We start from the raw sequence: 57289 nt of genomic DNA on the forward strand, positions 1-57289 counted from the left end.
GGCCGTTGGAGATGTCAATATCCAGGTCAGTCTCTTGGCCGCCGACGGCGGCGTGGTGACCTGGATAGGTCGATAACTTCGTATAGCATACATTATACGAAGTTATCGACCTAGATCGGAAGAGGGTCGATAACTTCGTATAATGTATGCTATACGAAGTTATGCGGTGCATAACTTCGTATAGCATACATTATACGAAGTTATGTGAACGTGTGCTCTTCCGATCTGGTGCATAACTTCGTATAGCATACATTATACGAAGTTATGCACCTAGGTAGATCGGAAGAGCTCTGAACTCCAGTCACATAACTTCGTATAATGTATGCAATACGAAGTTATGCATACATTATACGAAGTTATGTGACTGGCGTTCGATCGGTGCGCCCCGATTGGCGGCTTGTTCCTCCGGCGGCGGCTGAACCAACGGATCTTCACAACTACCTCCTGGTGTCCTTGGACAGGGCCCCACCCGCTCTTGCCGGATGCGGGCGGGGCCCTGGGCAGGACCCATCCCAGCTACGCTCGGCGAGGAACAGGTCCGCATGAGTGACAGTCTCGATAGGACCGGCCTGGTTTCGATACCTGCTCACGCTGATCGAGCAGATCTTGGGCCTGATTGGGCAGCGATGGGCAGCCGTGAGGAGACGCGCGAAAAACCGAGCAGAAAGTGGGCAGCGATGGGCAGTGTCATGGACTACGTGCTGATGGAGCTTCGCTTACTTCGCCAAACCCTGGGCCTCAGCCAGGAGGACTTCGGGCGCAGCATCGGCTACTCGGCCTCGCACGTGAGCGCCGTCGAGACCGGCGGGCGTCCACTCACGCCGGACTACGCGATCGCGGTCGACCGGACCCACGACCCCGCGTTCCGAGAGGGCCAGGACGGCCGATTCAGCCGGATGCTCCGGCAACTCGCCAAGGCCGACCCGGACTGGTTACGCGAGTGGATCGAGTTCGAGCAGGAGGCGACCCTACTCCGCTGGTACGAGCCGGCCTTCGTGCCCGGGCTGCTTCAGACCGAGGCGTATGCACGCGCCATGTTCACCACGGACATTCTCCAACCTGCCGAGGTTGAGCAACGAGTCCAATCCCGGCTCGCACGCCAAGCCATCCTCACTCGTGACTCCGGTGCGCCCCTGGTGGCCGTGCTCGACGTGATGGTGCTCCGTCGGCCGGTGGTCGGCCAGCCGGGGGTGCTGGCCGAGCAGGTCGCCCACCTGGTGAAGATGGCGGAGCTACCGCACGTGCAGATCCTCGTGGTGCCCGAGGAGGCCGGGATCTATCCTGGACTGCAGGGCGGTTTCATCCTGGCCACCCTGGGCGACGGCTCGATGGTGACCCACCTCGATCACCAGGTGCGCGCGCAGGTGGTGAACGGGGCCGATGACCTTGCTAGCCTCCAGCGAACGTGGGAGGCGGTCCGGGGTGAGGCTCTCCCTCGTAGGCAGTCCCTCGACCTGATCAAGGAAGCGGCGCAGACATGGACATGACTGGTGCCCGATGGCACAAATCAACGCGGTCCGGCACCAACGGCGGGTCGTGTGTCGAGGTGGCCGACAACCTGCCCAGCGTCGTGCTCGTGCGCGACACCAAGGACCGGGACGGCGGCACCCTCCAGTTCCACCCGACGGTGTGGCAAACCTTCGTCGACTTCGCCAAGCGACACTGACCAGCGCCACGGAAGGCCCGGCTCCCCCTACGGAGACCGGGCCTTTCCGGGTCTACTGCCGTTAACGACGGGTCCCAACCCGGTCGGTGATCCGCGCCTCGCGCATGGCACAGCCCTTACTGAATTCCAGCGAAGAACTGCTTGACCTCAATCTAAGTTGAGGTCAAGCCACTACTGCGGCCCAGGCGTCCCGAACTCCCACACGCAAGGCGAACTAGCACCCAGGCGGACATCGTAATGCCCACCCCGATCATAAGTACGAACCGAAAGCTTGTAGCCATCGTCGGTTCGGACGAAGTAGCGGTGCTGGTTGCTAGAATTCTCGTCTATAAATGCCGTGTAGCCCTTGCGCTCCCAGAACTCGGAAAGGATCGATAAAACATCGGTCTCCGACCACGTGCCGGAGACGGGCGGAATAACCTGAGCGCTTCGCTCCGAGAACACCGGCCCGGTGGAAAGATCACACGGGACACCATCCAAGTTCGGACGTCTATCGATCGTAGCGTCGGAAGGCAACTGGGCGATCGCCTCCTGCAGAATCTCCTCAACTCGTTCAGCCGCTTGCGCAAGCGTCTCGGTAGGTTGCATAGCGCTATCCTTTCCCAAACAGCCAGCCGTCGTAAATACGATCAAGATAGCTGCGGTCAGCACGGCACCTACCCGCCGATAAGCCATGTCGGTTCACCTTTTATTCAGCTTGACCGGTGACAATCTCTGCGATATTTGTGCGCGCAGGATTACTTTCTTCCCAGTAGGCGGAGTGGGCGCCGGCCATGTCAAGGAAGCTACCCGAGTCACTGCGGAAGACCCGCGCCCCGAAGTCGGCCTCACTGGGATCCTTGCCATGCGTGAAACCCCAGTCCGGCACCAGACCAATAACGTCGTGCTTCGCCGTGGTGGCCCAGACCTGATCGGGGCGCACTCCAGTCAATTCGGAAGCGTGATCAACACCAACACCAGGCGAACCGACGAACACCACAGCATCAGCATCGAAGTCAGAGTCCCGAGCAGCGTGACCGATAACCGTAGAGCCATAACTATGACCAAGCACCGTGTTGCGCGACGGACCCTCCCCATCGTGAGTAGCCCGCAGCCCACTCTGGAACCTGTCCAGGACCGGACCACCGCCCTCGGCATAGGATTCCCCACCAGCATCAGAAATCAAGTCCGGCGCGTCGTAGCCATACCAGTAGACCACCGAGGTCTTCTCACCACCTGCCGCCCAAGCGGCGTCCTGGGCCATGGCGTCCATACGCTTCAGCCCGCCACCGGCACTGGAAAGTTGCTCGCCAGTGCCCGGCACGTAGGTGAGCACATTCTCGGCGGTGTCCGGGTTGCCGACCGAGACGATCGCCCGACCGTCCCCGTCGCTGGAGAACCCGATGAGGTACGCCTCCGGCCGATTCGGATCGTTCAACCGGGAGGTAATCGCGTCGATGCCCCGCAGCTTACTGGCCAGCTCAGCACGCCCGCGCTCGAGCAATAGCCTCGTATCGGCCGGCAGGAGTTCGTGATCGTAAGGATGCTCATTAGCAGCGCGAAACGCCTGTTGCAATAGATCACTCTGGCGCTCCAACACCGTACGGTTGGCCACATCCCGATCAGAGACCGGAACGCCGTCCAGCTGCCCGACCAGGTCCGGGAACTCCCGCAACGCCTGCTCCTGCTGCAACGGAGTCAACGACTCCCACCACGCATGAACCTCCGCCGGACTCCGCCCCGCCTGCGCCTCCAACACCCCACGAGAAACCCCACCAAGCCGACCCGTCCCGAACCCCACCCGCGGCGACGGCCCATTAACCGCGATGGCATTAGCAGTCGCATCATCCTGCGCCCGCGCATACTCCACCACCGTCGGCAAGTACCGAAGCACCGACTCGGTAGCCCGACTGGAACGATCCAAACCACCAGCCATGTCCGCCGACGGCGGCGGCGCCGTCGCCCCAGTCACCATGTCCACCTGATAACCAGCTACCCGCGCCGCAGCGACAATCTCCTCCGCCTGCCGCCGCAACCCCAGCATCGCGTACGCATGCTGCTCCAACGCATCCGCGACCCGCCTCGCCGGGTTGTACACGTTACTCACCTCAGCCCGCAACGCCTCGCCCTTGCCCACCGCAGCCGCCGAAGCCCGACCGGCCGGCCACACATGAACAAGATCCCGGCTCCCCCGGATCAGCTGCTCAGCGGCATCGTCGATCCCCTGCGCCAGCCGACCCCACACCTGCGCCGACTCATGCCACGGATCCGGCCGAAAATCGAGCACATCCCGCAACGTCAGATCACTCACCGCGGCAGCACCCCCGAGCGCCGCAACCCATCAGCGTTCACCTCATCCGCGGCCCGATACTCCCGCGCCGAAGCGCTCAAATCCGCACCGAACCCCTCCAACTCCTCCACCAGCCGGCTCAGCTCCGCCAGCCACGCCTGCTCCGCACCCCGCGCTGCGACCACCGCAGCCGAACCCGGCGGCGACGACGGCGCCAGGCCCGCACCAGCCACCCGCACCGACTCCCGCAACATCGCCGCCGTCGCCTCCACCTGCGCCCCCGCACTCTCCAGGGCGTCGACATCAACCGCGAATCCCGGATGCATCAGCACCTCCCGCTCGTGCGACCCCGCACAGTATCGAAGGTTCGCCAGCTTGGATGTAACAGCAGCCGTCGCGATAGATCACCCAGCGTGACTATGAGTGCACGGGCTCGGCCCCGGCTCAGGGCTTGCGCTTCTCCACCCGGGTCCATCCGGTCCAGCCACGTTCGGCGAGCAACTCGGACAGCCGGGCGACGACGGGGTGGGTACCAAAGGAGAACGAATCCAGCAACCGGACAAATGTCTGGTCTGGAATGATTTCGTCCTGCTGGTCCAGCACCCCGTTCGCCGCCGCCTCCTCGTACTGGTCGCTCAGCAGGTCCGCGATCTCGCACAGTAGATCGTCGTTGTCCGGCTCCACCGTGAGTTGGCTGAGGCGCTGGTAAAACCGGCGGATCTTCGGGTCGGCGAGCTGGGCCACCTTGTCGGCGATGATCGCCGTGATCGTCTCCGGGAAGCGCGCCGCCATCAGGATCCACGCGTCGCGCTCCCCCTCGACGAGCACCGGCGGTGCGCCGATGTCCCGGAGGCGTTCCAGGTAGTCGGCCACCTCCTCGGGGACCGCCAGCGACTCGACGGAGCCCAGCTGCGCGACCCGCCGCCGGTGCTCCTGGAGGGTGCGGATCCGCGCCCGCAGCTCCCGGTCGACCTCGATCCTCGCGGCGGCGAACGTCTCCGGGTCGGCATCGAGCAGCTCCCGGACCCGGGCCAGCGGGACGCCGGCCTCGGCGAGGGTCCGGATCCGGATCAGGCGCAGCACCGCGGCGGCGTCGTAGCTCCGGTAGCCGGAGGCGTCGCGTTCCGGCTCCGGCAGGAGCCCGATCTGGTGGTAGTGCCGCACCGCACGGATGGAAACCCCGGCGTAGGAGGCCAGCCGCCCGATCGTCAGCATGGCTACCTCCCCGCCGGGTCCCAACATCACCTGACCTTGCGATGGTAGACGGCCCGGGCTACGACGTACGCGACCGCGAGCAGGCCGACGCACCAGGCGAGAGCGATCCACAGGTCGGCGCCGACCTGCTGCTGCGCCAACAGACCGCGGACCGTGTCGATAATGGAGGTGACTGGCTGGTTCTCGGCGAAGGCGCGTACCGGGCCGGGCATGCTCTCGGTGGGCACGAACGCCGAGCTGATGAACGGCAGGAAGATGAGCGGATAGGAGAAGGCGCTCGCCCCCTCCACAGACGTCGCGGTCAGACCGGGGATAACGGCCAGCCAGGTCAGAGCCAGGGTGAACAGCAGTATGATCCCCGCGACCGCCAACCAGGCCAGCACGCCCGCCCCGGAGCGGAACCCCATCGCGAGGGCGACCAGCACCACCACCACCAGCGAGATCAGGTTGGCGACCAGCGAGGTCAGCACATGCGCCCACAGTACGGCCGAGCGGGCGATCGGCATGGACTGGAACCGTTCGAAAATGCCGCCCTTCATGTCCAGGAAGAGCCGGTACGCGGTGTAGGAGATGCCCGACGCCACAGTGATGAGCAGGATGCCGGGGAGCAGGTAGTTCACATAGTTGTCCGAGCCGGCCTCGACCGCACCGCCCAAGACGTAGACGAAGAGCAGCATGAGGACGATCGGCGTGATTGCGGTCGTGATGATGGTGTCCGGGCTGCGGGCGATGTGGCGCAGGGAACGCTGGGTCAGGGCGGTGGTGTCGCTCAAGAAGTTGCCAGTCATCGGGGGTCCTTAGCTGCTCGTACCGGTGCGGTGGATGCGGTCGGCACGGCGGTGTCCCCGCCGCCGACGATGGCCAGGAAAATGTCCTCCAGGGACGGCTGCTTCTCGACGTACTCCACGGTCGCGGGCGGGAACAGCCGCCGCAGGTCAGCGAGCGTGCCGTTGGCGATGATGCGCCCCTCGTGCAGGACCGCGATCCGGTCCGCGAGCTGCTCGGCCTCGTCCAGATACTGGGTGGTGAGCAGCACCGTCGTACCCTGGCCGGCGAGTTCCCGGACGGCCTGCCACACCTCCAGCCGCGCCTGCGGGTCCAGCCCAGTCGTCGGCTCATCGAGGAAAATCACCGGCGGTTTCCCCACCAGACTCATCGCGAGGTCAAGGCGACGACGCATCCCACCCGAGTACGTCGCCACCCGGCGGTTCGCCGCGTCGGTGAGGGCGAAGCGGGCCAGCAGGTCATCCGCGACCCGACCCGGCTCCCGCTGCTGCCGCAACCGGGCCACCAGCACCAGATTCTCCCGCCCGCTGAGAACCTCGTCGACCGCGGCGAACTGCCCGGTCAGGCTGATCGACGCACGCACCTTTCCCGCCTGCGCGGCAACGTCAAAGCCGTTCACGGTGGCCGCACCGGCATCCGAGCGCAGCAGCGTGGACAGGATCCGTACCACCGTGGTCTTGCCCGCCCCGTTGGAGCCGAGCAGCGCGAAGACGCTGCCCGGCGCGACGTCGAAGTCGACGCCGCGTAGCACCTGCAGCTCCTGGAAGGACTTGTGCAGGCCGCGTACCTGGATCGCCGGCTCCCGGCTCTGCCCCGGTACCTGCTGAAGATCTATCGACATGCCCCTAGCGTGCAGGGTTGACGCTGCGTCAAGGTCAAGCCCGAACCGCCGACAGACCCAAGTTCGAGTAGCGCAGCTCTCCAGCCAGAAAATGATCAGCCGAGTTCCGCTACCACCGGCTCCGCCACCACCGTGGCCTCCGCCGGCTTGGCGAGGTGCGCCAGGCGCCGCACCTCGCCCACGTCCGCGCCCAGCTTCGGATCAGAAGTCGTCGTCGAAGGTAACGCTCCCGCTGACGCCCATCTGGTACGCCGACACCCGCCGCTCGAAGAAGTTCGACAACTCCTGTACGTCCTGCAACTCCATGAAGGCGAACGGGTTCTGGCTGCCGTACATCGGGGTGATCCCCAGCGTGACCAGCCGCCGGTCCGCGACGTGCTGGAGGTACTCCCGCATGTCGGTCAGGGAGAGCCCGGACACCCCCTGCTCGAGCAGGTCCGCGGCGAACTGGACCTCGCAGTCGACCGCCTCCGCCATCATCTCCCTGACCTGCTGCTCCAGGTCGGCGTCGAAGAGGTCCGGCTCCTCGGCGCGGGCGGTCTCCACCACGTCGAAGGCGAAGGCCATGTGCATGGACTCGTCCCGGAACACCCAGTTGGTGCCGGACGCGAGACCGTTGAGCAGGCCCCGGGAGCGGAGGAAGTAGACGTAGGCGAAGGCGCCGTAGAAGAACAGGCCCTCGATGCAGGCGGCGAAGCAGATCAGGTTGAGCAGAAACGCCCGCCGGTCCGCCCGGGTCCGCAGCTCCCGCAGCTCGAAGATCGAGTCGATCCACCGGAAGCAGAACTCGGCCTTGCGGGCGATCGAGGGGATGTTCTCCACCGCCGCGAACGCCGCGAACCGCTCCTTCTCCTCCGGCACGTAGGTGTCCAGCAGGTTCAGGTAGAACTGGACGTGCACCGCCTCCTCGAAGAGCTGCCGGGACAGGTAGAGCCGGCCCTCCGGGGAGTTGACGTGCTGGTAGAGGTTGAGCACCAGGTTGTTGGCGACGATCGTGTCGCCGGTGGCGAAGAACGCGACCAGCCGGGACACCAGGTGCCGCTCGGCCGGGGAGAGCTTCGCCAGGTCGGCGAGGTCGGAGTGCAGGTCCACCTCCTCCACCGTCCAGGTGTTCTTGATCGCCTCCTTGAACCGGTCGAAGAAGTGCGGGTACCGCATCGGGCGCAGGGTCAGATCCATGCCGGGGTCGAGCAGCAGCTGCCGCCCGCCACCGGTCCCGGCGGTCGCGGTACGGGCCTCGGCGGTCGCGGTACGGGTCTCGGCGTCGGTGGTGGTCATTGGCATGCCTCGCAGCTTTCGGGGTTTTCCAGGGAGCAGGCCAGCGCCTCGGCGTCGGCCCCGGCGGAGCTCGACGGGGTCGGGGTGACGGCGACGGTGGCCTGCTGGATCCGCGTCGCGGGACGGGACCGCAGGTAGTAGGTGGTCTTCAGCCCGGACTTCCAGGCGTACAGGTACATCGAGGAGAGCTTGCCGATCGTCGGCGCGGCCAGGAACAGGTTCAGCGACTGCGACTGGTCGATGTACGGGGCCCGGGCCGCCGCCAGGTCGATCAGCGCCCGCTGCGGCAGCTCCCACGCCGTCCGGAACAGTTCCCGCACCTCGGCGGGGAGCTCGGCGATGCCCTGCACCGACCCCTCCGCCCGCTTGATCTCGTCCCGGATCGGGGCCGTCCACAACCCGCGTGCCTTCAGCTCACCGACCAGGTAGGTGTTGACCTGCAGGAACTCGCCGGACATGGTTTCGCGCTTGAACAGGTTGGACACCTGCGGCTCGATGCACTCGTAGCAGCCGGCGATCGAGGCGATCGTCGCGGTCGGGGCGATCGCCACCAGCAGCGAGTTCCGCAGACCGTGCTCCGCGACCCGCGCCTTCAGCTCGGCCCACCGCTTCGGCTGCGCCGGCTCGGCCCCCCACAGCTCCGGGTGCAGCTCGCCCCGGGCGGCGCGGGTCTCGGCGTACGCGGGATGCGGGCCGAACCGCTCGGCGAGCCCGGCGGAGGTCTCCAACGCGGTCAGGAAGATCTCCTCCTGCACCCGGGTGGACAGCTCCCGCGCCTCGGCCGAGTCGAACGGCAGCCGCAGCGTGAAGAAGGCGTCCTGCAGCCCCATCAGCCCGAGCCCGACCGGCCGCCAACGCGGGTTGGAGGCCGCCGCCTGCTCGGCCGGGTAGTAGTTGATGTCGATCACGCGGTCGAGGAAGACCATCGCGGTACGGACGGTCTCCCGCAGCTTCGCCCAGTCCACCCCGTCGGCGCTGACGTGGGCGCCCAGGTTGACCGAGCCCAGGTTGCAGACCGCGGTCTCGGCGTCGTTGTTGACCTCAAGGATCTCGGTGCAGAGATTCGACAGGTGAATCGTGTTGCCGGGCGCCCCGGTCTGGTTGGACAGCGCGTTCGAGCGGTCCTTGAAGGTCATCCACCCGTTGCCGGTCTGCGCCAGGGTGCGCATCATCCGCCCGTACAGGTCCCGCGCCTTGACCGTACGGACCGCCTTCTTCTCCGCGACCCGGTAGGCGGCGTCGAACTCCGCGCCGTACAGGTCGGGCAGCTCCGGGGCGTCCGACGGGTCCACCAGCGACCAGTCGCCGTCCGCCTCGACCCGGCGCATGAACTCGTCCGGCAGCCAGTTGGCCAGGTTCAGGTTGTGCGTACGCCGGGCGTCCTCGCCGGTGTTGTCCCGCAGCTCCAGGAACTCCTCGATGTCGGGGTGCCAGGGCTCCAGGTAGACGCAGGCCGCGCCCTTACGCCGGCCGCCCTGGTTGACCGCGGCGACGCCGGCGTCGAGGGTCTTCAGGAACGGCACGATCCCGTTCGACCGGCCGTTCGTTCCCCGGATCAGCGCGCCCCGGCCGCGCACCCGCGACCAGGCGATGCCGATGCCGCCGGAGAACTTCGACAGCTTCGCGACCTGGTGGTACCGCTGGTAGATGGAGTCCAGCTCGTCGCGCGGCGAGTCGACCAGGAAACACGACGACATCTGGGTGTGCCGGGTGCCGGAGTTGAACAACGTCGGTGAGCTGGGCAGGTACGCCAGCGACGACATCAGCCGGTAGAACCCGATCGCCTCGGCCGGCGTCCGGGACAGCCCGCAGGCCACCCGCAGCAGCCAGTACTGCGGGGTCTCCACCACCAGCCGCGACTGCGGGTGCCGCAGCAGGTAGCGGTCCGCGACCGTACGCAGCCCGAAGTACTCGAACCGCAGGTCACCGGCGGGGTCCACCGCGTCGTCCAGCTTGCGGGCGTTGCGGGACACGAAGGCGGCGGTGTCGTCGCTGATCAGCCCGAGGCCGTGGGCGTACCGGATGGACTGGCTGAAGCTCGCAACCTGCTGCCCCCGGACCTCCTTGTCCACGTACGCGGCCAGCAGCCGCGCCGCCAGCCTCGAGTACTGCGGCTCCTCGCCGATCAGCTCCGCCGCCGTCTGGATCGACAGCCGGTCCAGCTCGGCCGTTGTCGCCCCGTCGTACAGGCCGCTGATCGTCTTGGTCGCCACCCGCAGCGGGTCCACCTCGTTCAGGTCGCCGACCCACCGCTCCACCGCGCGGACAATCTTGTTGACGTCCACCGGCTCGGTGTCGCCGTTGCGCTTGCGGACCTCCATCACCTGCCGCCGCTGCTGCTGCGCCGTACCGGCCGGACCGTCCGTGGCGCCTCCCCGCGTCACCGTCGTCTCCCCGGCCGGACCGTCCGTGGCACGTTCCCGCGTCGCCGTCATCTCCCCCTCCTCCACCTGCCGACAAAGGTCGACAAACGCGCAGGGGGACACCACGATCGTCGCCCGGTGGCTGACCACACCGGGCGGCTGCGGGTGTCGGCCGTCCCGCGCGGCCGCCAACCGCCGCACGCGTCACGTGCGGCGCGCTGGCAGGTCTTCGGACTCGCGGGCACGCCCGGGAGACCCGGTCGCCTACTGGCCGTCGCTTCCCAGGCTTCGATCAGCCCAGTGCGTGATGACGGCGGTCGTTCCCACTCACCGCTGCGGGGCAGTCCCGGACTTCCACCGGATTCCCTCTTGCCTCGGCCACTCCCGGTGGGAGCGCCGAACCAGCTGCGGGAGACACCATATATGCCGCCCCCACCCGGCATGCAACACCAGATGTCGTGTCGGCGTGTCAGCGGCCGAGAAACTGCCCCAAGGCGCGCACCCAGGCGTCCCGGTCTTCCAGGTGGACGTCGTGCCCGGCGCCGGCAACAACCACCCGCTCGACATCCGGACGCAGGGACACCATGCACCGCACCTCGGCGGCGGGGATGATCCCGTGCTCGCCAAACACCAGCAGGGTGGGGGCCTGCACCCGCTGCCACTCGTCCCAGCAGGCCCGGTCAGCGACGGCCGCGATAGCGTCCCGCAGCACCGCCGCCTCGAATCGCGGCCAGAGCCCGTCCGGGCGCAGCTCCAGATCCCGCAGCCAGGCCTGCGCCACCGGGGTGTCGCCCAGAAACTCGGCGGCCTGGCGAACATCGGCGAACGGCACCGGCCACGAGGCGAAGAAGGCACCCAGCTCGGCCGGGTAGTCCCCCCGCTCCTCGCGGCCCCCAACCCCGCCCTCCAGCAGCACCAGCCGACGTACCAGCTCGGGATACTCGGCGGCGAAGAGCAGCGCGGTGTGCCCACCCATCGACTGACCCACGACCGTCACCGGCACGCCGCCCCCGAGCTCAGCGACGACGGCGAGCACATCCTCGACGTACGCCCGGCGGGAGAGATCCTGCGGCCGTCGGGTCGAGTGGCCGTGCCCGCGCTGATCCACCACGATCACGCGGCGCTCCGGTAGCAGCGCCTCCGCCGTCGGCACCAACTCCGCCGCGCTACCGGCCAGCCCGTGCAACAGCACAACCACCTCGTCGCCGGAGCCGCCCACGAGGCAGGACAGCGCCACCCCGTCTCGATGGATCGTCACCCGCTGCACCGTACGAACTCCCTCACCCTGGCGACCCGGAAACCGCCGCAACCCTACTCAGGCGGGCTTTTGATTCTCAATGGACTTAAGCAGGGCGTGGTGTGTCCGCTCGTCGGCAGCCACGACCAGACCACCCAGCCCGGCGTGAGGCGGCCGTCCGTCGATTCCGGAGACCACGCAACCCGCCGCCTCACAGAGAGCGATCCCGGCCGCGAAGTGCACGCTGTCCCGCAACTGGTGGCCGTCGGTGACGTAGCCGGCGCGGCGGCCGGCGGCGACCCAGGTCACGGCCAGGGTGGTGGAGAGCACCCGGGGGCGAAACCGGGCGGTGAAGCCGGCATCAGTCAGGATCCGGGCAGCGTGGAAGACCTCCCTGTTGGGAAACGGCGGATCCAGGTTGAGGTCCACCAGCGCGGAGTCGGCCGAGGGAACGAGCCGCTCGTCCGTACCGCCCCGACGGAGGTGGGCGGCGGTGCCATCGGTCCAGAACACCTCGTCGTTGAAGGGGTCAGCCGCGGCGGCCACCACTGGCTGCGTACCGGCCTGCAGGGCCACATTGACCGCGACCAGCATGCTGCGCACCGCGTAGTTCAAGGTCCCGCACAACGGGTCAACCAGCCACCGACGTCCGCTGCCACCGGCGCCGGTGCGCCCACTCTCCTCTCCCACCAGGAGGTCATTCGGGCGCGCCGCGCGGAGGATGTCCAGGATCGCCTTTTCCGCCGCGAGGTCGGCTGTGGTGGCGAAGTCTCCGGCACCCTTCGCAAACCGGGCCAGTGTGGATCCATAGTGGTTGCGGACGACCGTGGCTCCCGCCGACGCCGCCTCCATCGCCAACGCCTGATCTGTGCTCGACATACCCGACACCATAGATACGGGTTAGGCGCGACCCAGCTTGGGAGCTGGACCGTCTCCTGACTGCCGCAGGGCTCAGGGATAGGTGTCAGGTCACCAGGCCACTCCGGTAGGCGTACACCACGGCCTGCACGCGGTCACGCAGGTCGAGCTTGGTGAGAATGCGTGACACGTAGGTCTTCACGGTTTCCTGGCTGATCACCAGTGTCGCGGCGATCTCACTGTTGGAGAGACCGTCGGCGATGAGACGAAGCACCTCCAGCTCACGTGGGGTTAACGGAATATCGTTCGCGCCGTCCCCCGCGGGCCGGATCCGCGCGGCGTACCGGCCCACGAGCTGACGGGTCACCTCCGGGGCCAGCAGCGCCGCGCCGGTCGCGACCGTCCGGATCCCGTGCAGCAGCTGCGCCGGGGGCGCGTCCTTGAGCAGGAAACCGCTCGCCCCGGCCCGGAGCGCCTCGTACACGTATTCGTCCAGGTTGAACGTCGTCACCACGAGCACCTTGACGGGATGGGCCACGCCCGCCCCGGCGAGCAGGCGGGTCGCCCCGATGCCGTCGAGGATCGGCATCCGCACGTCCATCACCACCACGTCCGGGTGTAGGCGGCCGGCAAGTTCTACCGCCGCTCGCCCATCCCCGCATTCGCCCACCACCTCGAGATCGGGTTGGGCGTCGATGATCGTCGCGAAGCCGGTACGGATCAGCGCCTGGTCGTCGCAGACCAGAACCCGGACCGGGGCGGTCACGCGGGACTCCGTATCGGAATACGCGCCCGCACGACGAAGCCGCCATCCGGCCGTCGTTCCGCACCGAACTCACCGCCGAGTAGGCCGATCCGCTCGTGCAGCCCGGCGAGGCCGCGCCCACTCCCGCCGAGTTGGCCGGTGCCCGACCTCGATCCGTCGGTGCTGACCTCCACGGTGATCGCGTCCGCTGCATAGTGCACCCGGACCACGGTACGGATGCCGGAGGCGTACTTCATGGCGTTCGTCAGGGCCTCCTGCACGACCCGGTACGCCGCGATCTCGGCGTCGCCGATCACACTTCGGGGTCTGCCCTCCTCGACGTACTCAACCGGATGGCCCGCTTCCCGGATCCGCTCCACGAGGCCGTGGAGCTCACCGACGGACGCCGGCACCGGATCAGTGCCGGCATCGGGGTTGAGCAGCTCGAGCAGATGCCGCAGGTCGGTGACAGCTCGCCGGCCCGTCTCCGAGACCGCGGTCAGGGTCTGGTCCAGTCGCTCGGGAGCCGTGGTCAGATACCGTGCCGCCTCGGCCTGCACGACCATCGCTGTCACGTGGTGAGTAACGACATCGTGCAACTCCCGGGCGATGCGGGTGCGTTCTGCGGTACGAGCGGTCTCCGCGGCGTGGCGGCGGCGCGCCGTCTCCGCCTCCCGGGACAGCCGAAGCCAGACCCCGATCCACCACGCGAAGGCCAACACCAGATAGAACGTTACGAAGCCAGCGACTCCCTCCGTCGAGCCAAGCCGATCGAGCGCGACCGCCAGCAGCACGTACGCCGCGGACCCGATAACCGCGACGAAGCGGCGGTGCCGGTCCAGATGAGCGCCCGCGCTCAGCAACGCGACCGGCAGGGCAATGCCCGCGACCGTGTGATAGCCGAGCAACTGGTCGAGCGCGAAGCCGAACGACACCAGGGCGAGACAGCCGGCTGGCCACCGCCGACGCACGACGAGCGGGAGACATTCCAGGGCGACCACCGCGATCGCCAACGTGTCCAGGGAGCGAGTCGGCAGATTGCCGAGCTGCGTCCCAGGGACGTGGAGCGCCGGTATCAGCGAGGCCGCGGCGAGCAGCAATGGGAACGGCAGATCCCGGACCACAACGTCGGACGATCGCCAACGGTCCAGGAGTTGCCCAGGACCGATCATCGGGGCAGCTTAGCGCCGGTGCTGGCCAGGCTCCCGCGTCGGGCAGCGGGCACGACCTCGCCCCGCCGGCGGGCCAACGACATGAACACGACGGTCAGTCCGGCGCCGGCCAGTACCGCGAACAAACTCGCCTCCGGCCCGAACTCGCCGCCGCTGATCGCGGCCGGCCCCATCAGCACGCTCTCCAGCAACCCCACCGTCTCACTATTACCCGACACAGCGGTGCCGAAGATCCCGGCCTGGGTAAAGTTCCAGCCAAAATGCAGCCCGATCGGCAGCCACAGGGTGCGGGTGGCCGCATAGGCGGCGGCGAGCATTCCGCCGGCCTCGATCGCGATGGCAACCGAGCTCCACAGGCTGGCGTTGGGGTTGAACAGATGCAAGATCCCGAACAACAGACCGGTCAGAATCAACGCAGCCCACGTACCGATTCGCTGCTCGACGATCCGAAACAGAATTCCCCGGAAGATCAATTCCTCCGTCACGGCCGCAGCGGCCATGACACCGAAAAGTGTCACCATGCCCGTCGGGGAGCCCCAGCCAACAACCCGATAGCCACCGAACAGCGCAATGCTCCCGACAACGACCGCGAACATCCCAACTCCGATCAGCACCCCCCGACCGACCGCGGCACCGGCTCCGGCCCGGGAGACCTCCACGGGAGCCCGCCGCTCGGTTCGACGCACCGCCCACCGATAGGCGAGCACCGCTAGCACGGCCGTCGCAGCGCCGAGCGCCAGCGTCAACAACGGGTTCCCGGTGGCCGCGGTGACGCCGAGACCGCCAACAAGGGCAACCGGCACGACGGCTCCCAACTGCTTCAAAAGCCGCATGTCAACTCCTTCGCGAGAAACCATGGCAACGCGCCACAGCCGTGCTCAACGCTAAGGACTCGCAACCCCGAAATCGTCACCACAACGAGGACATCTGCGGGTAGCTCGCACGAGGGACAACGCGGGCCCCGGACCCTCGCCAACCCGCTTATCGTGACTGGACTACGTACTCGAGTTGTTTCCCTTACCCAGACCTCCACGAGGTCGGCTACAGAACTGCGTCAAGCCGCGACATCGCCTTCAGGCCCAGCCACGGGTCCGGCCGGCGGAGCCACTGATTCAGACTGTCTCGTGGGAGAGAACCGACTGGAGGGCCTTGATCAGGCCCGTCGTCCCGGGGTCCGGAGCCATGGTGACGCGCAGCCCGTTCGTCACGTACCCGAAGGCGATCCCACTGGCCGGGTCGGCGTAGCCGAGTGAGCCGCCGTGCCCAGGGAAGCCGAAGGCGGTCGGTGACCACCAGGGCTGTTCCGGCAGGGGCAGGCCGAAGCCGAGCGCCGGCCGGGTCGGCACCCGCAGCACCTGGTCAACGCCGTTGGCCTGTTCGCGGGTGGCGGCGGCGAGGGTGGCCGGGTCGAGGATCCGGACGCCGTCAACCTCGCCGATCAGGCCCGCGTAGAAGCGGGCCAGGGACGAGGCGGTGCAGATGCCGTTCACCGCGGGGATCTCCGCCGCCCAGGTACGCGGGTCGGTGAGGTCGAGCGGCGGGTCGGTCACCGCCATCGACCGGACCGCCAGCGACGTCGGGTCGGTGCACGCGGCCACCGCCTCCCGTAGCGCTGCCGGCATCGCCTCGGGGGCGACGGGCGGGGCGACCGGCTGCTCGGTGATCCGGGCGACCCGGTGCGCCTCCGCGGCGGGCAGGCCGATCCAGAAGTCCAGGCCGAGCGGGGTGGCGATCTCGTCGGCGAAGTAGGTGCCGAGGCTACGGCCGGAGACGCGGCGTACCACCTCGCCAACCAGCCAGCCGTAGGTGAGCCCGTGGTAGCCGTGCGCCGTTCCCGGCGGCCAGGCCGGTGCCTGGGCGGCCAGGGCGGCGACGACCGACTCCCCGGTGAGCGCCGCCGTCAGCGGGACCGGACGGTCGAGCACCGGCAACCCCGCCTGGTGGGACAGGAGCCAGCGGACCGGAATGCCGCCCTTGCCGGCTGCGGCGAACTCCGGCCAGTACGCGGCCACGGGGGCGGCCAGGTCGAGCTGCCCGCGCTGGGCCAGCAGGTGCGCGCAGGCGGCGGGTCCGCTCTTGGTGGCCGAGTAGACAAGTTGGAGGGTGTCCTCCCGCCACACGCGGTCGGTGTCGGGATCGGCGACCCCACCCCAGAGCCGGACCACCTCCCGGCCGTGCCGGTAGACGCTGAGGGCGGCACCGATCTCGGAGCCTGCTTCGAAGTTCGCCTGGAATGCCGCTCGGACGGGCTCGTATCCCGGCGCGACGGCGCCGTGTGTCACGGGCATGGATTCCCTCCGGAGTTCCGGGCTCCGGGTACCAGCCACCCGAAGCAATGTCGTCAAGACAGCCTTACTAGGCTTGTCAGGCAACCCTGACAAGCCTATGCTGATTGAATGACGGACGAGATGGTTCCGGGGCATGCTGAGCTCGTCGGATTCCGGCTGCCGGACGGGGTGCTGAAGACGGATGCCACGGCGCCGGCCGACGCCGTCGGCTACCGGGCCGGATGCAGCTGCGGCTGGCTCGGCAGCCGGGACTACCCGGTCGCCGACGAGGGACGCTGGCTGGCCACCGCCGAGTGGAGCGGGCACATCCGGCCCCTCCTGGCCGTCACTCCGCCCGGCTGGCTACTCACCCGCTCCGACACGCTGCGGGAGGGCGTCGCCGAACTGACAACCACCTGGCCACTACAGGCGCTCGGCATCCTCGCCCAGGTGGAGCGCTGGCAACGGCCCCTCATCGAACAGGCCGTGGCCCAGGCGCGGGCGACCGGACTCTCCTGGACCGAGATCGGTAACGCGCTCGGCATCAGCCGCCAATCCGCACACGAACGCTTCCGCAACATAGCCCCACCGAAGCCACCCAGCTAGTGCCGTGACCACACCTGCCTCGACCGCGCTTGTTGTAGCCCGGTCGCTGCGGCAGGTACGGGAACATACCGGCCAGGTGGATACGGGCGTAGCGGATCCAGTGCGTCTCCGATCAGGCGCCGAGCAGGACCTGCGCCACGGCCAGGCAGCCCAGTTCGGAGTCGGTCAACAGCGGAGGCAATCGACCAGCGGCTGGCCGAGGCGGGCCAAGCGTACGCCAAGCGCGAGATCAGTCTCGTCACGCTTAAAGCGATCGAGAAGCGGGCGCGCAACGAGCGGCGAGACCCGAAAGAAGAGGTTGCCCAGGCGGCGCGGTTGCAGGCGCTGCCGGCGACGACGCCGGAGGAGTTGGCCGAGTGGTGGGTGGACACCCCGCCGGAGCGGCGGCGGGAGATGCTGACGCTGGTCCTGGAGCGGCACATCGTGAAGCCGGCACGCCGCGCCGGAGTGGTCGAAGCGGACCGGTTGAAATTCGTCTGGAAGTAGTTGCCACCCGGGTGTAGCGTTGCGCTCCGGCGAGCGACAAAGGGTGACGCACTGTCCGCAATGCGCGTTACTGTCATCAATAGTAGATACAAAACGAATCCAAATAAAATAGTTAGGGACGCCTGGATGGACAACTCCGAACGGATCGTATGCTTGAGCTGCGGTCAGGACTGTCAGACGTGGTACCGGGTTCGCGAGGACGGTCGCGTATTTCTGCTTTGTCCGGAGTGCGATTCGATCTGGCTGCCCGGCGACGACCGCTACGGTCGACCGACAGGTTTTCTTGACGACCTGTTCGGTCCGCAGCCAAAGTTCTTCAACGCGTGGGCCCTAATTGAAGAGTGCGACCCACCTCTGCTTGACTAGTCGCATCACCGACAGGGACGCAGCAAAGTCGTGACGTTTTCTGACGCCGCCAGGTGCGCCGTAGTCGCCGGCTACCGCTCATACCTGCGACCACTGAAGGGCTCGCCGACGCGCTGGCAGCAACAGCACTCGTCACCGGCCCCTCTCAATTCATGCTGTTCTATCAGCCCTTTCGGCTGGACCTTCGATCGCGGACCCGCCTCCGGCGACAACGACATCATTCGCCTGCTGCAGCACCGTCCAGTCGCTGGCCTGACGACCAGTTTCGACGCCGCCGGCAGCTAGTGCCGTGACCACGAACGTTCACGGTGTTGGTTGACACGCCGTCAGGCCTGCCGGCCGGGCGGTGTCGTGGTGGTCAGGCTGTGGCGGTGGCAGAACTCGTTCGCGTTCGGCGGCTCAGTGACCAGGAGGGTCAGCAGCTACTGAGGATCATTCGTAGAGGTACCGGCTCGCAGGCCTACCTGCGCTGGCGCAACGCCAACGCCCGCCACCCCGACATCCTCGCCGCCCAACGCCGCGAACGCGCCCGAATCCGCAGCGAACGACAACGACGCTGGGGCCAGCCAGCTACCCGAGCAGCCTGACCACAACACCGTGAACGTTCGTGGTCACGGCACTAGCCGACATCTCGGCTCTACTGACGGGCTCCAGGAAGTCGCGGACGTGGATGGCCACGTGGTGTTGAGGTCAGGTCGATGCCGTTGGGGTCAGTCCCGTTCCCGGCGCTGCAGCGCCCACCGGTTGAAAATCCGCCGAGCCACCCGCGACCGCGCGGACCGAAAGAGACCGACGCGACAGGTGAGGCTCGATAAACACACGTATGATTATCCCGGCCGGCGGCGGCCGATCGGGGGTGCCCGGCGGGCCAGCGGAGATAGCTCACTCCGCCGGCCCGCCGGGCAGCAACCGGATCAACAGTTGCGCAGCTCGGGAGACTGGTTGAGCAGCTGACCGCGGACGGAGATGAAGCGGCGATAGGTTTCTGAGTCCACTGCAGAGTGTCGGAACGCCGCGACCCGGTGACAGTTCTGGAAGGCCAGCTTGACACCGAAGTGACGCTCGAGGCTGGACCGGATGGCATCACTGGCCAGCGCGCGCAGGAGCTGACCCCGCTCCTCCTCGGTCGGCGGCGGGACGACGTTGTCGGCGAACTCGGCGTCGGAGGACGCCAACTCCGCCGCCACCCGGCTGACGGTCTGCCAGGCGTACGGCAGGGAGTCGCGGACGCAGGAGACGAAGGCGTCGTCGTCAACTGGGCCCGACTCGGCGGAGCGCAACAGGTCCGGTGGCACGGTGAGAGACATGATCCTCCTCGAGTGACAATGATCATGGTTTTCATTACCGTTGCGTGCTGAGCACACCACGCAACGTCCACCACGTCAATGACGCCACCGGGTGGGCTCGGTCGGAATCGGCCGATTCGCGCTTCATGGCGTGCCCACCGCAGCCCGTTTGACAGCGCTGCTCGCACCGGCTCAGACTGTCGCGACAACTCAACCCCAACGCGTGTGTGCGGGGGAAGTCCGGTCAAAGTCCGGCGCTGGCCCGCAACGGTAGGCCGTCGAGATGCATCCCGACGGCGAGCCCGAATACCCGCCACGCTCGCGCATCCCTACCCACCCGTCGTGGCCCACGGGTCGGAGGCCCCGACCCGACGTTGACCAGCAGCGGCCGGCCCGGGTTCTGACGACCGCAGGGCGGAAAGGCACTCCTGATGGTCGTGTCCCACCTCCGAAACACCGTCCGCACCCGCGTCGCCGGCCTGTTGGCCGCCGCCGTCGCCGGGATCGCCCTGACCGCTGTCGAGCCCGCCCCCCAGGCCGCGCGCGCCGACGCCTGTGCCGGCACCACGGGCGTCACCGTCGTGATCGACTTCACCGCGTTCGGTGGCGACGTCGAGGTCGCCTGCGCCCCCGGCGACCCGGACACCGGGCTGGCCGCCATCCAGGACGCCGGCTTCGCCGTCGAGGGCACCCTCCGATGGGGACTTGCCTTCGTCTGCCGACTCGGCGGCCTGCCCACCCCGGATGTCGAGCCCTGCATCGACACCCCGCAGGCCAGCGGATACTGGTCGTACTGGCACGCGCCCCGGGGCGGTGACTGGGAATACAGCGACAAGGGCGTGCTCAACTACGACCCGGCCCCGGGCAGCGTCGAGGGCTGGTCCTACGGCGCCAGCGAGCCGCCGAGCATCCCCGCCCCCTGAGCCACACCGACGGTGTGACCAGTGGCGCACCTGGGTGCTCGTCTCGGGCTCTGGCGTCGTCGCACGCCTGGGCGATACGGTGACGGGCGCCCGGTGCACACCGGGGCACAACTGCATAAGTCCCGCGTGGGGGAAAGCCGGTGCGACGCCGGCGCTGACCCGCAGCCGTGAGCGAAAGAACCCTTTCGCGAGCCGGAATGCCCCGCCCGGGACGAGCGGCTTCCACTGTCGAGGTCTACAGGGTGAAGTCCGGTCAAGCCGAGGTCCGTCCACCCCGCTCACCGCAGCACGCGGAGCGGGGTTTTCGTTCCCCGGGGTGCTTGCCGGAGCTCACCGACTCCGCTACGAAAGGCACCCCCTCATGGCCCTGTCCCGGCGCCTCGCCACCGGTCTCGGCGTGGCCGCGGCAACCACTCTCGCCGCGGTAGCCGCCGCTCCCCCAACCGTGGGGGCGGCACCCGACCCGGACCACGCCGCCGCGGCCAGCGCGGCCGCGTCCTGGCTGGCCGACGAGTTCACCGACGGCGTCCTGCCCGGCCCGTTCGCCCCGGAGGACTGGGGGCTGACCATCGACGGCCTCCTCGCGCTCACCGCCACCGGGGTGGACCTGTCGACCCAGCAGGCGGCGACCGCCCAGGTCGCGGCGAACGTACGCGCCTACAACAGCTACGACCACTGGGGCATTGAGGGCTTCACCGACGGCGGGGCGACCGCGAAGCTGCTCTACGCCGCCTCCGCCGCCAACGCCGACCCCACCGACTTCGGCGGCTACGATCTACGGACCGAGACCCTGTCGCTGCTCGCCGGAGCGGATACCGACCACCAGCGGGGACGGATCACCAGCCGGACCACCCCGCAGACCGGCGCAGACCCCAGCAACACCTTCGACCAGTCCTTCGCCGTGCTGGGCCTGACCCGCAGCGGCGGCGTCCCGCAGGACGCGGTGGACTTCCTCATCCGGCAGCAGTGCGCGGCGGGCGGCTTCCGCCTCTACCCGGACATCGCCGGCGAGCCCTCGCCGTCCTGCGACGAGGAGCCCGACGCCACCCTTGATGTCGACTCGACCGCGATGGCCGTGCAGGCGCTGCTGAGCGCCGCCGAGGCCGGTGCCACCGGCGCGGGCGACGCGGCCGACGCGGGCGCGGACTGGCTGGTGTCCCAGCAGCACGCCGACGGATCGTTCGAAGGCTCCGGACCGACCCCCGGGAAGAACTCCAACAGCACCGGCCTGGCCGGGCAGGCGCTCGCGGCGGCCGGCCGGGACCCGGCGGCCGCCGAGGCGGCGGTGGCGCTGGCCGCGCTCCAGCTGACCGCGGCCAACGGCGGGGCGGCTGCCGCGGAGGCGGGTGCCATCGCCTACAACACCGACGGGCTCGCCGCCGCCGTCGCCAACGGGCTCGCCGACAACGACCGGGACCAGTGGCGTCGGGCCACCGCCCAGGCGCTGCTCGGGCTCGCCCAGGTGCCGCTGGGTCGCATCGGCCTCGACCCGCTGCCAACCGGGCAGCCCACCCCGACCGGCACCGCCTCGCCGACCGCGTCACCCACCGCCTCGCCGACCGCCACCGGATCGCCGACACCGACCGGTACCGCCAGCCCGACGCCGAGCGCCACCGTCAGTCCGACGCCGAGCGCCACCGGGACCGTCCCGTCGGCGACACCCTCCGCCACCACCGCGCCGCCGACCACCACCGCGTCGCCGACCAGCAGCGCTCCGGTGACGCCGACGTCGAACACCTCCAGCCTGGGTGGGCTGCCCACCACCGGCGCCGCGATCACCAGCTACGTGCTGCTCGCGGTGTTGCTGCTCGGTGGGGGCGTGGGGCTGCTCATTCTCGCCCGTCGGCGGGCGAATTGAGCCGCCGGACACTCCGCGGCGCGGCGGCCGTCGCCCTGGTCGCCGCCGGCTCGGTGATCGGGCCGGGGAGCCCGGTGGCGGCCGCCGGGTCCGCCGGCTACTGCCCGGACGCCGCCGGGGTCACCGTCGTGGTCGACTTCAACGAACTCGGGGGCGGGACCGTGGTCCGCTGCGCCCCCGGCAGCCAGGCCACTGGGCTGGCCGCGCTGAAGAGTGCCGGCTTCCAGATCACCGGCACGCTGCGCTGGGGCGAGGGATTCATCTGCCGGATCGAGGGCAAACCGTCGGCGGACGCGGAAAAGTGTGTCGACACGCCGCCGGCCAGCGCCTACTGGTCGTACTGGCACGCCCCGAACGGGGGCAGCTGGACCTACAGCGACAAGGGGGTGCTGAACCGTACGCCCCCGGCGGGAAGCTTCGAGGGCTGGTCGTTCTCCCTCAACCGCGACCCCAACGACGCCCCCCGCCCGGGGGTAACCCCGAGCCGCCCCGCACCGCCGCCGCCACCGCCCGCCTCGCCACCGGCACCGCCGGCAAGCGACGTACCGGTGGCACCGCCGCCGGCGGGCGGGGATGGCGCGCCGCCACCCGCCGACGGCGGTCAACCCGGTGCCGCCGATCCAGGCCAGCACGGGGCGACGGACGGCGGCCAGCCCGGTGCCGCCGATCCGGGCCAGCCCGGTGCGGCGGATGGTGGCCAGCCCGGTGCCGCCGGCGGGCCGGCCCAGACCGCTGGCCCGTCGACTTCGGCCGCCGCCACACCGACGGCCAGCGCGGCCGGCCTTCCGTCCCCGGAGACTGCCACCGCCTCAGCCCAGCAAGGCTCCGCCGACGAGCCCGTGCTGACCGACGCCGTCGCCGCCCGCGAGGAGGGGGGCGTGCCGCTGGGCACGCTGACCGGGGTGCTGCTGCTGGCCATGCTGACCGCCGGAGGCCTGGTCGCTGCCCGGCGACGGCGGGCCGCCGACCCAGATGACTGACGCCGCGGTGGACCGCTCCACGACCGCCGATCGGTGGTCGGCCCGCTGGTCCGCCTGGCGACTGCCCCGCGGGCTGCACCCGGGCGCCTGGTGGCTGTGGGCGCTGGGGCTGGCCACCGCGGCCAGCCACACCACCAACCCGCTGGGGCTCACCCTGCTGGTCGCGGTCGCCGCGCTGGTGGTCGTACAGCGACGCGGGCACGCCCCCTGGGCGCTGGCGTTCCGGATGTACGTCTGGCTCGGTGTGGTGATCGTCGCGATGCGGGTGGTGTTCCGGATCGTCTTCGGCGGCGGGCAGGGCGAGTACGTGCTGGTCCGGTTGCCGGAGATCCCGCTGCCGGAGTGGGCGGCCGGTATCCGACTGCTCGGGCCGGTCGCCGCCGAGCAGGTCCTCGGTGGCTTCTACGACGGGCTGCGGTTGGCGACGATGCTGATCTGCCTGGGGGCGGCGAACGCCCTGGCTAACCCGAAGCGGCTCCTCAAGGCCGTACCGGGAGCGTTGTACGCGGTGGGCACGGCGGTGGTGGTCGCCCTGTCGGTCGCCCCGCAGCTGGTGGAGAGTGTGCTGCGGGTCCGGCGGGCCCGCCGGCTGCGGGGTGCGTCCGGGCGGGGGACGCGGGCGTTCCGGGGGGTCGCGCTGCCGGTGTTGGCCGACGCGTTGGACCGGTCGCTGGCGCTGGCCGCGGCGATGGACTCGCGTGGCTACGGCCGGACCGCGGCGGTCCCCGCCGGGCAGCGGGCGGTCACCGGCACGCTGGTCCTCGGCGGCCTGCTCGGGGTCTGCGCCGGCACCTACGGGCTGCTCGACACCGTCGGCCCCGGCTATCTGGGGCTGCCGCTGCTCCTCGCCGGGCTGGCCGCCGCCGTGGGCGGCATGCTGCTGGCCGGCCGCCGGGTCCGCCGCAGCCGCTACCGGCCGGACCGCTGGCGGCTGGCCGAGCTGCTCGTGGCCGGGTGTGGGATCGCCGCGGCCGGCCTGACCGTGCTGGCCGGCACGGCCGACCCGGAGCTGCTCTACCCCCCGGTCAGCCCGCTCACCTGGCCCGAGCTGACCCCCATGCTGCTGCTCGCCGTCGCCGTCGCGGCCGTACCGGCCTGGCTCGCGCCGCCGCCGACACCTGTCCCGAGAGATCACACATGATCACATTTGACCGGGTGACCGTCCGCTACACCGAGGACGGGCCGCCGCCGCTTCGCGACGTGACGCTGACCGTCGAGGAGGGGGAGCTGTGCCTGGTCGCCGGGCGTACCGGGGCCGGCAAGTCGACCCTGCTGCGGGCGATCAACGGGTTGGTGCCGCACTTCACCGGCGGCACCCTGCACGGCTCGGTCACCGTGGACGGCCGGGACACCCGCCGGCACCCGCCCCGCGACCTCGCCGATGTGGTCGGCGTGGTCGGCCAGGACCCGCTCTCCGGATTCGTCACCGACACCGTCGAGGAGGAGTTGGCGTACGGGATGGAGCAGCTCTCCCTGCCGCCGGCGGTGATGCGCAAGCGGGTGGAGGAGACGCTGGACCTGCTCGGCATCGCCGAGCTGCGCGACCGGCCACTCCGGACCCTCTCCGGTGGGCAACAGCAACGGGTCGCCATCGGCGCTGTCCTCACCAGCCACCCCCGGGTCCTGGTGCTCGACGAGCCCACCTCCGCGCTGGACCCCACGGCCGCCGAGGAGGTCCTCGCCGCGGTCACCCGGCTGGTCCACGATCTCGGGGTCACCGTGGTGCTGGCCGAGCACCGGCTCGAGCGGGTCATGCAGTACGCCGACCGCCTGCTCTACCTGCCCGGCGACGGGCGGGTGGTCAACGGGCCACCGGCGGCGGTGCTGGCCGGCGTGGAGCTGGCCCCACCCCTGGTCGAGCTGGGTCGCCTGGCCGGCTGGGACCCACTGCCGCTGTCGGTACGCGATGCCCGCCGCCGCGCCGCCGAGCTGCGTGGTCGGCTCGGCGGGGGGGCACCTCCCGCGCCGGCTCCCGCCCCGGACCCGACGACGGCGCTGAGCGCGCGGAAGATCGTCGTACGGTATCCGGGCACCGTGGCCGTGGCCGGCGTCGATCTCGACCTCCAGGTTGGCCAGGTCGTCGCCCTGATGGGCCGCAACGGTTCCGGAAAGTCCAGCCTGCTCTGGGCCGTGCAGGGCAGCGGCCCCCGGCAGGGCGGCGCGGTGACCGTCACCGGCGCGGCGGGGGCCGTCGACCCGAAGAGCCTGCCGGCGCACCAGGCCCGCCGGCAGGTCGGGCTGGTTCCGCAGACCCCGGGCGACCTGCTCTACCTGGAGACGGTCGACGGCGAGTGCCACCAGGCCGACCAGGAGACCGCGGCGGCGGCCGGCACCTGCCGCACCCTGCTGGACCAGCTCACCCCCGGCCTGCCCGGTGACCGGCACCCGCGGGACCTCTCCGAGGGGCAACGGCTGGCGCTCGCGCTCGCGGTGCAGCTCACCGCCGCCCCGCCGGTGGTGCTGCTGGACGAGCCGACCCGCGGCCTGGACTACCTCGCCAAGCGGCAATTCGTCGCGCTGGTGCGGGGGCTGGCCACCGCCGGGCGTGCCGTGGTGGTGGCGACGCACGACGTGGAGCTGGTCGCGGCGCTGGCGGACCGGGTGATCGTGATGGCCGACGGTGAGATCGTGGCCGACGGCAGCACCGCGGAGGTCATGCTCGCCTCGCCCGCCTTCGCCCCGCAGGTCGCCAAGGTGCTGGCCCCGGCGCCGTGGCTGACGGTGGATCAGGTCGCCGCCGCGCTGGTGGCGGAGCGGGAGCCGGCGTGAGTGTTCTGCGGGTCGCTCCGCGCACCGCCGTGGTGCTGGTGCTCGCGTCGGTCGCCGCGCTGGCCACCTTCACCTGGCCACTCTTCGTCCCGGTGCAGCCGGAGAACACCGCCCGCGCCGGCGAGGCGCCGCTGGTCTTCGTCGTCATGTTGCCGGTGCTGGTGGCGTTGGTGCTGGCGGAACTCACCTCCGGTGGGATCGACAGCAAGGCCCTGGCGATGCTCGGGGTGCTCGCCGCGGTCAACGCCGCGCTGCGCCCGCTCGGTGCCGGTACCGCCGGGATCGAGACGGTGTTCTTCCTGCTGGTCCTCGCCGGCCGAGTCTTCGGACCGGGGTTCGGCTTCCTGCTCGGCTCCACGTCGCTGTTCGCCTCCGCGTTGCTCACCGCCGGGGTCGGCCCCTGGCTGCCGTTCCAGATGCTCGCCGCCTCCTGGGTGGGGCTCGGCGCCGGCCTGCTTCCCCGCCGGCCCCGCGGTCGCGCCGAGGTCGCTCTGCTGGCCGGGTACGGCGCGCTCGCCGCCTACGGCTACGGGCTGCTGATGAACCTCTGGTTCTGGCCGTTCAGCGCCGGTGCGGAGACCCAACTCTCCTACGTGGCCGGCGCGCCGGTCCTGGAGAACCTGCACCGCTTCGTCGTCTTCACCGCAGTGACCTCCACCTTCGGCTGGGACACCGGACGGGCGATCACCACCGCCGTGCTGATCGCCCTCGCCGGCCCGGCGGTGCTCGCCGCGCTGCGCCGCGCCGCCCGCAAGGCCGCCTTCGATGCTCCGGTGACCTTCGCCGCCCCCGGGCCGGGACTGTCGGCGTCGCTACCGGCTTCGCTCCTGCCTCCGCAGGCGGGGAAGCCCGCCGCGGGCCAGCCCAAGGGCCGCGACGATCGCCAGCACGGGTGGGACCAGCACCACCGCCAGCAGGGCGGGCCAGGGTACGTGCCAGCGCAGCTCGACGTTGAAGCCGACGTAGGCCGCCGCCGGCCCGATGCCCGAGATCAGGCCGAGCAGGGTTCCGGCGCCGACGATGAACCCGGCCTGGGCCGCGGCGATGCGCCGACGGGTACGTCCGGTGGCGCCGACCGCCGCCATGGTGGCTAGGTCGGGGCGGAGTTCGGTCGCCGCCAGCCCGACCGCCACGGTGCTGGCGACCAGGGTGACCAGGACGCTCACCCCGGCCAGCAGGTAGAACATGGTGGTGCTGCGGCGGGTGTCCGAGCCGAGCTCGGCCGCCGCGACGGTGGCCGGCGAGTGCGACCTACCGGCGGCGAGCTGCGCCTGCAGCAGCACCGCGTTCGCCCGTGCCAGCTCCGCATCGGAGGGTGTGCGGCTCGAGTCGATGACCACCTGCCGAGGCTGGGTGTCCAGCCCGAGGCGCTGCGCGGTCGCGGGTGAGACCACCAGGCCGGGAAGCTTGGCGAAATATTCCTGTTGGGCGGCCACGACGGCCGGCAGCGAGGTGGCTGCCGCCGAGGTGGGCGCCGCCGAGCCGGGCGCCGACCCGTGAGACAGCAGGGTGACCTGACCGCTCTCCGCCAGGGCGTCGTTGAAGACCACCGCGTCGCCCTGGTCCAGGGCAGCCACCTCGGCGGTGGTGGCGGCCCGGCCGGTCACCAGCCGCACGACCTCCGCCCCGCCGACGGCGATGTCGCGCTGCTCGTGGGCGCGAAACACGGTGGGATCGGTGGTGCTGTCGGAGAGGTCCCGGAACACAGTGGGATAGAAGTTACTGACTGTCCGCAGTGGCACGACGGCGCGGGCCGGCAGGGACGCGGCCAGCCGCGCCAACCCGGCTGGCCCCAGCAGGTCGGCGAGCTCCGCTGGCACCAGGACCTGACCGGTCCGCGCCTCCACCTGGGTGGGGGTGGCGACACCACGGGCCCCGCCGGCCAGGGCGAGCGCGACGCTACCGGCGACGGCGCCGAGCACCGCGGCCATCGCCGCGGCGGTGCGGAGCCGATGCCGTACGGCGTGGCGCAGTGCCAGCCGGGCCGGCATGGGCAATACCCGTGCCAGGGGCGCGCTCACCCGTACCAGCGCGGGTGTGCACATGACGACGCCGAGCAGCAGGGCGACGCCGCCGGCGGCGAGCACAGCCGGTTGACCCTCCGGGTTGGCGGAGACCAGCAACGCGACGGTGGCGACAGCGATCAGCCCCACGCCGGCCACCAGCGCGACCTGGTCCAACCGGGACTGATCCCGCTGGCCGCCCAGGGCACCGCGCAGGGGTCGCCCCCGGAGGGCGCGCGCCGGCAGCACCGCCGCCAGGACCGCCAGCAGCAGGGTGACCACCGCGGCTCCCGCCACCTGCCCAGCGGGGATCGACACCTCGGTCAACGGGTGGTCGGCGATGCGCTCGATGAGCGGGCCGGCCAGGGCGAAGGTCGCCAGCCCCAGGAGTACCCCGGCGGTCGCGGAGATGGCACCGAGCAACATTCCACCGGCGACGACCACCTTGCGGACCTGCGCAGCGGTGGCACCGGCGGCGGCCACCAACGCCAACTCCCGACGTTGCCGGGCGGCGCCGACGGTAAAGGCCGCACCAACCAGGAGCACGACCTGGGTGCCGGCGAAGCTCACCACGACCACCGTCGCCGCCGCCTCGATCCGACGTTCCGCAGCGCTGGGGGCACTCCGTTCCCAATACGAGCTGGGCTCCGGCGGCGACCACCCGCTGCCCGGCGGCAGCTGCACCATCAGCTTGCCGCCCGCCGCGGAGAGCGGGGCATCGTTGGTTACGAGCAGCCCGGCGGCGCCCAACGACCGGCTCCAGTCGATCAGCCCGACCACGGTGAGCTCCCGCTGCGGCATCCCGGCGGTCAGCCGGCCGCCCACCTCCAGGCCCAGCTCGTCGGCCATCGAGCGGGTCAGCGCCACCTCGGCCGGCCCGGCGGGGGCCCGGCCGGACCGGAGCACATACCGGCCCTGGTTCAGCGGGTGCTCCGGGTCGGTCGCCTCGTAGTCCGACACGCGCAGGTCGTCCGGGCCGCGGACTACCGTGCGGGCCTGCGTCAACCCGAGGGTGCGGCTGCCCGACGGCAGGGTGGCCACGATCGGGCTGCCGGCGTCAACGATCAGGTCGGACTGGCCAAACGTGAAGGTGGCGTTCTGCGCCGAGGTGCCGCTGAGGTTGCTCCAACTCGCCAGCAGGACGGTGCCGGCGTACGCGGGGACGAAGAGCATCAGCACTATCAGCGCGCTCCGGGCCCGATGGCGCAGCGCGGAGCGGCGGGTGATGCGCAGCGCGATTCGCCACGAACCGAACCGACCGGCGCTCACGACGGCTCCGTCAGCAGCCGCCGGGCGTCGTCACGCTCCGGGGTGGCGTCCACCAGCCGCCCGTCTCGAAGAAAGACCGTACGGTCGGCCCAGCCGGCGTACCGCGCCTCGTGTGTGACCAGCACACCCGCCGCCCCGGCATCGATCCGCGCCCGCAGGACCTGCAACACCGCGAGACTGGTCCGCGAGTCGAGGGCACCGGTCGGCTCGTCCGCCAGCACCAACCGGCGCTCGCCGACCAGGGCGCGGGCGATCGCCACCCGCTGCTGCTGCCCACCGGAGAGCTGATCGGGAAACCGGCCGGCGACCTCGGGCAGGCCCACTTCGTCCAGCGCGGTGACAGCTGCCGCGCGCGCCGCCCGCGCACTGCTGCCGCCGAGCTCCAGCGGCAGGGCGACGTTCTCCGCCGCGGTCAGGTCGGTCACCAGGTTTAAGTCCTGGAACACGTAGCCGATGCGGTCCCGGCGTAGGTGGGCCACCGCCGTCGAGTCGAGCCCGCCGAGCCCAACCCCCGCCACCTCCACCGACCCGGAGGTGGGCACCTCCAGACCACCGGCGATGGAGAGCAGGGTGGACTTCCCCGAACCGGACGGCCCCATCACCGCGACCAGTTCACCGGCTCGAACGGTCAGGCTGACACCGGCCAAAGCCCAGACCGAGCCCTCGCCGGCCCGGTAGACCCGTTCCACCTCGGCCAGCCGCAACACCACATCGCTCACCGCCGGACCCGCCCCGACTCGGCGGCATCCGCTGGGATCGGCGCCGGCGCAGAGGCGGCCCCGGGTCGGGCGTATCGCCGCCGCAGCACCGTCCCCTCTACATGGTCGAGCCACCGGAGCTCGCCCTCCAGGGCGAAAATCAAGTAATCGAGAAACATCGACCACGTGAGGTCAACGTCCTCGTTGGCCTGTCGGCGCAGGTCGGTGTAGTCCCGTAATTGCCGCATCGACTCGGTGCGCTGCTGCTGCACCACGATCGTGATGTCGACGCTCGGATCCTGCGTGGCCATCGCCAACTTGATCGCCAACTCGTTGCGGGGGCGCTCCGTCTCGGTGACCGGGGTGAGGTACCAGTCGGCGAGCGCCGCCCGCCCCGGCTCGGTGAGCGCGTACAGCTCTCGCCCCTGGTCGTCCGTGCCCGCGGTGGCGACAAAGCCGTCCCGGACCAGGCGGTCCAGGGTGGTGTAGATCTGACCGACATTCACCGCCCAGCTGCCACCGGTACGCGTGTCCAGCTCTGTTCGGAGCTGGTACCCGTATTTCGGACCGTCCACGAAGAGGGCCAACAGCCCCCACCGCACCGCGTTTCGCTGCATGGCCGGAACTTACCAGGTAACTACTTACTTAGTATCTCCCCGACACCGGATGCGGCTCGAGTAGCTGGTTACCGAAAGGTTCTTGGGGTTCGGAAAAGTGCCTTCTTCCCTGCATACGATCGGTTTCCTATGGTGTTCTAGTAACCGAAAGAGAGCGAAGAAGGAGGCGGTCATCATGGCCGTAACCCTGGTCAACCCGAGCGGACTGCCCGTGGTCGACGTGTACCGGCAGGTGTCGGTGGCGACCGGTTCCAAGCTGGTTCACGTCGCTGGGCAGGTCGCCTGGGACGCGGACGGTAATACGATCGGCGAAGGCGACCTGGCCGCCCAGGTCGAGCAGTGCTATCTCAACGTCGGCACCGCACTGGCTGGCGTCGGGGCGTCCTTCGCCGACGTGGTGAAGCTGACCGTGCATGTCGTCGACTGGACCCCGGACCGGATGCCGGAGCTGCTCGAGGGCATCCGGCGGGCGTCAGCCAAGCTGGGCACCACACCCATAGCTCCGGCCTCACTGTTCGGGGCCGCGGCATTGGATATTCCCGAACACCTGGTCGAGGTTGAGGCGACCGCCGTCCTCGACTGATCACCCCTGCGAGGTGTCGAAGCGACGCCGCGACGACTCGATGTGGCTGAAGTAGCGCTGAGTCCAGCCACACATGCCGTCAACGACGCTACGTAGTGCCTCACCCGCCCCGGTAAGGGTGTACTCGACCCGGGGCGGGATGGTGGGATACACGGTTCGCTCGACCAGGCCGTTGCGTTCCAGCATCCGCAGGTTCTGGGTGAGCATCTTGTGGCTGATGCCGCCAACCTCGTCGCGTAGTTCACCGAAACGCATGGTGCGTTGTCCGAGGAACTCGATGATCAGGAATGCCCACTTGTTGGCCACGTCAGAGAAGATCTCTCGTGCCAGCGAGTCCGCACGCGCCAGATCGGTTTCTGGCAGCAGACCGCTCGCCTCGCTTCTGTCACCCATCCGCTCACTCTCTATCAGATCCTCAGTAACTACAAGAGAGCAAAGGCGAGACGGGGGCAAGGGCCGCCAACGCAGGCACCCCTGCCGCAACGACGACGGCATACCCACGGCGCGGACGCCGCGACCGCAGTAGCGCCGGTCGGCGGCGATCAGCGCATGTCCGTGAATCGCCTCGCCTGTTGACGGCGGCGAGGTGGACGGCCTGAAGCTCTCGCCAACAGGGCAGGGCTCCCGACGGTTTGGTCGTATGACGCTCGTCACCGCGGGTATATCAAGAAAAGCTAGCGCTGAGAACGTTCGTTCTCTATCGTGGTACCCAACGAAGAGAACGAAGGTTCTCCCAAACTTGAGGGGTTTACCGTGCCGTACATCACTGTGGGAACCGAGAACAGCACCAACATCGACCTGTACTACGAGGACCACGGTCAGGGACAGCCGGTGCTCCTCATCCACGGCTACCCCCTGGACGGGCACTCCTGGGAGAAGCAGTCCGCGGCCCTACTCAAGGCCGGATACCGGGTGATCACCTATGACCGGCGGGGCTTCGGTCAGTCCAGCCAGCCCACCGCCGGCTACGACTACGACACCTTCGCCGCCGACCTGAACACCGTGCTGGAGACCCTCGACCTCACCGACGTGGTCCTGGTCGGCTTCTCGATGGGCAGCGGCGAGGTGGCCCGCTACCTCGGCCGCTACGGCTCCGCCCGCATCGCCAAGGCCGCGTTCCTGGCCTCGCTGCAACCGTTCCTGCTGCAGACCGACGACAACCCCACCGGCGTGCCCCAGGACGTCTTCGACGGCATCTCCGCCGCCGTCACCGCCGACCGCTACGCCTACTTCACCGACTTCTACCGCAACTTCTTCAACACCGACGACACCCTCGGCACCCGCCTGTCCGAAGAAGCGCTGCGCAACAGCTGGAACATCGCCGCCGGCGCGTCCTGGTACGCCTCCAGCGCCGCCGTGCCCACCTGGGTCACCGACTTCCGCGCCGACCTCCCCAAGATCGACGTACCCGCGCTGATCCTGCACGGCACCGCCGACAACATCCTGCCCATCGACGCCACCGCCCGCGAGTTCCACAAGCAGCTACCCGACGCCGACTACGTCGAGATCAACGACGCACCCCACGGCCTGCTCTGGACCCACGCCGACGACGTCAACCAGGCCCTCCTGACCTTCCTCGCCAAGTAACCCCCGCCGCGGAAGCGCACAAGATCGTCGCCGACTCCACTCTCGTAGCTCCACCCCGACCACGCTGAAAAGAGATCCGTTGATGTCCACGACCACCGCCCCCGCCGTGCAGCCCGCACCCACTCCCGGCGCTGTCGGCGTCATCCTGCGGCAGACCCTCATCGACCTTCTCGACCTCGCCCTTCAGGTCAAACAAGCCCACTGGAACGTCACCGGGCCTCGATTCCTGCCCCTACACCAGCAACTCGACGCCCTCGCCACCACCACACGTGAACACGCCGACACCATCGCCGAACGCGCCGCCGCCATCGGCGCACCACCCGACGGACGCGCCACCACCATCGCCGCCACCAGCCGGCTACCTCAGTTGGACGCCGGCGTGCTACCGGACGACATCGCAATCGACAAGATCGACGACCTCCTCACCACCACCGCCACCGGAATCCGCCAGGCGATCGAGGCCACCGCCGACGACCCCATCACCCAGGACCTGCTCATCACCGCCGGCCATGCCATCGAACACCAAGCCTGGCTCCTACGCTCCCAGCGTTAACCCGTCGACCGCTCCGATGATCAGGGCCGGTAGTTGAGTCGGGCAGCCTGTCGCATGAGGTGGTCCCGCTCGGGGAGGCTCAGCGCCGAGCGGGCAGCCTCGGCGTAGAGCCGGGCCGCGGTTACCAGGTCGCCCGCCCGCTCGTGCAGGTACGCCGCGGCGGCGGTGTGCCGGGGCAGGGCGGGGTCAAGCCCCACCAGGGCGGCCAGGCCGAACTCCGGGCCGTCGGCCTCCCCGAGCGCGACCGCCCGATTGAGCCGGGCCACCGGGCTGTCGGTGAGGCGCACCAGTTCGTCGTACCACTCGACGATCTGCCGCCAGTCGGTCTCCTCAACCGTCCGGGCGTCGGCGTGCAGGGCGGCGATGGCGGCCTGGGCCTGAAACTCTCCCAGCCGGTCGCGGGCGAGGGCGTTCTGGAGCACCTCGACCCCCTCGGCGATCAGGTGGTGGTCCCACCGGCTGCGGTCCTGCTCGGCGAGGGGCACCAGCCGGCCGTCCGGGCTGGTGCGCGCCGGACGCCGCGCGTGGTGCAGCAGCATCAGCGCCAACAGGCCCGCGACCTCCTCGTGGTCGATCTGGGCGGCTAGTTGACGAGTGAGCCGGATCGCCTCGGCGGCCAGGTCGACATCCCCGGAGTAGCCCTCATTAAAGACCAGGTAGAGCACGCGCAACACCGTGGCGACATCCCCGGGCTGGTTGAGGCGGACACCCGAGACCACCCGCTTGGCCCGGCTTATCCGCTGGGACATGGTCGCCTCCGGCACGAGGTAGGCCCGGGCGATCTGACGCGTGGTCAGGCCGCCGACCGCGCGCAGCGTGAGCGCGACGGACGAGGTTGGGGTCAGCGCGGGGTGCGCGCAGAGGAAGTACAGCCACAGCGTGTCGTCCACCACCTCGGCCGGCCCGGGAACCGGCTCGCCCTCGACGCGTACCTCGCGCCGCCGCCGGGAGGTGTCGGCGCGGGCGGCATCGAGGAACTTGCGCCAGGCCACCGTGATCAACCAACCCCGGAGGTCCTGCGGCGGACCCTCCGGCCCCCCGCGCACCGCCTCGACCAGGGCGTCCTGCACGGCATCCTCGGCCGCCGCGAAATCCGCCCCGCGCCGGACGAGGACACCGGTCACCGCTGGTACGAGGTCCCGCAGCAGCTCCCCGTTCACTCCGGCACAGCCGCCGGAACGCCGTAGAACGGTCGGACCTCCAACCATTCGTGGATTGGCCTACCGCCCGGCCCGGGCGCCGCCGACAGCTCCCCCGCCAGCTCCACCGCACGGTCCCACGAATCGACGTCGATGATGTACCACCCGGCGATCAGGTCCTTGGTCTCGACGAACGGCCCGTCGGTAACCGGTGGCCGCCCCTCGCCGTCGTACCGCACGAAGGCGCCGTTCGGCGACAGTGCCTGGGCGTCAACGAGTTCGCCCGTCTCCTCCAGCCGCGCTCCGAAGTCATGCATGAACCGCATGTGTGCGTCGACCTCATCCGGCGTCCACTGGTCCATCGGCGCCCAGTCCACAGCGGGCTTCGGACCACCCCGGTAGTGCTTGAGCAGCAGATACTTGGCCATCAGCTTCTCCCGACGAGGCGACATCTCCGGCGGTAGCTCCACGCGGGAGCGGGCAGACCCCACGCCCCCGCGCGGACACTACTGCGAACTCAGCGATCAGGTCGCCTGCCGCACGGGACCAGCAGCGACTTCTTGCCGGCCCGCCGCGGCAGGAGTCAGGCCGCCGCGCACCGCGTACCGGGGGCGGGCAGCGTCAGGTCCACGAGGTAGCGGTCCACCACGGCCCTCGTGCAGTCGGTGCGCTTGTAGGTGCCGTGGCCCCAACCCTCGTACGTCACCAGGCGGCCGTGCCGGCCAAGGTGCTGGGCGACGTTGGTGGCCCAGTTGTAGCCGGTACGGGGGTCGTGCAGGGCGTTGAGCAACAACAGCGGAGTGCGCGTCCGCACCTGCGGTACGTGCGGTGGGTTCCGGACCGGCGACGGCCAGCCGAGGCAGGTCTGCACCGCCAGCAGCCCACCGCCATACCGGATGTCCGGCGCGGCGGCCGCGGCCTCCCGGACCAGGCGGGCGTACTCGGTGTAGTCGCGGACCGGGACGGGCCGGTCTGCGCAGAAGGCGGCTACGGAGAGGGAGAGATCCAGCTCGGGGGGCGGGGAGCCGGCCTCCATGTCCCGCACGGCGACCGCCAGGTCCGACCAGCGCGGACCGGCAAGCAGCCCGAGCGCCACGGCGGTGACGTCGAAGGCGGTACGCGGGGCGTACTCACCCCGATCCGCGCGGGCCAGCACCTCGGCCCAGACCGCCCGCACGTCCCGACCGTGCAGTACGCACTCGGTTGACCGGTCGCACCAGGAGACGAACTCGTCGAACGAGTCCTGCAAGGTGGCTGCCTGCGTCCGCACGAAGGAGCGCACGCCGAGGCTGTGGTCGAACACGCCCTCCAGCACGACGGCTCGCGCCCGGTGCGGGTACCGCTCGGCGTACTGCTGGCCCAGCAGGGTGCCGTAGGAACTGCCGTGGAAGGAGATCTGTCGCTCGCCCAGTGCTCGCCGCAACGCCTCCAGATCGCGCACCGTGCTGAGCGTGTCGGCGTGGTCAAAGACCGGAGTGGTCGGCCGGCACCGCTCCCAGAACGCCTGGTTGTAGGCCACCATGGCATCGAAGTCGGCCTGGCTGCCCAGCGGGACCGGCGGCTTGGGCAGGCTCGGATCCGGGGTGCAGACCGGCTCGGCGCTGCGCTCCACCGTACGCGGGTCGAAGCTGACCACGTCGAACCGGTCGAGCAACTCGTCGCTGAACCGACTCCCCTCAAGAATACGCTGCACTCCGGAGTCTCCCGGGCCGCCCGGCCCGAACACCAGCGTGCCCACCCGTTGCTGCGACTCCCGCGCGGGCCGACGCGCCACGGAAAGCTCGAACGTCGGGCCGTGCGGTCGAGCCCAGTCCACCGGCAGGCGGAGCTGGGCGCACTCCACCTCGTCGTTGAGGGCGACCGCGGCCGAATCGTCGTGGCATTCGCCCCAGGCGAGGGTGGGCGGCGCGGGGGCAGGGTCGGCGCGGGCCGGTGCGGGTGATCCGGCGAGAACGGCCAGGGCGACGACCCCGACGGTCAGCGTACGCACGGGCATGGATCCTCCAGACGGTTTGAACGTCCGCCCACCCTCCGCCCGTACCCAACTCCGAAGCATCGGGTGAATACCCGGATGAAACCCGGATCTCGGTCGGTGAACGTCGGAAACCCGATAGCGACAAAGCCCACGGCAAATGTCACGCACAGTCACTTGTGGATGAGGGGTGCATCAAATATCCTCCTACCCAACCAGATCGAGCTGGTTGACTGGGCTGGCTTTCCCATAACAGGAAGTTCGTCATGACAGATGCCGTGGTGCAACAAGCGCAGGTCCCAAATACTGGACGCATCATCGATCATTGGCGCGGCGGAGCACACCACCTTCCGGCGGACGCGGAGGCGGCCAAGGCATTCTGCGCCCTGTACCCAGGATTTCCACAGGTCTACCAAACGCTGCAGGATTTTGTCGGACGCGCCGTCCAGGCGATCGCGGAACAGGGAGTCAATCAGTTCCTGCTTCTCGGTGCCGGCATTCCCACACAGGGCAATGTGCATGAGATCCTTCCTGAGGCTCGCGTTCTCTACACCGACATCGACGCCATCAACATCGCTTTGGGTAGCGAGATTCTCGCCACCACGCCGGGAGTGGAATACGCCTACTGCGATGCGACAGATCTTGGAACCCTCGACCAGGAAACGATGGAGCGGGTCCTCGACCCCACCGCGCCTATCGGCATAGTGATGACGGGAATAACCGTCTCACTCGACGATGACGCCGCCCAGAAGGCACTTTCCCACATCTTTGACTGGGCATCCCGGGGCAGCTACCTAGCAGTGGATTTCGACGGCGAGGCCCTGGCCACCTTTCCGGTCATCAAGGAGAGAATTCTCGACCAGGCCGACAAGCCACTACACCTACGCGGTCCACACCAGATTCATCCGCTACTCGGGCGTTGGCGGGTGACCGGCGACGGAGTCGCGCCAGTTGACACCTGGCGCAATCCGGGACACCAGCCAGACAAGGTCTTCATGTACGGCTGTGTCGCCTACAAACCGTGAGGCGGTGACTCCCGAACATCGTCCCCTCCGGCACGTCGGCACCCCCGCCCCGGGCCGTTACGGCTCCAGGGTGAGCGTCTGTGCCGCCGCAGCCTCAATCGTGGCTCGCTCCCAACGCATCGGCAGGGTCTCCCCGGTACGCCACAGCTCCAACTGGTCGTCGTAGTTGCGGTGGAAGGCATGCCCGGAGTTGCCGGTCAGCTGGATCCACCGGGAGGCGTCCAGGTTGGCCAGGTCAACGATCATCCGCATGGATGGGACGGCATTGACCTCGTACCCGTCGGCGGCGTCCCAGCCGGTGGCGTTGACGATCGCGCTGCCGCCGGAGACGCCGACCGGGTCCGCGTTGAAGAGCCACTCGATGATCCCCACGCCCGAGGTGCCGAAGGACTGGTTCCGCACGGTCAACGTGTGCATCCGGCCCCAGCGCCAGTCGGCCGGCTCGTCGCCCTGCTCGCGGGAAAGTTCGCTCGCCGCCGCTTCGGCCGCCGCGCGTAGCAGGTCGTCGCGGCCCTCGACGGCCTCCGACTCCGGCCGGTCCCACCACGGCGAGTCGGGCTGGCTGAGCAGACCCCGCACCACCTCGTACGACTGATCGTTGCCGTCAAGCCGGTAGTCCGCGGGCAGTTCGTCGAAGGTCGCCAGGAGCAGGTGCCGCCAGACGGCGTTGTAGTACGCCGCCGCAGCGGAACGGCGCCCGTCCTCGGTGCCCGGCTCCCCCTCGGCCGGCTGTTGGTAGTCCCACTCCGTCCACAGCTCGGTGGCGGACCGGACCAGACCCGAGGCATCGGCCGCAACAGCCGCCTGGACCGCCGGGACGAGTGTCGGCGCGAAGCCGTTGCGGTTGTCGAACTGCATGGACTGCACGTCAGCGACGGTGATCTCGCCGGCATCCCGGGCCGAGCTGATCAACTCGTGGATGCGCTGGCTGCGGTAGCCGTAGTGCCAGTCGGTGGTGAGTAGGTGCGGGTACGAGGGGCCGACGACGGCCTCGTTGGCGGTGACCAGGTAGCCGGCGGGCGGGTTGCGGACACTCGGTAACTCCGCGAAGGGAAGGAAACCCTGCCAGTCGTACGCCGAGTCCCACCCGGGCGCCATCCACCGCCCGTCCCCCGAGCCCCGTACCGGAATCTGGCCGGGGGCCTGGTAGCCGATGTTGCCGTCGGTGTCGGCGTAGACCAGGTTCTGCGCGGGCACCTCGAACAGCGCCGCCGCGGCACGGAAGTCGGCCCAGTTCGTGGCGGTGTTCAGCTTGAAGATGGCGTCGGCGGTCCGGCCCGGCGCGAGCGCGGTCCAGCTCAACGCGATGGCGTATCCGTCGCGTTGCTCGTCGTCGGTGGGCGCTGACTCGTCGGGGTGCGGCTGCGGGGTGGCGGCGACCGACGCCGGCGAACCCGCCGGATCGACCGGCGGGGTAAGACCGATCTCGCGTAGTTCGGCCGACGCGTCGGAGAGCAGGGGACCATGCCCGGAGGCCCGGACAGTGATGGACACGTCCGCGCCGCCGGCGACCCTGATTGTCTCGGCGCGGGTCGTCAACGGCTGCCACTCTCCGTCGACCTGCACCCGGTCGCCGTCCACCCGCTCCAGGTAGAGGTCGGTGACGTCGGGACTCAGGTTGGTGAAGCCCCAGGCGATGTGGGCGTTGTGCCCGATGACCACACCCGGTATTCCGGAGAAGCTGAAACCGGAGACGTTGATGTCGCACGCGCAGTGCAGACCGTTCTGGTACCAGATGCCGGGCATGCTGGGACCGAGGTGCGGATCGTTGGCGAGGATCGGCTTTCCGGTGTTGGTCAGGTCGCCGGCGATAACCCACGAGTTGGAGCCGATGCCCCGACCGGTGCCCAACATGGTCGGCAGCCGGGAGAGCCCGCTGGCCAGCGCGGTGACCAACTCCGTGGCAGCCGTACCAGCGGTGGGATCGGTCGGTTCCGCGACAGCGGCTGGTTGGGCAGTGGCTGGTTCGACCGGGGCTACGGGGAGCACGCCCCCGCCCGTTCCGGCAGTCCCGGTCCCGGCGGGTGCCGAGCGGCCAGCCGGGACCGGGGAGGCCGGAGTGGCTTCCTGGTCGAAGGCGCCGTCCACGATGCCGCCCGCAACGACGATCGGCTGGTGCCGGTCGAAGGGGTAGCCCGGATACAGCTCCTCGACCTGCTGTCGGGTCAGGCCCGCGGCGAGGAGTGCCGCGCGGGCGAGCTCGTCTCTCATGTTGCCGCGTAGGTCCCACGCCATCGCCTTCAGCCAGGCGAGGCTGTCCACCGGGTGCCACGCCTCGATCTCATAGCCCGAGTTCTGCAGGCCGAGTACCGCGTACTCCAGACTCGCCCGACCCCCGTCGTGCTCGTTGAGCCAGGCGTTCACCCCGTCGGCGTACACCTGCAGGTAGCGCTTGGTCTCCGCCCCGAGGAGGCCCCACTCCTGTTCGGCGACCCGACGCCACCCCATCGTCCGGAGGTAGACGTCGGTCTCCACCTGGCTCTCGCCGAAGAGTTCGGCGAGTCGGCCCGCGGTGAGATGGCGGCGGAAGTCCATCTCCCAGAACCGATCCTGGGCGTGGAGGTAGCCCTGGGCCCGAAACAGGTCCTCGGCGGTCTCCGCGTACACCTGCGGGATGCCGTGCTCGTCGCGGTGCACGGTGACCGACGCGGTGAGCCCGGGCAGCCGAAGCGCACCATCGTGCTGCGGGAACGCTCGCCGTACCGTCCACACGGCGGTGAGGGTGAGCACGAGGGCCAGTGCGGTGAGGACCGCGACGGTCCAGAGCGCGATCTTACGTATCCGGGGCGAAAGAATACGTGCAGGATTCACACCGAAATCCTAAAGGTTCAGTGAGCTTTTGGGTGATCTTGAAGCTCGGGTAACGTGTGCCCGGCAGCGCCAGCCATTGACGCAAACGAGTGCTGGGAGAGGCTGATGAATCCGACGATCGCCCTTCTCCCCAGCGCGCTGCTCGGACCCGCCGTCTGGCAGCCGGTGCGGGGACGACTCCGCGCCGCCGGCCGGGATGTCATCGTCGCCGGAGAGCCGGGGGCGAGCGGGACCTCCGTGGCCGGCGTCCTGCGGTGGTACCTGGACAGCCTGCCCACCGGCCGCGACTACGTGCTGGTGCCGCAGAGCAACGCCGGCCTGTACGTCCCGGCCATCACCGCGCAGCGCTCGGTGACCGGGCTTGTCTTCGTGGACGCGATCCTCCCGCCCGAGCAGGGCACCACCCCGGTGGCACCGCCGGGCCTCCGGGAAATGCTGCAGACCCGGGCCGGGCCGGACGGCGAGCTGCCGGTCTGGACCTCCTGGTGGCCACCGGAGGAGGTCGCCGCCCTCTTCCCGTCCGAGCAGGTCAGGGCGGAGGTGTCCGCACAGCAACAGCGCTTCCCGCTCAGCTACTTCGCGCAGCGGGTGACCATCGCCCCCGGCTGGTCCGACCGTCCCGCCGGCTATCTCGCCTTCGGCGACGCGTACCAACCCGAACGGGTCACGGCGGAGAGTTGGGGCTGGCACTCGGCCCAGCTCGACGGCGGGCACCTGCACATGCTGAACGCGCCGGGCGAGGTCGCCGCCGCGATCGCCCGGCTGCTCTGATCAGCTCCGGCGCCGACCGCGTCACGGTGTGTTCTTGCCGGCGGCAGCGGTCTGGCGGGGTAGCGACCCGGGAATGTCGTAGCCGGCGGCTTGCAGGGTGAACAGCTCGGCGTACCGACCGCCGGCCGCGAGCAGGTCGTCGTGAGTGCCGGCCTCAACGAGCCGGCCGTGGTGCAGGACGTAGATGCGATCCGCGTGGCGGACGTTGGCCAGCCGGTGGGTGATGAGGATGGTGATCCCGTGGCCCTGCCGGTCGCGGATGGCCTGGAACAGGGCGTCCTCCGCCCGCGGGTCGAGCGCTGAGGAGGGCTCGTCCATGATGAGCAGGTCGGCGTCCCGCAGGAAGCCCCGGGCGGCCGTGATGCGTTGCCACTGCCCACCGGAGAGGTCTTGACCCCCGGCGAAGGTCCGGTCGAGCAGGGTCTCGTAGCCGTGCGGCAATTCCTTGATCATGTTGTGGGCGACGGCGCGGTCGGCGGCGGCCTCGATGCGATCGGGCCGCGGGGTGGTGGTGAGGTCACCGATGGCGATGTTCGTGGCGGCGGTGAACGGCCACTTGTGGTACTCCTGCGTCACCACCGCGATCCGGGCCCGTAGCTCGTCGGTGTCCCAGTCGTCGGTCGGCCGGCCGTTGTAGCGGATGGTCCCGCTCGTGGGCGTCCGCAGGGTGGCGATCATTGTGGCGAGGGTGGACTTGCCGGAGCCGTTCTCCCCCACGAACGCCACCGTCTGCCCCGCCGCGATACTCAGGCTGACCTGGTCGACGGCGGCGGCCTCCCGGTCGGGGTAGCGCAGGCTGACCGCGTCCACCGCGACCGCGCGCAACCGCCGCGGCACCGCGCGGATGGCGGCGCCGGTACGCGGCTCGGGCAGGTAGTCGGCGGCGCGGGTCATGAAACCGGTGTAGTCGCGGAAGTGCTGGCCCTCGGTGTAGGCGCGGTCCATCTGGAAGGTGACCACCGCCAGGGATCGCTGTGCGGACTGCACGGCGATGACACCGGTGGCCGCGGCGGCGAGGGGGATATGCCCCTCAACCAGCAGGAAGCCGAGCAGCACGTAGACCACGGCGGTGGCGATCCCACCGATCATCGCGCCGACGGTGGTGGTCGTGGTGACCCGACGGGCCAGCGCGAGCTGGATCCCGGTCTCGACCCCCATCACCCGGTCGTACTGGTCGAGCAGGAAGGAGCGCAGCCCGTAGGTACGCAGCTCGGGGGCGGAGTCGCGTTCGGCCATCAACCGGTGCAGCAGCCACAACCGACGCCGGCGCACCGACCCCGCCGCGTACGTCTGGTAGCGCAGGTGCCCGGCGCGCAGCGACGCCCACCCGTTCGGCACCGTGGCGACCAGCAGGGCGACCAGCAGCAACGGGTGGATCACCACGACGGCGACCGCGACGGCGAGCACACCGGTGAGGCCAGCGAGCAAGTTTATCGACGCCTGCACCAGGCCGGTGGTGGAATCCGCGCCACGAGAGGCTCGCTCCATATCGTCGGCGAAGGCGTCCGCGTCAAACGCCTCCAGCCGGACTGCCGTGGTCACCTCGAACAGACCCCGTTCCACCTCCCGGTCGACCTTCGGGCTCAGGCCGTTCTGGGCGTACCCCATCGCGGCGGCCATACTGGCGCGCAGCGCGGTCACCGCCGCGAGGGCAACCAGTGCGGGCAGCGCGGCGAGCACCTTGTCGGCGGTCGGCCCCCCGGCGAACAACTCCACCAGGACCCGCTGCGCGGCGAGGAGCCCGAAGGCGGCCAGCACTCCGGCGCCCACCGTGGTGCCCGCCACGATCGCGGTGCGGAGCCGGTCGGCCCGCCAGCTGACAGCCAGCGCCGCCCCCACCAGTCGGGGCAACTCGGAGAAGACGGCGAAGAGGCCGGCCTGCGCCCGCGCTCGCACCCCGCTCTCCCACCACATCTGGCGCAGCTCCGGTAAGGCCGAGTCCCGCACACCCTCGGGATCGGGGGGCGAGTCTCGCTGGGTCGGCTTCGGCTGGTCGGACGGGCGGTCGGGCAGGCTGGCTGTCGGCATGCGGGAAACGTAGGACCGCTCGGGGGGACACGCCCGCAGCACCGCGCGCCGACAATGTCGGTAGCCGCGACACCGATTCCGACATCGTCGGTAGTAGCGACACCGATTCCGACATCACCCGAACGCGTCGGCGACACCGGGCGGAAGTGTCACCGCCGACAGCTACGGTGTTCGCTCATCGTGACCGCGACCCGGGGGTGGCAGCGATGCGCGACACCGACGACACCAGGACCGCCCGTCGCGCCCTCGGCCGTCACCTCGCCGAGCTACGCCGGGCCGCCGGGCAGACCCAGCACGGCCTGGCTCGGCTCGTCCAGTACGGACGCAGCTCCGTGGCGAACACCGAGACCGGTCGCCAGCACCCGGAACGGCCCTTCTGGGCCCGCTGCGACGAGGCGCTGCGCACCGGTGGGGTGCTCACCGCCGAATACGACCGCATCACGCACCGGGCGGACCGCCACCGCGCGGTCCCGGCGCGCGGTGGCGGTGCCGCCCCGACCAGCGGCCTCCCAGCCACGTGGTGGGAGGCCGTGGACAACACCGAAGGCTGCTCACCGGCCGCTCTGGTGGACCGGCTCTGTCTCCTGCGCCACGATGTCGACCGCGCGATCGTCGCGCTGACCTGGCTCGGCTACCACCCCACCGCGACGATCAACCACTCCGGGTCGCCGGCGGAGATGAACGAGGACTGGTCCGCGACATCGTCGTAGGGGAAGCCGTAGGAGAGACCGTCGATGGACTGCTCGTGCCAGAACTTCGCGTAGTAGTTCGCCGGTGCCTGCTGGTAGAAGCGGTTCGGGTCCTCCCACTGCGACCGGGGCAGGTGGGCGACGTGCCGGTTCAGCGCGGCACAACCGTCCGGATTACTCGCCAGCGGTCCGGAGCAGCCGAAGATCTGGGCGGTGGTGGCGGGGATCCCGACCGACGACGCGTACCCGCTCAGGTAGTCGGCGTACTGCCCGCCCGAGCGGAACTGGGGCGTGTTGCCGGGGGACGGCACCCGATACGGCGCCTCGATCGTGGCGAGATGCTTGAACTCGGCCGGCATCGCGTCCGAGAACCGTTGGAACGTCGTGTCGCGACCCTCGGTGAAGATCGTCTCGGTCTCGCCGACAGCTCGGTCGTAGCCGCCACCGGCGCGGAGCCGCATCGCCAGTGGAAGCCCGAACGAGTCCACTCGGGTGGTGTTGCCGTTGAAGCGGTCCGTGGCCACGGTGAACTCGACGAAGTCCCGGTACTGGCTGGTCGGTGAGCCGAGGTGGAAGTACATCCGGCCGGCCGAGTTCGCCGGCATGTCGAGGTACGGCTGTTCGGCGATGGAGCGGGTCTGGCCGCCGAAGCTCCAGTACACCTGACTGTCGGGGTAACGGCCGTTGGTCCGGTTCAGGATCTTGACCGTGAGGACGTTCTGGGCGGGCGGGATCGTGCTGGTGTCACCCCAGAAGTCGTCGCTCGGTGGTGGTGGTTCCGATCCCGCCGTCCGCACCACGAACTCCCAGAGCGAGTAGCCGTACGGGGTGTTGCGGGCGGTGCCGTACATCCGCACGTACCGTCCCGTGCCGGATACCTCGAGCGTCTGCACGCCACCGGCGCCGGTCGTGGTGGCGTAGCGGGTGGTCCACGGTCCAGCCGGACTGTCTGCGGTCTGGAGCTCGAAGGCCCGCGCGGAGGCCGCCTCCCACCTCAGGACGACCTGGCAGATGGTCCGGACCTCGCCGAGGTCGACCCGAAGCCACTGCGGGTCGGCGAAGGCGCTCGACCAGCGGGTGACGGCGTTGCCGTCCACGGCCGCCGAGGCTGGGGTGCTGGCGGTCTCGACCGAGGAGGCCGTCACGTCCTGACCGAGCGCGGCATTACCCGTGCAGGTGGGGGTGCTGGTGCCGTAGACCTCGAACTCCCACAGGGAGTAGCCCCACGCGGTGCCCCGGTCGGTGCCGTAGAGCCGGATGTGGCGCCCGGCGCCGTTGACCGTGAGGTTCTGGGTGCCGCCGGTCCCGGCGGCCGTCTGGTAGATCGTCTGCCAGGGGCCGGTGGGGTGCGCCGAAACCTGGATCTGGAAGGCACTCCCGTAGGCGGCCTCCCAGCGCAGGGTTACCTGACTGATCGTGGCGGTGCCACCCAGGTCAACCTGGAGCCACTGCGGATCGCTGAACTCGCTCGACCAGCGGGTGTCCGGGTCGCCGTCGGTGGCGGCGGTGGCCGGGGTTTCCGCTAGTTCGACTGAGGAGGCGGTGGTCGGTTGTCCCTGGGAGAGCAGGACGGCTGCGGCCTGGGCCCGCTGGGCGGGAAGCGTCAGGACGGTGGCGAGCAGGATGAGCGGAACCGCGAACGCCAGCGCGCGGCGGTAGCGCGGACGGTGGGAGATCAGGCGAGCTGTCGGCATGATGGGCTCCCGGACGAGTGGTGGTGGCAGAGAGCGCTCTCAGCGTCATCGACAGTCTCGAATTAGTCAAGCGGCCTGAGCTGCGCGATCACCAGATGGTCCGTCTCCGAGCCAGTGAGCACCTGCTGCCGTACGTGGGTGAAGCCGGCCTCGCGCAGCAACCCGACGAGTTCGTCGTGGCCGTAGGCCCGGCCCCCCTGGGTGTGGAAGAGGTTCAGGCTGAACATCCGGACGAACGCCGTACCCAGCCCGGCGGTCGGCTGCTCCGGCGCCGTGGCGAGCGGTTCGAGCAGCGCCACCCGACCGCCGGGGCGAAGCGCGGCGGCGACCCGGCGCAGCAGGGTCAACGTCTCGGTCGCCTGGTAGCCGTGCACGACATTGAAGAGCAACACCAGATCGTGACCGGTACCAAAGTCGACCTCGAAGAGGTCACCCGCCCGGAGCGTGCACCGGTCGGTCAGGCCGGCGGCGGCGACGGTCTCCGCCCCCTGGGTCAGCGCACCAGCCAGATCCACCACAGTGGCCCGCAGTTGCGGATGTGCGGTGAGGAAGGCCACCGGATAGCTCGCATGCCCGCCACCGACGTCAAGCAGGCTACGCGCGTCGGCCGGCACCGGCAGCAGCTCGACGATCTCCGCGCTGAGCCCGTCGGCGAGTCGACGCAGCATGGTCTGAAAGTCCGCCAGGACCTCCGGTCGCCGCTCCAGCCAGGCGTAGAAGTCACCGGCCGGAGTGCCGGAGCAGATCGACCACTCCAGGTCGTGCCACCAGCCGGTGAGCAGCGCTGACCAGAAGGCGAGCACCGGCGCGAAGCTGTCCGGGACGGCCCGCAGGAGCCAGCGGGTCGTGTTGGCGCTGTTGGCGTACCCACCTTCGGCATGGATCAGGTAGCCGAAGCTGGTCAACGCGTCGAGCAGGAGCCGCAGACCGAGCGGATCGGTTCCGGTACGGACGGCGAGCCGCTCAACCGGGAGCGGTCCGTCGGCCAGCTCCTCGAAGACTCCCAGCCGAAGCGCGGCGCCGGCGCTACGGAAGGCGACCGCGTCGAGCAGGTCGAGAAACGCGGCGGGGGCGGCGTCGGAGGCGTGGAACTGCTGCGCCTCCTCCGGGCTCAACGGCACCGGCATGGCAGGGCTCCTTCAGGTGGCGGGTTGGCGGTCGGCGGAGACGGTCCCGGGACCCGGAGTGTCGTCGGGGAGAACGTCGGGACCCGCGGGCTCGTCGGGACCCGGAGGGTCGTCGGGGAGCGCGTCGGGGAGATCGTCGGCCCCGCGCAGCACCGGTCGGGTCCAGGCGAACGCGGCGAGGAGCACCATCGCCACCCCGGTGACCGCGAAGAGCAGCGCGATACCGCGGCCCTCCCCGGTGCCGATCACCCGGCCGACCGAGTCGGCGAGCAACCCCTCCGGGCGCAGCAGCGGCTCGAAGAGACCATCGGCGATCGGCCCCGCCAACACGTACGCCAGCGGCACACTGGCGTCACCGATCACCCGGGAGGTGGCGAGCACCCGGCCCAGCACGGAGGGCTCGGTCTTGGTCTGGATCAGGGTCATGGTGGAGCTGTTCACGATCGGCAGGGTAAAGAGGAAGAGCGGGGCCACCACCCCGATCAGCCAGGCGGACGGGGCCGCCGCGTGCAGCGCGAGCGCCACTCCCCCGAGCGCGAGTCCGCCGCAGACAGCGGTGACCCGGCGGGTCGGCCCGCCCCACACCCCCATCACCAGGCTGCCGGCGAAGAGACCGGCGCCTCCCGCGGACATCAGCAGACCGAGGGTGTCCGCGGTGGCGAACGAGAGGATCAGTGGCTGTACCAGGACCCCGGCGATGCCGAAGAGGAAGTTGAAGGCGCCGAAGACCACCATGAGCGCAAGCAGGCTGGGCCGTTGCCGCAGATACCGCCAGCCGGCGGCGGCTCCCCGCAGTACCGCCTCGGCCGGACCGGGTCCGGCCGGGCGGGTTACCTCGGCGGGCAGCCGGACCAACAGCAGGGTCGAGGCCGCGACCACGAACGTACCGAGGTCGATCGCCATTACCCCGCCGATCCCGACGGTCACCACCAGCACCCCAGCGATCAGGGGCGCGGCGATCTGTACCGCCCGGGAGACCTGCATCAGCCCGTTGAACCGACCCAACTGTCGCTTGCCGACCAACGCCGGAGTCATCGCCTGGTAGGCGACCTGATGCACGGTGGAGGCGGTCGCGGTCACCGCGGTACCCAGGTAGATGTGCCAGACCTGGAGGGCGTCCGCGACGACCAGCGCGGCGAGCGCCGCCGTCCCGGCCGCTGCCACGGTGTCGGCGACGAGCATCAGGCTGCGGCGGTCCCGCCGGTCGGCCAGCGCCCCGGCGAACGGCGCGAACAGGACCGCCGGCAGGGTGGCGGCAAGGAAGATCAGCGAGAACTGGGTGACCGAACCGGTGCGCTGATAGACCCAGACCCCGAGGACGAACGCGGTCAGGCTTGACCCAACCAGGGAGACGAGCTGGCCGAGCCAGACCGCGGCCCACCGGGCGGTGGGCACCGTACGCTCAGCCATGGCCCCTCCCGGGCGGTGGGTCGAGGAAACCGGCGGCCACGAACGCCGACAGGTAGGTGTGCAGCAACCGCTCGTCGGCCGGTGGGCAGGTGATCCCGGCCGCCGCGAGCGTCGCCTCGGTGCCGGTGCAGTCGAAGTCGGGTTGTGTCCGAACCGGAGTGTCCGCATCAAAGAGTGGGGCGAGCCGGGCCAGCGCGGCGTCCGGACGCTCCAGCAGCGCCGCCCGCCAGCGCGAGTACGGCACCGAGGTCACCGGGTAGCCGAAGCTGACCAGCGCGTCGGCCAGAGCGGCGTACGACATGGTCCGGTTGTTGTAGTAGTGGTGGTCCGTGGTCGCGCCCGCCCGGGTCAGGTGCCCGATGCCGGCCCCGACGTAGTCGACCGGCGCGAGGTCGGCGGGGTCGTCGATCTCCGGCACGGCGCCGAGCTGCACGCAGGTCTTCAGCAGCCGGCTGAAGTAGTCGTCGGTGTTGCCGAGGCCGCTGTCGGCGTCCCCGGTGATCCGGGCGGGCCGGTGCACGCTGACCGGCAACCCCTGCTCCCGGGCGGCCCGGACCAACGCGTCGGCCACCCACTTGCTGGCGTTGTAGCCGTCGGGGAACCCGTCGCAGTCGGCCGGGATGTCGCCCTCACGCACCAGCGTGCCGCGGTGCGACGGGGTGACGAAGACCCCGAGGGTGGAGACGAGGTGCACCGCGCTGGGGCGGCCGGCGCTGGCCAGCCGGAGCACCTCCACCGTGCCACCGACGTTCGCCGGGCGCAGCGTCGCGTACGGCGCGACGAAGTTGACCACGCCGCCGTTGTGCACGATCGTATCCAGTCCCTCGCCCAGCTCGGCGAAGTCCGCCCCGCTCAGGCCGAGTCGGGGTGCGCCGAGGTCGCCGGGGACGCCGATCAGGCGGGCGGCGTACTCCGGCCGCCAGAGGCCGTACCGGCGCAGGTTGCCGCGGACCCGGTCGAGCGCGGCGGTCGGGGTGTCCGCCCGGACCAGACAGTGCACGGTGGCGGAGCTGTGGGCGAGCCAGTCGGCGAGCAGGTGCGCCCCGAGGAAGCCGGTCGCCCCGGTACAGAGCACCGCCTGTGCCGGCGCCGTCGACATCCCGGACGGTACGGCCAGGTCGGCGGGGAGCCGGGCCTCGGCCCGGAGCAGGTCGACGTCGCCGTCCGGGGTGGGACCGGCGCCGTCGAGAACGGCGGCGAGTCCGGCGAGGTCGGCGGTGGAGAAGAGCGCCCGTAGCGGCAGCTCCACCCCGAGCGCGGCCCGGATCCGGGTCGCCAGACTCGCCGCGAGCAGGGAGTGTCCACCAAGGTCGAAGAAGTTGTCGTGCCTGCCCACCGGGCCGGTGTCGAGCAGCTCGGCCCAGATGCCGGCGAGCGTCTGCTCGGTCGGGGTGCTCGGTGGCTCGTGCCCAGCCCGGTCGATCTCCTCCGGTCGGGGCAGGGCGGCCAGGTCGAGCTTGCCGTGCCGGTTGGTGGGCAGGTCGGGCACCCGGATGATGGCGGTGGGGACGAGGTACTCCGGCAGCCGACGGCGCAGCACGACTCGCGCCTCGGGGCCAACCGGGGTCGCGTCCTCGGCGACCAGGTAGGCGACGAGCCGGGGGCCGGCCGGGGCGTGGTCGACGACCACCGCGGTACGGCGCACCCCGGGCAGGGCGGCGCAGGCCGCCTCGACCTCGCCGAGCTCGATCCGATGGCCCCGGATCTTGACCTGTTGGTCGCTCCGGCCGAGGAATTCGAGGCTGCCGTCGGCACGGTGCCGGGCGAGGTCGCCGGTGCGGTAGAGCCGCGACCCGGCGGGGCCGTACGGGTTCGGGACGAAGCGGTCCGCGGTTTCACCGGGATTGTCGAGGTATCCGCGGGCAGGCGCCGTACCGCCGATCCAGACCTCACCGGCGAGGCCGATCGGCACCGGCCGCAGGTCTGGATCGAGGACGTGCACCTGGACGTTGGGCACCGGGCGGCCGATCGGCAGCCGGGTCAGGCCGGGCAGTTCGGCGGCGTCCACGGTGGCGTATGTGGTGGCGCAGACGGTCGCCTCGGTCGGGCCGTAGTGGTTGTGCAGCGTGACCCGGCCGGCGGTGAGCCCCGCCCAACGACGAACCGTCGCCAGGTCCACGGGTTCCCCACCGACCATCATGGCCCGCAACGCGCCGACATCGAGCGCACCGGGCCGCGCGGCGAGGTCGGCGACCCAGCGGGCCCAGAGCGGCGCGGCGGTGTCGACCAGGGTGAGGCCGTGGGTCCGGCACAGCTCGACCAGGCCCGCTCCGGTGATCGCGGCCGGCTGCCGGTGCACCACGATCGCCGCTCCGCTGACCAGGGCCGGGAAGAGGTCACCGACGGCGGCGTCGAAGCTCAGTGGGGGCAGCATGAGCAGCCGGTCGCCGGGACCGATGCGATGCAGGTCGACGAAGGCCAGGGCCAGGTTGACGGCCGTGCGGTGGCTGACCATCACCCCCTTCGGCGTGCCGGTGGAGCCGGAGGTGTGGATGACGTAGGCGAGCTGGTCCGGGTGTGTCGGCCGGGGAGCAGCAGGTGGCGGCTTCCCGGTCGAGCCCGCGTCGACCGGTTGACCATCAGGACCAACCGCGAGCACGGTACCGGCGTACGGCGGGTCGTCGTGCGGGTCCGGCCCGGCGGCCAGGGTGACGGCGAGCTCGGCGTCGGCCAGGCAGACCGGGGCGCCGGCGGCGGTGAGCAGGGCCCGCAGCCGGGCCGGGGGGTGGCTGGGGTCGACCGGAAGAAAGCCGGCGCCGGCCTTGAGGATCGCCAGGATGCCGGTGACGGCGGCCCGGCCGGCGGCCAACGCGAGCCCCACCGGCTGGTCGGGGCGGACCCCACAGTGGCGCAGGTGCGCGGCGAGCCGGTCGGCGTCGGCGTCCAGCCGGCCGTAGGTCAGGGCCGGTCGGTCCGGCTCACCCGGGCTGATGTCCAGCAGGGCGGGTGCGTCCGGGTCGGCCGCCGCCCGTGCGCGGACCAGCTCGTGCAGCCCCAACCCATCCGGGTACGCCCGGTCGGTGTTGTTCCAGGAGGTCAGGTCGCGTCGCTCGGCGGGGCCGACCAGCTCCAGCGCGGAGAGGCGCAGTTGCGGCCGGGTGGCCAACGCCCACAGCACGGACCGGAACCGGTCGACGAACCGGGCGATGGTCACCGGGTCGAAGAGGTCGGTGTTGTAGTCGACCAGGGCGTTGAGGCCGGCCGCGGACTCGTGGACCGCCACGGTGAGCTCCAGCCGGGCGGTCTCCCGCAGCACCGGCACCGGGCGAACGGCGAGACCCGCCCGCGGACCGGCGGCGCTGGCCTGGTTCAGGACCAGCATCACCTGGAAGAGTGGGTTTCGGCTCGGGTCGCGGGGCAACCGCACGGTCTCGACGATCCGTTCGAAGGGCAACTCGGCGTGCGCCAGGGCCTCCACACAGGTACGCCGGACCCGGGCCAGCGCCTCGGCCAGCGTCGGGTCTCCGGACAGGTCGGTACGCAGCGGCAGGCTGTTGACGAGCAGGCCCACCATCTCCTGCTGCGCCGGGGTCGCGCGCAACGTCACCGGGGCGGCGACGCAGACGTCGTCCGTGCCGGCGAGGCGGGCCAGCAGCACCTGGAGACCGGCGAGCAGAATCATGAAGCGGGTGCAGCCGGTCCGCTGCGCCAAGCCGTCGAGCGCCGCGATCAAATCGTCGGTGAAGGCGAAGCCGTGGGTGCTGCCGGCGAAGGTCAGGGCGGCGGGTCGCGGCCGGTCGGTTGGCAGGTCGAGCACGCCGGAGCAGCCCGCCAACCGGTCGGCCCAGAACTCCCGCGCCCGGTCGGCGGCGGCGCTGGCCAACCAGTCCCGCTGCCAGAGCACATGGTCGGGGAAGTGCGTGGCTGGCGGAGCGGTCGAGGCGATTGCCCCGGTGAGCCGGCGGTGGTGGCCGTCGAGGAGTCCATCGAGCACGATGTCGAGGGACCGCTCGTCGGCGATGATGTGGTGCAGGGCGACCACCAACAGGTGCTCGGCACCGTCCAGCCGCCCCAACCGGACCCGCAGCAGGGGTGCCTGGCCCAGGTCGAACGGCGTTTCACTCTCCCGACTGGCGACGGCGGTCGCGGCGGCCTCGCGGGCGGTGGGCGCCACCGCGGTCAGCTCCTCCACGACGAGCTGGCACCGGGCTGCCGGGTCGGTGGCGGGCAGGACGACCTGCTCCACCTCTCCGTCCCGCTGCACGAACCTGGTCCGGAGGGCATCGTGCGCGGCGACGACCTCGTCGAGCGCGGACTGCAGCGCGACAGGGTCCAACCGGCCGGTGACCCGTACGGCCTGGCTGAGCACGTACGCGGCGCTTCCGGGCTGGAGTTGGTCAAGGAACCACATGCCCTCCTGCATCGGGGAGAGCGGCACCCGGGCAGCCGGGTCCCGCGGCGGGATCCCAGCCGGCTGCGTCCGGCGGGCCAGTCCCCGGCGGGCCACCAGTTCCCGGATCAGCTGTTCGCGGTCGGGCCCGGAGGCGCTCATTCCGGGCCACCCAGCAGGGCCTTCAGCTCCTCGTCGGAGAGGTCGGCCACCTCCATCCGAAGGGCGGCGACGGCGTCGACCTGGCCGGCTACCTCCTCCCTGCCGCGCAGTGCGCGGGCCATCGCGTCGATCGTCGGCGCCTCGAAGAGGATCCGGATCGGCACCTCCGTCTCCAGCGCGGCGCCGATCCGACTCAACGCCTGCGCACCGAGGAGGGAGTGCCCGCCGAGGCGGAAGAAGTCGTCGTGCACACCGATCCGCTCGACCTGCAGTACCTCCTGCCAGATCCCGGTGAGTAGCTGCTCGAGGGGGTCGCGGGGGGCGACCCGCTCCACCCGCGGGTCGGTCCAGGTGGGGATGGGCAAGGCGGTCCGGTCGATCTTGCCGTTGTCGTTGAGCGGCAACGCGGTCATCGGCACCAGCGCCGCGGGAAGCATGTACTCCGGCAGCCGGCCGGCCAGGTCGGCACGGACCTGGTCGGCGAGGGAGTTCGGGTCGACGCCGGGCGCCGGCACGGCGTACGCCACCAGGCGGGTGTCGCCGTCCCGTCCGGCCCAGGTGCGGACGACCGCGTCCGCCACCAGATCGTGGCCCCGGAGCAGGGACTCGATCTCACCCAACTCGATCCGGAACCCGCGCACCTTGACCTGATGGTCGGTGCGGCCAAGGAACTCCAGCCGCCCGTCGGCGCGCTGCCGGGCCAGGTCACCGGTGGCGTAGAGCCGGGCGCCGGGGTGGTCGGCGAACGGGTCGGGCACGAACCGATCGGCGGTCAGGCCGGGTCGGCCGTGGTATCCGCGCACCACACCGGAGCCGCCGATGTGGATTTCTCCCACCACGCCCACCGGCACCGGCTGGTACGCCTCGTCGAGCAGGTAGATCCGGGTGTTGGCGATCGGTGAACCGAGGTCCACCGTGGCCGGAACCGGCGCCACGGGGGCCGCCGCGGACCAGACGGTGGTTTCGGTGGGCCCATAGCAGTTCCACAGGGTCCCGCCGTCGGCCTGAAGGGCATCGGCGAGGTCCCGGGGCAGGGCCTCACCGCCGCAGAGGCGCAGCCGCAGCGCCGGCGGCACCCCGCCGGAGGCCAGCAGCAACCGCCAGGTCGCCGGGGTCGCCTGCATGGCGGTGATCCCAGCTTCGGTGAGCCGACGACGCAGGGCCGGCCCGTCGCCGACCTCGTCGGCGCCCACGACCAGCAGCGGGACGTCCAGCAGCAGCGGCACCAGCAGTTCCAGCACCGAGATGTCGAACGACAGGGTGGTGACCGCGGCGAACCGGTCCTCGGGCGTCAGGTCCAGGTCATCGTGGAAGGAGGCAACGAGGTTGGTCACGCTGCGGTGCGGGACCGCCACCCCTTTCGGCCGACCGGTCGAACCCGAGGTGTAGATCAGGTACGCCAGTCCGTCCGGATGCGCCGGGACCGCCGGCAGTGGCTCAGCTGGTCCGGGGGCATCGGTGGCGTCGTCGAGCAGCACCGTCACCGAGTCCGCCAGCACCGGGCCGAGCCGCGCGACGACCGCCCGGTGGGTCAGCACGACCCGGGTGCCGGAGTCGGCGAGCAGGTGGCGCAGCCGCTCCGGGGGCAGGGTGGGGTCGAGCGGCAGGTAGCCGGCCCCGGCCCGCCACACGCCGAGCACCGCGGCGACCAGGTCGACCCCCCGATCCAGGCAGATGCCGACCGGGGTGTCCGGGGCGACGCCGGCGGCGAGCAGTCGCCGGGCGATCTGTCCGGCCCGCCGGTGCAGCCCGGCCCGGTCCAGGTAGCCGTCCGGACCGGTGACCGCGGGCGGAGCGCCGGACTCGGCGGGGTCGGTGGGGAGCAGGTCCAGGAGGGTGTCAACCGGCAACGCGCCCCGGTCGGTCTGATTCCACTCGACCACGGCACGCCACCGCTCCACTCCGCTGAGCAGCGGAAGTCGCGTCAGGGGCCGATCCGGCTCGGCGACCGCGGCGTCCAGCAGGGTGCACAGGTGCCGGGCCAGCCGGTCGACCGTGCCGACCTCGAACAGATCGGTGTCGTACTCGAAGGCCAACCGCAGCGCGCCCTCGGCGGTCAGCTCACCGGCGAGGGTGAGGTCGAACTTGGCGGTACCGCTGTCGACCGGCAGGGAGGTGGTCGTACAGCCGGCGAGCCGAAAAGCGTTCTGCGGGGCGTTCTGCAGGATCAGCTGGGCCTGGAATATCGGTGCGTGGGCGAGGCTGCGTTCCGGCTGCAGCTCCTCAACCACCTTCTCGAACGGCACCTCGGCGTTTCCGAGACCGACGAGGGTCACCTCCCGTACCCGGTTGACGAGTTGCCGTAGCGAGGGGGAGCCAGCGGAGGACACCCGCAGGGCAAGCGTGTTGACGAAGAAGCCGACCAGCCGCTCCAGGTCGGGGTGCTCCCGACCGGCGACCGGAGCGCCGATCACGATGTCGTCCTGCCCGCTGTGTCGGGACAACACCGCCTGGAACACGGCGAGCAGGGTCATGAACATGGTGACCCCGGCGCTCTGGTTAAACTCCTCGACCCGCCGAACGGCCGCTGCCGGGACGGTGACGTAGTGGCAGGCGCCCCGATACGAGCGATTGGCCGGGCGGGGCCGATCGGTGGGGAGGCTGAGCAGGGCCGGCGCCCCACGCAGGTGCGAAACCCAGTGGTCGAGCTGTCGGCGCAGCGCCTCACCGGCGAGCCGCTCCCGCTGCCAGACGGTGAAGTCGGCGTACTGGGTGGGCAGGTCGGGCAGGTGGACCGGGGCACCCGCCAACGCCGCCGCGTACGCGGTCTCCAATTCCTGGAAGAGCACCCCGATCGACCAGGCATCGAAGACGATGTGGTGCACGCAGAACGCCACGTGGTGCCGATCCGGGTCGGTCCGGATCACCGTCACCCGCAGTAGCGGGCCTCCGGCCAGGTCAAACGGTTTCCCGGCGTGCGCGCGGACGAGCGCGGTGGCCTCAGCCTCACGCTGCTCCGCCGCCAGCCCGGTCAAGTCTGTCTCGGTGAGATCCACCTCGCCGGTCGGTCGCACCACCTGCACTGGTTCGCCGCCGGAGTCGCTGAATGTGGTGCGCAGCGCCGGATGCCGGTTGACGAGCGTGGTCAGTGCGGTACGCAGCGCCGCGACGTCCAGTGGGCCGTGCACCTGGAAGGCGACCGGGATGTTGTAGACCGGGATGCCCCCGGTGAAGCGGTCCAGGAACCACAGCCGCTGTTGGCCGAAGGAGACCGGGTAGCTGCGGGGTGCCTGGGCCCGTTCGGCGAGTAGGCGGGCCAGCAGGGCACGCTTGCCACCGCTGCCGGGTGCGGTGGAGTCGGCGGTCGTCATCGAACCCCCTGGTTCGTGTTCGGGTGCAGGATGCCGATGTCGGTGCTGGGTTCGGGCAGTGGCAGGCCGTGCCGTTGGGCGGCCGCCTGGACCTGCCCGCGCAGCGACGCCGGGCCGCCGTGCCCGAAGTACCGCAGGTAGCTGGCGAGGGTCACCGGGTCGTCGGCGAGGAACGGCAGATCACTGGCGACCATGTACCGGACCACCAGCATCGGAACCGGGCTGCGCAGTGGCCGGAAGTCCAGGTTCCACAGGCCGCCCTTGGCCGGCGGACCGTCGTGGAACTCACCGAGCATCAACCCCTGGTCGGTGTAGTTCGGTTTGAGCCGCAGCTGGGTCCGATCCACGACCTGCCGGGCAACGTCGCCGGGCAGGTCCGGGAGGGTAAGCAAGATCGTCTTGAACTGGGCGGACGGCCCGGTGCGCGGTTCCAGGTGGTGAAACCAGTCCTGGTAGCCGGCAAGCACCTCGTCCAACTCGGTCTCGTTGACGGTCTCCCCGCGCTGCACCGCCAGGTAGAAGATGCCCCGGTCCAGGGAGCCCTGGGCGTACGGACAGACCGGGCCCTTACGGCCCAGTTCCGGATGGGGTACACAGAGGTACTGCCGGGCCCAGGCGACCACGGCCCGCACCTGGTCCACCGCCCCGGCCAACAGCGGATGCAGTGGGTCGGCATCCAGATCGGCCTCGGTGAGCAGAATCTGTTCGGGGTTGCCCGGAGCCGTCAGCACCGCCCTCACCGCCGGGTCGCGCGGCGACGACGGCCGACGCCTCGGGCGGCGGCGGTGGCTACCAGACCGGTGGCCAGGACGAGCCCGGCACCGGCCCGGCGCAGAATACGGTCCTGACGGTTGGCGCGGGCCAGCGCGTCGGCGTACGGGATGGTGGTGTGCGCGACCATCGCGTACAGCGGCACCCAGCGTTGCGGCAACAGCCGGGCGAGCACTCGGTCGGCGGCAGCGGAGGCGCTGTAGCCGAACCGGTGCACCCGATCCCGCAGGTCCTCGAAGTTGGTGGTGGACAGGTCCGCGAGCACGTCGGTGTGCGGCTTCCGGGCCGCCTCGTAGGCGGCCAGCGCGGTGGCCCGGTCGGGGTGTGCGGTGAGACATTCGTCGAGGACCACGCAGTCCTCGAAAGCCGAGTTCATGCCCTGGCCGTAGAACGGGTAGACAGCATGTGCGGCATCACCGATCAGCACCACCCGGTCCGCGTACCGCCAGGGGGCGGTCCGGACGGTGACCAGGTGCCCGACCGGGTGCTCGGCGATCTCCCGGACCAGGTCGGGCATCAGCTCCTCGGCGTCGGGAAAGCGCTGGCGGAAGAAGTCCCGGATCGCCGCTGGGGTGTCGAGGGCGGCGAAGCTCACCGGGCCCTCGTACGCCATGAAGAGCGTGCAGGTCAGCGAGGCGTCCCGGTTGGGGTGAGCGACCATCATCGCCTCGTGACCGGGCCAGACGTGCAGCGCCTCCAGTCGGACCCGGGGCTGACCGTCGGCACCGACCGGGATGGTCAGCTCCTTGTATCCCCAGGGCAGGAACT

General features: G+C 70.3%; 46 protein-coding genes, 3 pseudogenes and 3 riboswitches (1 of these 52 cut by a window edge). Of the genes and pseudogenes, 17 read left to right on the top strand and 32 right to left on the bottom strand.

Features of this window, described 5'->3' with window-relative positions; translation table 11 throughout:
• Nucleotides 1–677: 677 nt before the first annotated feature.
• Nucleotides 678–1487: a helix-turn-helix domain-containing protein gene (locus SALPAC4_RS0108720; RefSeq protein WP_019869996.1), complete on the top strand. Its 810-nt coding sequence runs from the start codon at nucleotides 678–680 to the stop codon at nucleotides 1485–1487.
• A complete protein-coding gene (locus SALPAC4_RS0108725) occupies nucleotides 1484–1666 on the top strand; it encodes a DUF397 domain-containing protein (protein ID WP_018739251.1) in 183 nt (60 codons plus the stop codon). The genes SALPAC4_RS0108720 and SALPAC4_RS0108725 overlap by 4 nt, the downstream gene beginning before the upstream one ends.
• Before the next feature lie 171 nt (nucleotides 1667–1837).
• Here SALPAC4_RS0108725 and SALPAC4_RS26310 read toward each other — a convergent pair whose 3' ends face one another.
• The 14 genes from SALPAC4_RS26310 to SALPAC4_RS0108800 all read right to left on the bottom strand — a co-directional run bounded on the left by SALPAC4_RS26310 (nucleotide 1838) and on the right by SALPAC4_RS0108800 (nucleotide 16718).
• Complete coding sequence (locus SALPAC4_RS26310) at nucleotides 1838–2341, bottom strand: hypothetical protein (RefSeq protein WP_027644862.1); 504 nt, start codon at nucleotides 2339–2341, stop codon at nucleotides 1838–1840.
• Between the two features lie 13 nt (nucleotides 2342–2354).
• On the bottom strand, nucleotides 2355–3956 hold the full coding sequence (locus SALPAC4_RS0108735) for an alpha/beta hydrolase (RefSeq protein ID WP_019869997.1): 1602 nt from the start codon (nucleotides 3954–3956) through the stop codon (nucleotides 2355–2357).
• The gene (locus tag SALPAC4_RS0108740) at nucleotides 3953–4267 is read right to left on the bottom strand and encodes a WXG100 family type VII secretion target (protein WP_019869998.1); all 315 of its coding nucleotides are present in this window, start codon (nucleotides 4265–4267) and stop codon (nucleotides 3953–3955) included. Before SALPAC4_RS0108740 ends, SALPAC4_RS0108735 begins: the two co-directional genes overlap by 4 nt.
• 112 nt (nucleotides 4268–4379) lie before the next feature.
• Entirely contained in the window at nucleotides 4380–5150 is a 771-nt protein-coding gene (locus tag SALPAC4_RS0108745; protein ID WP_027644861.1) for a MerR family transcriptional regulator, read from the bottom strand.
• Nucleotides 5151–5176: 26 nt separating this feature from the next.
• Nucleotides 5177–5938, bottom strand: a complete 762-nt coding sequence (locus SALPAC4_RS0108750) for an ABC transporter permease (RefSeq protein WP_018217573.1) — start codon at nucleotides 5936–5938, stop codon at nucleotides 5177–5179.
• Nucleotides 5935–6777 (bottom strand): ABC transporter ATP-binding protein, encoded by an 843-nt coding sequence (locus SALPAC4_RS0108755; protein ID WP_019870000.1) that lies wholly within the window; start codon nucleotides 6775–6777, stop codon nucleotides 5935–5937. Before SALPAC4_RS0108755 ends, SALPAC4_RS0108750 begins: the two co-directional genes overlap by 4 nt.
• 201 nt (nucleotides 6778–6978) lie before the next feature.
• Entirely contained in the window at nucleotides 6979–8055 is a 1077-nt protein-coding gene (locus SALPAC4_RS0108765) for a ribonucleotide-diphosphate reductase subunit beta (RefSeq protein WP_019870001.1), read from the bottom strand.
• On the bottom strand, nucleotides 8052–10490 hold the full coding sequence (locus tag SALPAC4_RS0108770; protein WP_027644860.1) for a ribonucleoside-diphosphate reductase subunit alpha: 2439 nt from the start codon (nucleotides 10488–10490) through the stop codon (nucleotides 8052–8054). Before SALPAC4_RS0108770 ends, SALPAC4_RS0108765 begins: the two co-directional genes overlap by 4 nt.
• 131 nt (nucleotides 10491–10621) lie before the next feature.
• Nucleotides 10622–10839: riboswitch (cobalamin riboswitch) on the bottom strand.
• Nucleotides 10840–10887: 48 nt separating this feature from the next.
• Complete coding sequence (locus SALPAC4_RS0108775; protein WP_019870003.1) at nucleotides 10888–11685, bottom strand: alpha/beta fold hydrolase; 798 nt, start codon at nucleotides 11683–11685, stop codon at nucleotides 10888–10890.
• A 48-nt stretch (nucleotides 11686–11733) separates the two neighbouring features.
• On the bottom strand, nucleotides 11734–12534 hold the full coding sequence (locus tag SALPAC4_RS0108780) for an inositol monophosphatase family protein (protein WP_027644859.1): 801 nt from the start codon (nucleotides 12532–12534) through the stop codon (nucleotides 11734–11736).
• Nucleotides 12535–12619: 85 nt separating this feature from the next.
• Nucleotides 12620–13279: a response regulator gene (locus SALPAC4_RS0108785; protein WP_019870005.1), complete on the bottom strand. Its 660-nt coding sequence runs from the start codon at nucleotides 13277–13279 to the stop codon at nucleotides 12620–12622.
• Nucleotides 13276–14430 carry a sensor histidine kinase gene (locus SALPAC4_RS0108790; RefSeq protein ID WP_019870006.1) on the bottom strand — a complete coding sequence of 385 codons (1155 nt, stop codon included), beginning with the start codon at nucleotides 14428–14430 and terminating at the stop codon, nucleotides 13276–13278. Before SALPAC4_RS0108790 ends, SALPAC4_RS0108785 begins: the two co-directional genes overlap by 4 nt.
• Nucleotides 14427–15263 carry a CPBP family intramembrane glutamic endopeptidase gene (locus tag SALPAC4_RS0108795; RefSeq protein ID WP_019870007.1) on the bottom strand — a complete coding sequence of 279 codons (837 nt, stop codon included), beginning with the start codon at nucleotides 15261–15263 and terminating at the stop codon, nucleotides 14427–14429. The genes SALPAC4_RS0108790 and SALPAC4_RS0108795 overlap by 4 nt, the downstream gene beginning before the upstream one ends.
• Before the next feature lie 279 nt (nucleotides 15264–15542).
• On the bottom strand, nucleotides 15543–16718 hold the full coding sequence (locus SALPAC4_RS0108800) for a serine hydrolase domain-containing protein (RefSeq protein WP_019870008.1): 1176 nt from the start codon (nucleotides 16716–16718) through the stop codon (nucleotides 15543–15545).
• A gap of 108 nt (nucleotides 16719–16826) precedes the next feature.
• Between SALPAC4_RS0108800 and SALPAC4_RS0108805 the strand changes: the two genes are divergently transcribed.
• Entirely contained in the window at nucleotides 16827–17303 is a 477-nt protein-coding gene (locus SALPAC4_RS0108805) for a hypothetical protein (protein ID WP_019870009.1), read from the top strand.
• 19 nt (nucleotides 17304–17322) lie between these two features.
• On the opposite strand, the pseudogene SALPAC4_RS29205 reads toward SALPAC4_RS0108805, so the two are convergent.
• A pseudogene (locus SALPAC4_RS29205) lies at nucleotides 17323–17481 on the bottom strand (IS982 family transposase); the annotation flags it as partial.
• A 137-nt stretch (nucleotides 17482–17618) separates the two neighbouring features.
• Here SALPAC4_RS29205 and SALPAC4_RS27925 point away from each other — a divergent pair.
• On the top strand, nucleotides 17619–17789 hold the full coding sequence (locus SALPAC4_RS27925; protein ID WP_019870010.1) for a hypothetical protein: 171 nt from the start codon (nucleotides 17619–17621) through the stop codon (nucleotides 17787–17789).
• 821 nt (nucleotides 17790–18610) lie between these two features.
• A pseudogene (locus SALPAC4_RS29210) lies at nucleotides 18611–18742 on the top strand (IS630 family transposase); the annotation flags it as partial.
• A gap of 327 nt (nucleotides 18743–19069) precedes the next feature.
• Here the strand turns inward: SALPAC4_RS29210 and SALPAC4_RS0108820 are convergent.
• Nucleotides 19070–19462, bottom strand: a complete 393-nt coding sequence (locus tag SALPAC4_RS0108820; protein WP_018217584.1) for an SCO5389 family protein — start codon at nucleotides 19460–19462, stop codon at nucleotides 19070–19072.
• Between the two features lie 184 nt (nucleotides 19463–19646).
• A riboswitch (cobalamin riboswitch) is annotated at nucleotides 19647–19773 on the top strand.
• A gap of 99 nt (nucleotides 19774–19872) precedes the next feature.
• On the opposite strand from SALPAC4_RS0108820, the gene SALPAC4_RS0108825 reads away from it, so the two are divergent.
• The 6 genes and pseudogenes from SALPAC4_RS0108825 to SALPAC4_RS28920 all read left to right on the top strand — a co-directional run.
• A complete protein-coding gene (locus SALPAC4_RS0108825; RefSeq protein ID WP_019870013.1) occupies nucleotides 19873–20364 on the top strand; it encodes a hypothetical protein in 492 nt (163 codons plus the stop codon).
• A 130-nt stretch (nucleotides 20365–20494) separates the two neighbouring features.
• A riboswitch (cobalamin riboswitch) is annotated at nucleotides 20495–20567 on the top strand.
• Nucleotides 20568–20725: 158 nt separating this feature from the next.
• On the top strand, nucleotides 20726–22222 hold the full coding sequence (locus SALPAC4_RS0108830; RefSeq protein WP_019870014.1) for a prenyltransferase/squalene oxidase repeat-containing protein: 1497 nt from the start codon (nucleotides 20726–20728) through the stop codon (nucleotides 22220–22222).
• A complete protein-coding gene (locus SALPAC4_RS0108835; RefSeq protein ID WP_019870015.1) occupies nucleotides 22219–23202 on the top strand; it encodes a hypothetical protein in 984 nt (327 codons plus the stop codon). The genes SALPAC4_RS0108830 and SALPAC4_RS0108835 overlap by 4 nt, the downstream gene beginning before the upstream one ends.
• Nucleotides 23195–24343 (top strand): CbiQ family ECF transporter T component, encoded by a 1149-nt coding sequence (locus SALPAC4_RS0108840; RefSeq protein WP_019870016.1) that lies wholly within the window; start codon nucleotides 23195–23197, stop codon nucleotides 24341–24343. The genes SALPAC4_RS0108835 and SALPAC4_RS0108840 overlap by 8 nt, the downstream gene beginning before the upstream one ends.
• The gene (locus SALPAC4_RS0108845; RefSeq protein ID WP_019870017.1) at nucleotides 24340–25971 is read left to right on the top strand and encodes an ABC transporter ATP-binding protein; all 1632 of its coding nucleotides are present in this window, start codon (nucleotides 24340–24342) and stop codon (nucleotides 25969–25971) included. Before SALPAC4_RS0108840 ends, SALPAC4_RS0108845 begins: the two co-directional genes overlap by 4 nt.
• A pseudogene (locus tag SALPAC4_RS28920) lies at nucleotides 25968–26759 on the top strand (ECF transporter S component); the annotation flags it as partial. The gene SALPAC4_RS0108845 and the pseudogene SALPAC4_RS28920, both read left to right, overlap by 4 nt.
• 24 nt (nucleotides 26760–26783) lie before the next feature.
• Here the strand turns inward: SALPAC4_RS28920 and SALPAC4_RS0108855 are convergent.
• The 3 genes from SALPAC4_RS0108855 to SALPAC4_RS0108865 are packed head-to-tail and all read right to left on the bottom strand — an operon-like array spanning nucleotide 26784 to nucleotide 30558.
• Nucleotides 26784–29243: an FtsX-like permease family protein gene (locus tag SALPAC4_RS0108855; RefSeq protein WP_019870020.1), complete on the bottom strand. Its 2460-nt coding sequence runs from the start codon at nucleotides 29241–29243 to the stop codon at nucleotides 26784–26786.
• The gene (locus SALPAC4_RS0108860; protein WP_019870021.1) at nucleotides 29240–29962 is read right to left on the bottom strand and encodes an ABC transporter ATP-binding protein; all 723 of its coding nucleotides are present in this window, start codon (nucleotides 29960–29962) and stop codon (nucleotides 29240–29242) included. The genes SALPAC4_RS0108855 and SALPAC4_RS0108860 overlap by 4 nt, the downstream gene beginning before the upstream one ends.
• Nucleotides 29959–30558, bottom strand: coding sequence for a PadR family transcriptional regulator (locus SALPAC4_RS0108865; protein WP_019870022.1), 600 nt, complete (start codon nucleotides 30556–30558; stop codon nucleotides 29959–29961). Before SALPAC4_RS0108865 ends, SALPAC4_RS0108860 begins: the two co-directional genes overlap by 4 nt.
• Before the next feature lie 175 nt (nucleotides 30559–30733).
• On the opposite strand from SALPAC4_RS0108865, the gene SALPAC4_RS0108870 reads away from it, so the two are divergent.
• The gene (locus tag SALPAC4_RS0108870) at nucleotides 30734–31141 is read left to right on the top strand and encodes a RidA family protein (protein ID WP_018733643.1); all 408 of its coding nucleotides are present in this window, start codon (nucleotides 30734–30736) and stop codon (nucleotides 31139–31141) included.
• Here SALPAC4_RS0108870 and SALPAC4_RS0108875 read toward each other — a convergent pair whose 3' ends face one another.
• Nucleotides 31142–31534 carry a winged helix-turn-helix transcriptional regulator gene (locus SALPAC4_RS0108875; RefSeq protein ID WP_019870023.1) on the bottom strand — a complete coding sequence of 131 codons (393 nt, stop codon included), beginning with the start codon at nucleotides 31532–31534 and terminating at the stop codon, nucleotides 31142–31144.
• 360 nt (nucleotides 31535–31894) lie between these two features.
• Here SALPAC4_RS0108875 and SALPAC4_RS0108880 point away from each other — a divergent pair, with 360 nt between their 5' ends.
• Both SALPAC4_RS0108880 and SALPAC4_RS0108885 read left to right on the top strand, forming a co-directional pair.
• Complete coding sequence (locus tag SALPAC4_RS0108880) at nucleotides 31895–32728, top strand: alpha/beta fold hydrolase (protein ID WP_019870024.1); 834 nt, start codon at nucleotides 31895–31897, stop codon at nucleotides 32726–32728.
• Between the two features lie 82 nt (nucleotides 32729–32810).
• A complete protein-coding gene (locus SALPAC4_RS0108885) occupies nucleotides 32811–33281 on the top strand; it encodes a Dps family protein (RefSeq protein WP_019870025.1) in 471 nt (156 codons plus the stop codon).
• A 20-nt stretch (nucleotides 33282–33301) separates the two neighbouring features.
• On the opposite strand, the gene SALPAC4_RS0108890 is transcribed toward SALPAC4_RS0108885, so the two are convergent.
• The 3 genes from SALPAC4_RS0108890 to SALPAC4_RS0108900 all read right to left on the bottom strand — a co-directional run bounded on the left by SALPAC4_RS0108890 (nucleotide 33302) and on the right by SALPAC4_RS0108900 (nucleotide 36416).
• Nucleotides 33302–34441, bottom strand: a complete 1140-nt coding sequence (locus SALPAC4_RS0108890) for an RNA polymerase sigma factor (RefSeq protein ID WP_019870026.1) — start codon at nucleotides 34439–34441, stop codon at nucleotides 33302–33304.
• Nucleotides 34438–34848 (bottom strand): YciI family protein, encoded by a 411-nt coding sequence (locus SALPAC4_RS0108895; protein ID WP_019870027.1) that lies wholly within the window; start codon nucleotides 34846–34848, stop codon nucleotides 34438–34440. The genes SALPAC4_RS0108890 and SALPAC4_RS0108895 overlap by 4 nt, the downstream gene beginning before the upstream one ends.
• A 155-nt stretch (nucleotides 34849–35003) precedes the next feature.
• The gene (locus SALPAC4_RS0108900; RefSeq protein ID WP_019870028.1) at nucleotides 35004–36416 is read right to left on the bottom strand and encodes an alpha/beta hydrolase; all 1413 of its coding nucleotides are present in this window, start codon (nucleotides 36414–36416) and stop codon (nucleotides 35004–35006) included.
• A gap of 242 nt (nucleotides 36417–36658) precedes the next feature.
• Here SALPAC4_RS0108900 and SALPAC4_RS0108905 point away from each other — a divergent pair, with 242 nt between their 5' ends.
• The gene (locus tag SALPAC4_RS0108905; RefSeq protein WP_019870029.1) at nucleotides 36659–37417 is read left to right on the top strand and encodes an SAM-dependent methyltransferase; all 759 of its coding nucleotides are present in this window, start codon (nucleotides 36659–36661) and stop codon (nucleotides 37415–37417) included.
• 57 nt (nucleotides 37418–37474) lie between these two features.
• On the opposite strand, the gene SALPAC4_RS0108910 is transcribed toward SALPAC4_RS0108905, so the two are convergent.
• Nucleotides 37475–40228 carry a penicillin acylase family protein gene (locus SALPAC4_RS0108910; protein WP_019870030.1) on the bottom strand — a complete coding sequence of 918 codons (2754 nt, stop codon included), beginning with the start codon at nucleotides 40226–40228 and terminating at the stop codon, nucleotides 37475–37477.
• 105 nt (nucleotides 40229–40333) lie between these two features.
• Here SALPAC4_RS0108910 and SALPAC4_RS0108915 point away from each other — a divergent pair, with 105 nt between their 5' ends.
• A complete protein-coding gene (locus SALPAC4_RS0108915; protein ID WP_019870031.1) occupies nucleotides 40334–40999 on the top strand; it encodes a hypothetical protein in 666 nt (221 codons plus the stop codon).
• 21 nt (nucleotides 41000–41020) lie between these two features.
• Here the strand turns inward: SALPAC4_RS0108915 and SALPAC4_RS0108920 are convergent, their stop codons facing one another.
• Nucleotides 41021–43027, bottom strand: a complete 2007-nt coding sequence (locus tag SALPAC4_RS0108920) for an ABC transporter ATP-binding protein (RefSeq protein WP_019870032.1) — start codon at nucleotides 43025–43027, stop codon at nucleotides 41021–41023.
• A gap of 206 nt (nucleotides 43028–43233) precedes the next feature.
• Between SALPAC4_RS0108920 and SALPAC4_RS0108925 the strand changes: the two genes are divergently transcribed.
• Complete coding sequence (locus SALPAC4_RS0108925) at nucleotides 43234–43737, top strand: helix-turn-helix domain-containing protein (protein ID WP_027645080.1); 504 nt, start codon at nucleotides 43234–43236, stop codon at nucleotides 43735–43737.
• Here the strand turns inward: SALPAC4_RS0108925 and SALPAC4_RS0108930 are convergent.
• The 7 genes from SALPAC4_RS0108930 to SALPAC4_RS0108960 form a co-directional block, all read right to left on the bottom strand.
• On the bottom strand, nucleotides 43659–45410 hold the full coding sequence (locus SALPAC4_RS0108930) for a galactose-binding domain-containing protein (RefSeq protein ID WP_027645079.1): 1752 nt from the start codon (nucleotides 45408–45410) through the stop codon (nucleotides 43659–43661). The genes SALPAC4_RS0108925 and SALPAC4_RS0108930 overlap by 79 nt on opposite strands.
• Nucleotides 45411–45472: 62 nt before the next feature.
• Complete coding sequence (locus tag SALPAC4_RS0108935; protein ID WP_019870034.1) at nucleotides 45473–46537, bottom strand: methyltransferase; 1065 nt, start codon at nucleotides 46535–46537, stop codon at nucleotides 45473–45475.
• Between the two features lie 12 nt (nucleotides 46538–46549).
• Entirely contained in the window at nucleotides 46550–47947 is a 1398-nt protein-coding gene (locus SALPAC4_RS0108940) for an MFS transporter (RefSeq protein ID WP_019870035.1), read from the bottom strand.
• Complete coding sequence (locus tag SALPAC4_RS0108945) at nucleotides 47940–52439, bottom strand: non-ribosomal peptide synthetase (protein WP_019870036.1); 4500 nt, start codon at nucleotides 52437–52439, stop codon at nucleotides 47940–47942. Before SALPAC4_RS0108945 ends, SALPAC4_RS0108940 begins: the two co-directional genes overlap by 8 nt.
• Nucleotides 52436–55750, bottom strand: a complete 3315-nt coding sequence (locus SALPAC4_RS0108950) for a non-ribosomal peptide synthetase (RefSeq protein ID WP_019870037.1) — start codon at nucleotides 55748–55750, stop codon at nucleotides 52436–52438. The genes SALPAC4_RS0108945 and SALPAC4_RS0108950 overlap by 4 nt, the downstream gene beginning before the upstream one ends.
• Nucleotides 55747–56481, bottom strand: a complete 735-nt coding sequence (locus SALPAC4_RS0108955) for a DUF6875 domain-containing protein (RefSeq protein WP_019870038.1) — start codon at nucleotides 56479–56481, stop codon at nucleotides 55747–55749. Before SALPAC4_RS0108955 ends, SALPAC4_RS0108950 begins: the two co-directional genes overlap by 4 nt.
• Before the next feature lie 5 nt (nucleotides 56482–56486).
• Nucleotides 56487–57289, bottom strand: the 3' portion of a protein-coding gene (locus SALPAC4_RS0108960) for an FAD-dependent oxidoreductase (protein ID WP_027645078.1). Its footprint extends 562 nt past the window's final position; the window shows 803 of its 1365 coding nt (coding positions 563–1365); its start codon lies beyond the right edge, outside the window; it ends in the stop codon at nucleotides 56487–56489.

It is taken from the genome of Salinispora oceanensis (assembly GCF_000383575.1).
In the GTDB taxonomy this organism is placed as follows: Bacteria; Actinomycetota; Actinomycetes; order Mycobacteriales; family Micromonosporaceae; genus Micromonospora; species Micromonospora oceanensis.

Coding starts and splice junctions, on each gene's coding strand:
- SALPAC4_RS0108725 (WP_018739251.1), top strand. CDS start 1,484: ATGACTGGTGCCCGATGGCACAAATCAACGCGGTCCGGCACCAACGGC.
- SALPAC4_RS0108915 (WP_019870031.1), top strand. CDS start 40,334: ATGAATCCGACGATCGCCCTTCTCCCCAGCGCGCTGCTCGGACCCGCC.
- SALPAC4_RS0108840 (WP_019870016.1), top strand. CDS start 23,195: ATGACTGACGCCGCGGTGGACCGCTCCACGACCGCCGATCGGTGGTCG.
- SALPAC4_RS0108745 (WP_027644861.1), bottom strand. CDS start 5,150: ATGCTGACGATCGGGCGGCTGGCCTCCTACGCCGGGGTTTCCATCCGT.
- SALPAC4_RS0108925 (WP_027645080.1), top strand. CDS start 43,234: ATGCGCGACACCGACGACACCAGGACCGCCCGTCGCGCCCTCGGCCGT.
- SALPAC4_RS0108750 (WP_018217573.1), bottom strand. CDS start 5,938: ATGACTGGCAACTTCTTGAGCGACACCACCGCCCTGACCCAGCGTTCC.
- SALPAC4_RS0108950 (WP_019870037.1), bottom strand. CDS start 55,750: ATGACGACCGCCGACTCCACCGCACCCGGCAGCGGTGGCAAGCGTGCC.
- SALPAC4_RS0108905 (WP_019870029.1), top strand. CDS start 36,659: ATGACAGATGCCGTGGTGCAACAAGCGCAGGTCCCAAATACTGGACGC.
- SALPAC4_RS26310 (WP_027644862.1), bottom strand. CDS start 2,341: ATGGCTTATCGGCGGGTAGGTGCCGTGCTGACCGCAGCTATCTTGATC.
- SALPAC4_RS0108900 (WP_019870028.1), bottom strand. CDS start 36,416: ATGCCCGTGCGTACGCTGACCGTCGGGGTCGTCGCCCTGGCCGTTCTC.
- SALPAC4_RS0108770 (WP_027644860.1), bottom strand. CDS start 10,490: ATGACGGCGACGCGGGAACGTGCCACGGACGGTCCGGCCGGGGAGACG.
- SALPAC4_RS0108830 (WP_019870014.1), top strand. CDS start 20,726: ATGGCCCTGTCCCGGCGCCTCGCCACCGGTCTCGGCGTGGCCGCGGCA.
- SALPAC4_RS0108940 (WP_019870035.1), bottom strand. CDS start 47,947: ATGGCTGAGCGTACGGTGCCCACCGCCCGGTGGGCCGCGGTCTGGCTC.
- SALPAC4_RS0108895 (WP_019870027.1), bottom strand. CDS start 34,848: ATGGCCAAGTATCTGCTGCTCAAGCACTACCGGGGTGGTCCGAAGCCC.
- SALPAC4_RS0108800 (WP_019870008.1), bottom strand. CDS start 16,718: ATGCCCGTGACACACGGCGCCGTCGCGCCGGGATACGAGCCCGTCCGA.
- SALPAC4_RS0108885 (WP_019870025.1), top strand. CDS start 32,811: ATGTCCACGACCACCGCCCCCGCCGTGCAGCCCGCACCCACTCCCGGC.
- SALPAC4_RS0108780 (WP_027644859.1), bottom strand. CDS start 12,534: ATGTCGAGCACAGATCAGGCGTTGGCGATGGAGGCGGCGTCGGCGGGA.
- SALPAC4_RS0108930 (WP_027645079.1), bottom strand. CDS start 45,410: ATGCCGACAGCTCGCCTGATCTCCCACCGTCCGCGCTACCGCCGCGCG.
- SALPAC4_RS0108820 (WP_018217584.1), bottom strand. CDS start 19,462: ATGTCTCTCACCGTGCCACCGGACCTGTTGCGCTCCGCCGAGTCGGGC.
- SALPAC4_RS0108865 (WP_019870022.1), bottom strand. CDS start 30,558: ATGCAGCGAAACGCGGTGCGGTGGGGGCTGTTGGCCCTCTTCGTGGAC.
- SALPAC4_RS0108765 (WP_019870001.1), bottom strand. CDS start 8,055: ATGACCACCACCGACGCCGAGACCCGTACCGCGACCGCCGAGGCCCGT.
- SALPAC4_RS0108720 (WP_019869996.1), top strand. CDS start 678: ATGGGCAGTGTCATGGACTACGTGCTGATGGAGCTTCGCTTACTTCGC.
- SALPAC4_RS0108920 (WP_019870032.1), bottom strand. CDS start 43,027: ATGCCGACAGCCAGCCTGCCCGACCGCCCGTCCGACCAGCCGAAGCCG.
- SALPAC4_RS0108935 (WP_019870034.1), bottom strand. CDS start 46,537: ATGCCGGTGCCGTTGAGCCCGGAGGAGGCGCAGCAGTTCCACGCCTCC.
- SALPAC4_RS0108845 (WP_019870017.1), top strand. CDS start 24,340: ATGATCACATTTGACCGGGTGACCGTCCGCTACACCGAGGACGGGCCG.
- SALPAC4_RS0108795 (WP_019870007.1), bottom strand. CDS start 15,263: ATGCGGCTTTTGAAGCAGTTGGGAGCCGTCGTGCCGGTTGCCCTTGTT.
- SALPAC4_RS0108870 (WP_018733643.1), top strand. CDS start 30,734: ATGGCCGTAACCCTGGTCAACCCGAGCGGACTGCCCGTGGTCGACGTG.
- SALPAC4_RS0108805 (WP_019870009.1), top strand. CDS start 16,827: ATGACGGACGAGATGGTTCCGGGGCATGCTGAGCTCGTCGGATTCCGG.
- SALPAC4_RS0108825 (WP_019870013.1), top strand. CDS start 19,873: ATGGTCGTGTCCCACCTCCGAAACACCGTCCGCACCCGCGTCGCCGGC.
- SALPAC4_RS0108755 (WP_019870000.1), bottom strand. CDS start 6,777: ATGTCGATAGATCTTCAGCAGGTACCGGGGCAGAGCCGGGAGCCGGCG.
- SALPAC4_RS0108875 (WP_019870023.1), bottom strand. CDS start 31,534: ATGGGTGACAGAAGCGAGGCGAGCGGTCTGCTGCCAGAAACCGATCTG.
- SALPAC4_RS0108790 (WP_019870006.1), bottom strand. CDS start 14,430: ATGATCGGTCCTGGGCAACTCCTGGACCGTTGGCGATCGTCCGACGTT.
- SALPAC4_RS0108945 (WP_019870036.1), bottom strand. CDS start 52,439: ATGAGCGCCTCCGGGCCCGACCGCGAACAGCTGATCCGGGAACTGGTG.